The sequence below is a fragment of the uncultured Empedobacter sp. genome (assembly GCF_937930195.1).
Taxonomy (GTDB): Bacteria; Bacteroidota; Bacteroidia; order Flavobacteriales; family Weeksellaceae; genus Empedobacter; species Empedobacter stercoris.
Window position 1 is genome coordinate 1 of the sequence record NZ_CALGVK010000090.1, and the last position, 44,878, is coordinate 44,878.

General features: G+C 31.0%; 48 protein-coding genes. 21 read left to right on the forward strand and 27 right to left on the reverse strand.

Features of this window, described 5'->3' with window-relative positions; all coding sequences use genetic code 11:
- The 3 genes from Q0616_RS05610 to Q0616_RS05620 all read right to left on the reverse strand — a co-directional run.
- Positions 1-197 (reverse strand): hypothetical protein (locus Q0616_RS05610; protein WP_298775698.1); only part of this gene is annotated, 197 nt, incomplete at its 3' end.
- 32 nt (positions 198-229) lie between these two features.
- Complete coding sequence (locus tag Q0616_RS05615) at positions 230-685, reverse strand: hypothetical protein (protein WP_298775700.1); 456 nt, start codon at positions 683-685, stop codon at positions 230-232.
- Between the two features lie 176 nt (positions 686-861).
- Entirely contained in the window at positions 862-1,017 is a 156-nt protein-coding gene (locus tag Q0616_RS05620; protein WP_260543174.1) for a hypothetical protein, read from the reverse strand.
- A gap of 246 nt (positions 1,018-1,263) precedes the next feature.
- On the opposite strand from Q0616_RS05620, the gene ffh reads away from it, so the two are divergent.
- The 6 genes from ffh to Q0616_RS05650 all read left to right on the forward strand — a co-directional run bounded on the left by ffh (position 1,264) and on the right by Q0616_RS05650 (position 6,146).
- On the forward strand, positions 1,264-2,625 hold the full coding sequence (gene ffh / locus Q0616_RS05625) for a signal recognition particle protein (RefSeq protein ID WP_171622081.1): 1,362 nt from the start codon (positions 1,264-1,266) through the stop codon (positions 2,623-2,625).
- A gap of 269 nt (positions 2,626-2,894) precedes the next feature.
- The gene (map, locus tag Q0616_RS05630) at positions 2,895-3,656 is read left to right on the forward strand and encodes a type I methionyl aminopeptidase (RefSeq protein WP_171622082.1); all 762 of its coding nucleotides are present in this window, start codon (positions 2,895-2,897) and stop codon (positions 3,654-3,656) included.
- Positions 3,657-3,662: 6 nt separating this feature from the next.
- The gene (locus Q0616_RS05635) at positions 3,663-3,962 is read left to right on the forward strand and encodes a hypothetical protein (RefSeq protein WP_171622083.1); all 300 of its coding nucleotides are present in this window, start codon (positions 3,663-3,665) and stop codon (positions 3,960-3,962) included.
- Positions 3,963-4,171: 209 nt separating this feature from the next.
- Positions 4,172-4,744: a YceI family protein gene (locus Q0616_RS05640; RefSeq protein ID WP_171622084.1), complete on the forward strand. Its 573-nt coding sequence runs from the start codon at positions 4,172-4,174 to the stop codon at positions 4,742-4,744.
- Positions 4,745-4,825: 81 nt separating this feature from the next.
- A complete protein-coding gene (gene ygiD, locus Q0616_RS05645) occupies positions 4,826-5,590 on the forward strand; it encodes a 4,5-DOPA dioxygenase extradiol (protein WP_171622085.1) in 765 nt (254 codons plus the stop codon).
- Between the two features lie 37 nt (positions 5,591-5,627).
- The gene (locus tag Q0616_RS05650; protein ID WP_188320206.1) at positions 5,628-6,146 is read left to right on the forward strand and encodes a YceI family protein; all 519 of its coding nucleotides are present in this window, start codon (positions 5,628-5,630) and stop codon (positions 6,144-6,146) included.
- Positions 6,147-6,195: 49 nt separating this feature from the next.
- Here the strand turns inward: Q0616_RS05650 and Q0616_RS05655 are convergent, their stop codons facing one another.
- Both Q0616_RS05655 and Q0616_RS05660 read right to left on the reverse strand, forming a co-directional pair.
- Positions 6,196-7,665: a sodium:alanine symporter family protein gene (locus tag Q0616_RS05655; protein WP_260543168.1), complete on the reverse strand. Its 1,470-nt coding sequence runs from the start codon at positions 7,663-7,665 to the stop codon at positions 6,196-6,198.
- 231 nt (positions 7,666-7,896) lie between these two features.
- Complete coding sequence (locus Q0616_RS05660; protein WP_298775710.1) at positions 7,897-10,236, reverse strand: ATP-dependent helicase; 2,340 nt, start codon at positions 10,234-10,236, stop codon at positions 7,897-7,899.
- A gap of 196 nt (positions 10,237-10,432) precedes the next feature.
- Between Q0616_RS05660 and Q0616_RS05665 the strand changes: the two genes are divergently transcribed.
- The 4 genes from Q0616_RS05665 to Q0616_RS05680 all read left to right on the forward strand — a co-directional run bounded on the left by Q0616_RS05665 (position 10,433) and on the right by Q0616_RS05680 (position 14,524).
- Entirely contained in the window at positions 10,433-10,885 is a 453-nt protein-coding gene (locus tag Q0616_RS05665; protein WP_171622088.1) for a Fur family transcriptional regulator, read from the forward strand.
- 185 nt (positions 10,886-11,070) lie between these two features.
- Entirely contained in the window at positions 11,071-12,744 is a 1,674-nt protein-coding gene (locus Q0616_RS05670; protein ID WP_260543166.1) for an OstA-like protein, read from the forward strand.
- A gap of 39 nt (positions 12,745-12,783) precedes the next feature.
- Complete coding sequence (locus tag Q0616_RS05675; RefSeq protein ID WP_171622090.1) at positions 12,784-13,335, forward strand: hypothetical protein; 552 nt, start codon at positions 12,784-12,786, stop codon at positions 13,333-13,335.
- Position 13,336: 1 nt separating this feature from the next.
- Positions 13,337-14,524: an aspartate aminotransferase family protein gene (locus Q0616_RS05680; RefSeq protein WP_284583694.1), complete on the forward strand. Its 1,188-nt coding sequence runs from the start codon at positions 13,337-13,339 to the stop codon at positions 14,522-14,524.
- Positions 14,525-14,570: 46 nt separating this feature from the next.
- Here the strand turns inward: Q0616_RS05680 and trmD are convergent, their stop codons facing one another.
- Positions 14,571-15,257 (reverse strand): tRNA (guanosine(37)-N1)-methyltransferase TrmD, encoded by a 687-nt coding sequence (gene trmD, locus Q0616_RS05685; protein WP_284583693.1) that lies wholly within the window; start codon positions 15,255-15,257, stop codon positions 14,571-14,573.
- Between the two features lie 159 nt (positions 15,258-15,416).
- Between trmD and hemB the strand changes: the two genes are divergently transcribed.
- Complete coding sequence (hemB, locus tag Q0616_RS05690) at positions 15,417-16,409, forward strand: porphobilinogen synthase (RefSeq protein ID WP_171622093.1); 993 nt, start codon at positions 15,417-15,419, stop codon at positions 16,407-16,409.
- A gap of 122 nt (positions 16,410-16,531) precedes the next feature.
- On the opposite strand, the gene Q0616_RS05695 is transcribed toward hemB, so the two are convergent.
- A complete protein-coding gene (locus tag Q0616_RS05695; RefSeq protein WP_298775719.1) occupies positions 16,532-17,371 on the reverse strand; it encodes an aldo/keto reductase in 840 nt (279 codons plus the stop codon).
- 170 nt (positions 17,372-17,541) lie between these two features.
- Here Q0616_RS05695 and Q0616_RS05700 point away from each other — a divergent pair, with 170 nt between their 5' ends.
- Positions 17,542-17,844 carry a hypothetical protein gene (locus Q0616_RS05700; protein ID WP_225539478.1) on the forward strand — a complete coding sequence of 101 codons (303 nt, stop codon included), beginning with the start codon at positions 17,542-17,544 and terminating at the stop codon, positions 17,842-17,844.
- Positions 17,845-17,901: 57 nt separating this feature from the next.
- On the opposite strand, the gene Q0616_RS05705 is transcribed toward Q0616_RS05700, so the two are convergent.
- Complete coding sequence (locus tag Q0616_RS05705) at positions 17,902-19,053, reverse strand: FAD-dependent monooxygenase (protein ID WP_298775722.1); 1,152 nt, start codon at positions 19,051-19,053, stop codon at positions 17,902-17,904.
- Between the two features lie 95 nt (positions 19,054-19,148).
- Positions 19,149-20,531 (reverse strand): dipeptidase, encoded by a 1,383-nt coding sequence (locus tag Q0616_RS05710; RefSeq protein ID WP_260543157.1) that lies wholly within the window; start codon positions 20,529-20,531, stop codon positions 19,149-19,151.
- 110 nt (positions 20,532-20,641) lie between these two features.
- Between Q0616_RS05710 and Q0616_RS05715 the strand changes: the two genes are divergently transcribed.
- Positions 20,642-20,956 (forward strand): DUF4286 family protein, encoded by a 315-nt coding sequence (locus Q0616_RS05715; RefSeq protein ID WP_298775725.1) that lies wholly within the window; start codon positions 20,642-20,644, stop codon positions 20,954-20,956.
- Between the two features lie 41 nt (positions 20,957-20,997).
- Here Q0616_RS05715 and hemL read toward each other — a convergent pair whose 3' ends face one another.
- Positions 20,998-22,281 (reverse strand): glutamate-1-semialdehyde 2,1-aminomutase, encoded by a 1,284-nt coding sequence (gene hemL, locus Q0616_RS05720; RefSeq protein WP_260543155.1) that lies wholly within the window; start codon positions 22,279-22,281, stop codon positions 20,998-21,000.
- 62 nt (positions 22,282-22,343) lie between these two features.
- Positions 22,344-25,790: an AAA domain-containing protein gene (locus tag Q0616_RS05725; protein ID WP_298775728.1), complete on the reverse strand. Its 3,447-nt coding sequence runs from the start codon at positions 25,788-25,790 to the stop codon at positions 22,344-22,346.
- 243 nt (positions 25,791-26,033) lie between these two features.
- Between Q0616_RS05725 and Q0616_RS05730 the strand changes: the two genes are divergently transcribed.
- Positions 26,034-27,071, forward strand: coding sequence for a fatty acid desaturase (locus Q0616_RS05730; protein ID WP_286483047.1), 1,038 nt, complete (start codon positions 26,034-26,036; stop codon positions 27,069-27,071).
- A 56-nt stretch (positions 27,072-27,127) separates the two neighbouring features.
- On the opposite strand, the gene Q0616_RS05735 is transcribed toward Q0616_RS05730, so the two are convergent.
- Complete coding sequence (locus Q0616_RS05735; RefSeq protein WP_225542006.1) at positions 27,128-27,685, reverse strand: hypothetical protein; 558 nt, start codon at positions 27,683-27,685, stop codon at positions 27,128-27,130.
- On the reverse strand, positions 27,685-29,679 hold the full coding sequence (gene ligA, locus Q0616_RS05740; RefSeq protein ID WP_225542005.1) for an NAD-dependent DNA ligase LigA: 1,995 nt from the start codon (positions 29,677-29,679) through the stop codon (positions 27,685-27,687). Before ligA ends, Q0616_RS05735 begins: the two co-directional genes overlap by 1 nt.
- A gap of 119 nt (positions 29,680-29,798) precedes the next feature.
- On the opposite strand from ligA, the gene Q0616_RS05745 reads away from it, so the two are divergent.
- The 5 genes from Q0616_RS05745 to Q0616_RS05765 all read left to right on the forward strand — a co-directional run bounded on the left by Q0616_RS05745 (position 29,799) and on the right by Q0616_RS05765 (position 32,332).
- The gene (locus Q0616_RS05745; protein ID WP_171622104.1) at positions 29,799-30,053 is read left to right on the forward strand and encodes a hypothetical protein; all 255 of its coding nucleotides are present in this window, start codon (positions 29,799-29,801) and stop codon (positions 30,051-30,053) included.
- Positions 30,043-30,444, forward strand: coding sequence for a hypothetical protein (locus tag Q0616_RS05750; RefSeq protein ID WP_225542004.1), 402 nt, complete (start codon positions 30,043-30,045; stop codon positions 30,442-30,444). The genes Q0616_RS05745 and Q0616_RS05750 overlap by 11 nt, the downstream gene beginning before the upstream one ends.
- Before the next feature lie 494 nt (positions 30,445-30,938).
- Positions 30,939-31,499: a Crp/Fnr family transcriptional regulator gene (locus Q0616_RS05755; RefSeq protein WP_171622106.1), complete on the forward strand. Its 561-nt coding sequence runs from the start codon at positions 30,939-30,941 to the stop codon at positions 31,497-31,499.
- A gap of 73 nt (positions 31,500-31,572) precedes the next feature.
- Positions 31,573-31,899 carry a multidrug efflux SMR transporter gene (locus tag Q0616_RS05760; RefSeq protein WP_171622107.1) on the forward strand — a complete coding sequence of 109 codons (327 nt, stop codon included), beginning with the start codon at positions 31,573-31,575 and terminating at the stop codon, positions 31,897-31,899.
- A 106-nt stretch (positions 31,900-32,005) separates the two neighbouring features.
- A complete protein-coding gene (locus tag Q0616_RS05765) occupies positions 32,006-32,332 on the forward strand; it encodes a DUF493 family protein (protein ID WP_171622108.1) in 327 nt (108 codons plus the stop codon).
- A gap of 50 nt (positions 32,333-32,382) precedes the next feature.
- Here Q0616_RS05765 and Q0616_RS05770 read toward each other — a convergent pair whose 3' ends face one another.
- The 6 genes from Q0616_RS05770 to Q0616_RS05795 all read right to left on the reverse strand — a co-directional run bounded on the left by Q0616_RS05770 (position 32,383) and on the right by Q0616_RS05795 (position 36,073).
- A complete protein-coding gene (locus Q0616_RS05770; protein WP_171622109.1) occupies positions 32,383-33,150 on the reverse strand; it encodes an isocitrate lyase/phosphoenolpyruvate mutase family protein in 768 nt (255 codons plus the stop codon).
- Between the two features lie 161 nt (positions 33,151-33,311).
- Complete coding sequence (locus tag Q0616_RS05775) at positions 33,312-33,803, reverse strand: 3'-5' exonuclease (RefSeq protein ID WP_298775739.1); 492 nt, start codon at positions 33,801-33,803, stop codon at positions 33,312-33,314.
- Between the two features lie 3 nt (positions 33,804-33,806).
- Positions 33,807-34,721 (reverse strand): tRNA (adenosine(37)-N6)-dimethylallyltransferase MiaA, encoded by a 915-nt coding sequence (gene miaA, locus Q0616_RS05780; RefSeq protein ID WP_298775741.1) that lies wholly within the window; start codon positions 34,719-34,721, stop codon positions 33,807-33,809.
- Between the two features lie 93 nt (positions 34,722-34,814).
- On the reverse strand, positions 34,815-35,276 hold the full coding sequence (locus Q0616_RS05785) for a MaoC family dehydratase (protein ID WP_171622112.1): 462 nt from the start codon (positions 35,274-35,276) through the stop codon (positions 34,815-34,817).
- A gap of 162 nt (positions 35,277-35,438) precedes the next feature.
- Positions 35,439-35,792: a YkvA family protein gene (locus Q0616_RS05790; protein WP_260543143.1), complete on the reverse strand. Its 354-nt coding sequence runs from the start codon at positions 35,790-35,792 to the stop codon at positions 35,439-35,441.
- 65 nt (positions 35,793-35,857) lie between these two features.
- Positions 35,858-36,073, reverse strand: coding sequence for a hypothetical protein (locus Q0616_RS05795; RefSeq protein WP_171622114.1), 216 nt, complete (start codon positions 36,071-36,073; stop codon positions 35,858-35,860).
- Between the two features lie 96 nt (positions 36,074-36,169).
- Between Q0616_RS05795 and Q0616_RS05800 the strand changes: the two genes are divergently transcribed.
- Positions 36,170-36,499: a translation initiation factor gene (locus tag Q0616_RS05800; RefSeq protein ID WP_171622115.1), complete on the forward strand. Its 330-nt coding sequence runs from the start codon at positions 36,170-36,172 to the stop codon at positions 36,497-36,499.
- A gap of 65 nt (positions 36,500-36,564) precedes the next feature.
- Complete coding sequence (locus tag Q0616_RS05805; RefSeq protein WP_298775749.1) at positions 36,565-37,437, forward strand: nucleoside phosphorylase; 873 nt, start codon at positions 36,565-36,567, stop codon at positions 37,435-37,437.
- Between the two features lie 70 nt (positions 37,438-37,507).
- Here the strand turns inward: Q0616_RS05805 and recN are convergent, their stop codons facing one another.
- From recN to Q0616_RS05845, 8 genes are all read right to left on the reverse strand, one after another.
- A complete protein-coding gene (gene recN, locus Q0616_RS05810; RefSeq protein ID WP_260543138.1) occupies positions 37,508-39,166 on the reverse strand; it encodes a DNA repair protein RecN in 1,659 nt (552 codons plus the stop codon).
- Complete coding sequence (locus Q0616_RS05815) at positions 39,167-40,075, reverse strand: DUF4835 family protein (RefSeq protein WP_260543136.1); 909 nt, start codon at positions 40,073-40,075, stop codon at positions 39,167-39,169.
- Positions 40,076-40,082: 7 nt separating this feature from the next.
- On the reverse strand, positions 40,083-41,282 hold the full coding sequence (gene coaBC / locus Q0616_RS05820; protein WP_225540011.1) for a bifunctional phosphopantothenoylcysteine decarboxylase/phosphopantothenate--cysteine ligase CoaBC: 1,200 nt from the start codon (positions 41,280-41,282) through the stop codon (positions 40,083-40,085).
- Positions 41,282-41,605: a DNA-directed RNA polymerase subunit omega gene (locus tag Q0616_RS05825; protein WP_019973784.1), complete on the reverse strand. Its 324-nt coding sequence runs from the start codon at positions 41,603-41,605 to the stop codon at positions 41,282-41,284. Before Q0616_RS05825 ends, coaBC begins: the two co-directional genes overlap by 1 nt.
- Before the next feature lie 25 nt (positions 41,606-41,630).
- Complete coding sequence (gene bamD, locus Q0616_RS05830) at positions 41,631-42,515, reverse strand: outer membrane protein assembly factor BamD (RefSeq protein ID WP_171622534.1); 885 nt, start codon at positions 42,513-42,515, stop codon at positions 41,631-41,633.
- 84 nt (positions 42,516-42,599) lie between these two features.
- Entirely contained in the window at positions 42,600-43,103 is a 504-nt protein-coding gene (locus Q0616_RS05835) for a ferritin (RefSeq protein ID WP_188320031.1), read from the reverse strand.
- Positions 43,104-43,114: 11 nt separating this feature from the next.
- Positions 43,115-43,993 (reverse strand): 4-hydroxy-tetrahydrodipicolinate synthase, encoded by an 879-nt coding sequence (dapA, locus tag Q0616_RS05840; RefSeq protein ID WP_188320032.1) that lies wholly within the window; start codon positions 43,991-43,993, stop codon positions 43,115-43,117.
- Positions 43,994-44,218: 225 nt separating this feature from the next.
- Positions 44,219-44,686, reverse strand: a complete 468-nt coding sequence (locus tag Q0616_RS05845; RefSeq protein WP_298775757.1) for a hypothetical protein — start codon at positions 44,684-44,686, stop codon at positions 44,219-44,221.
- Positions 44,687-44,878 lie beyond the last annotated feature (192 nt).

The following is a 44,878-nucleotide window of genomic DNA, read 5'->3' on the forward strand; positions in this document are numbered from 1 at the left end:
TGCAAATAAAGGAATTGTAAAATAGAACTAAACAAATGATTTGCATTCAGATTTGCAGGATAATAAGTGTACAACAAAGGATAATGAAATAATGTCGTATACAAAGGCGAAAAACTATCTATAATGTTAAGATTAAGAAGATTTATTCCTTCAAAATCTATTTTTTGATGAGTTTGATAATATGTAATTCCTGCCAAATAAATATCTTCATGACTTAATTCAAATTGATTTAAATATGCACCAATTTGTTGAAGAAAGAAGTGTTTAAATTGTGATTCGTAATTAACTTATATGTTTTACCTTCAAATTTTTCAATGAAATCTAACTTAAATGTCGACTTTAAATTATCGTTTATAATTGATTCAAAATCAAATGATTTATTTCTAATTTTGTTAACGTAAATTTCGTTGTATGTATAAATAATTTGTTTGATCGGTTCTATGTCTAATGCTTCAAATGGATTGATTTCAGCACTTGACGAAGCATACAATGTAAACAATCGACGGAATTCTTGTTGAATTTTTTCTTCTTCTACAAACATATTCATCAATTGATTGGTATTTGCAGCAATTATACTTTCTCCTAAAAAGAATAACATACCAGCTTTTAAATCATCATCAAAACCACATCTTTCAAGGGTTTGATCAAAGTAAGTTTTGAATGGACTTTCAGTATTTTGGTTCATATCGACTTCTTTATTTTATTATTTAAAGGGTAAAAGTATTGAATTTTTGAGGATATAAACTTGTATTAACAAAAAAAACACTTCGTAAAGAAGTGCTTTTTTTTAAAGTTTATAATTGATCACTTTAGTTACAAACTGCTGTTTTTCTAAAGTAGAAAGCAAATACTTTTGTTCAACTATTGCTTGTTCTTTTTCTGATAATTTTTTTCATAACCTGTCTGTATATCATTTAACGAATTAATTTCTCCATTTTCTAATAAATGATTCTGAAACTTTGTATATCTATCCGCTAATTTTCCAAAAACATCTTTTGCTATTAATGTCTGCTTCATAAATTTCTGTTACATAAACCTCATTATCTTGTCCATAAGCTATGGAAAAAAAATAAGTTTGATTACCCTTTGTTTGACTGAAAACCACCTCAGCAACAAAGAATAAAAATAAGACTAAACCTTTTCTCATTCTACCAAATTTTGAAGGCGCAATTTAACTAAAATATTATTGAAGTATGGTGTATTGTGTTATTTTATATTATTCGATATAATTTTTTTATATTTGCGTTCTAAAATTGACTCAAAATGTTTCAAAATCTTCAGGATAAATTAGATAAAGCATTACATACCTTAAAAGGAAAAGGACAAATTACAGAAATTAACGTTGCTGAAACTGTGAAAGAGGTGCGTAGAGCGCTTGTTGATGCTGACGTTAGCTACAAAGTTGCGAAAGACTTTACGAATGTTGTAAAAGAAAAAGCATTAGGAGAAAATGTAATTACTTCGTTAAATCCAGGACAATTAATGGTTAAAATCGTTCATGACGAATTAGCTAAATTAATGGGAGGAGAGGTAACAGAATTAAATATAGATGATAACCCTACGATTATTTTGATTGCAGGTTTGCAAGGTTCTGGTAAAACAACTTTTTCTGGTAAATTGGCAAACTTCCTTAAAACAAAGAAAAACAAAAAAGTATTATTAGTTGCTGGTGACGTTTATCGTCCTGCTGCAATTAATCAACTTCAAGTTTTAGGAGAGCAAATTGGTGTTGATGTCTATGCTGATTTAGAAAATAAAAATCCTGTAGAAATTGCACAGGCCGCAATTGCACAAGCAAAACAAAACGGAAACAATGTAATTATTGTCGATACAGCAGGTCGTTTAGCAATTGATGAACAAATGATGGATGAAATTCGTCGTGTACATCAAACAGTAAATCCTACAGAGACTTTATTTGTTGTAGATTCTATGACAGGGCAAGATGCTGTAAATACAGCAAAAGCTTTCAATGATGTATTGGATTATAACGGTGTTGTTTTAACAAAGTTAGATGGTGACACACGTGGTGGAGCTGCTTTAACGATTAGAACAGTTGTCGATAAACCAATTAAATTTATTTCTACAGGTGAAAAGATGGAAGCGTTAGACGTTTTCTATCCAGAACGTATGGCGGATCGTATTCTTGGAATGGGAGACGTTGTTTCGTTAGTAGAACGAGCTCAAGAGCAATTCGATGAAGAGGAAGCTAAACGTTTGCAAAAGAAAATTGCTAAAAACAGTTTTGATTTCGACGATTTCTTGAAACAAATTCAACAAATCAAACGTATGGGTAATATGAAAGATTTGGTTGGAATGATTCCTGGTGCTGGAAAAGCATTGAAGGATGTAGAGATTGATGATAACGCATTCAAAGGTGTTGAAGCGATTATTCATTCAATGACGAAAAAAGAACGTCAAAATCCAACGATTATTGATAACTCTCGTAAAAAAAGAATAGCAGCAGGGTCGGGGACTTCCTTACAAGAAGTGAATCAATTGTTGAAACAATTCTCTGAAATGGGAAAAATGATGAAATTTATGAATTCTGCGAATGGTAAAAAGATGATGGAAACAATGTCTAAAAATATGCCAGCAGGAGGATTCCCAGGAATGCCAAAAATGTAATTAGTTATATATTATAATATTTTAAACGTTTGAAAACGTAAAATGCTCCAAACTAAGATGTTTTTTTGGAGCATTTTTAGTATAAAATACTAATTAACTCACTTTAAACAAAAAAATCTTTCATTAAAAAATGCATTTAAGAGTTGAAGGAATTTTGTTTAAAAAAATCTATATATCACAAATTTTTATCAAAAAAATCAGATTATTCGTAATAATAACCCGTAAATTTGCAATCGATTTCAGACTTCGAAATCAATAGAATTTAAGCAATGATTATAGAAACAGAGGAAGAGTTAATCGGAATGAAAAAAGTCAGCGAAGCTGTAGCCGTTACTCTTAAAGAGATGAAAGATTATGTAAAACCTGGAATGTCAACAAAAGAATTAGACGATTTTGGAGCTACCATTATGAAGAAATTCGGTTGTAAATCGGCACCTTTTGAGACTTATCAATTTCCTGGTTATACATGCTTAAGTGTAAATGAAGAAATTTGTCACGGAATTCCAAGAGCAGATAAAATCCTTAAAGATGGAGATGTTATCAATATTGATGTCTCTGGTGAATTAGGTGGTTTTTGGGCTGATAACGGTGGGTCAATTGTTGTTGGTGAGGATGTAAACGGTTATCAAAAAATTGTAGATGCTTCAATTTCGGCTCTTCAAAAAGCAATTGGTGCGGTTAAATCTGGCGTTAAAATTGCAGATATTGGCGGTATAATCGAGAAAGAAGCAAAAAAACATCATTATCATGTGATCGAAAATCTGACAGGTCATGGTGTAGGACGTTCTTTACACGAAGAACCTTTAGATTTATTGAATTTTAGAGATATAGATGATAAACGTCGTTTCCGTAAAAATTCGGTTATTGCTTTAGAAACGTTTATTTCAGAAAACTCTTACGAGGCAATAGAACAAGCTGATGGTTGGACAATGATTGGAAATGCACCAGGAGTGTTTGCGCAACATGAGCATACTGTTTTGGTTACATCTGAAGGTCCAATGATTCTGACACATATGAATGGTAATTGGTAAAATTATATGAAGAAAAACGAATATATTAAAATTGACCGTGAAGTGGTCAAAAAGATGAGCGAAGATATACAAGCTTATTTAGTAGAAAATAACCTTGAACATGTTAAAACAAAAGACATGATGCCTTTCTTAATTGAAAAAGGATATTTTCCTCATGATCGCAAAAAAGGATATCCTTTGCGTCAAATTTTAACTGATCTTAAAAAGTCAGAAGAGTTACATTTATTACCTCAAGCTTTTCCAGAATATTTGGAAATTGAAAATAAAAAAACTTCTACATATTGGTATTTTAGTCCAGTAAAATAAAGCATAAGCACTTCGAAAGAAGTGCTTATTTATTTTGTATTGGTTTGATTTTCAAGTGATATTGGAATATTAATTGATGCTGTTTAAAAAGACGTTTTATAAATGTAACAAGAAATAGCTCATTTCTTATCTTAAGTCAATGAAATACGGATGTGACCTAAGTTACCTTTGCAGTATCAATAATTAATAAAAGATCAAAAATAGACAAAATGAAAAAATTATTATTCACTTTATTGTTATCAGCAGCATCAATCTCTGCATTTGCTCAAAACTATACAAATGATAAAGCACATTCAAAATTAGGGTTTTCTGTATCTCACATGACGATATCTGATGTAGAAGGACAATTTAATAATTTTGATGCTCATTTAAACTTTACAAAAGAAGATTTAAGTGATGCTAAATTTCATGTAATTGCTGATGTTAATTCGATCAACACAGGTATCGAAGCGCGTGACAATCACTTGAAATCAGCCGATTTCTTTAATACAGCTAAAAATTCTAAATTAGAGTTTTCTTCAAAAGGAATTACACGCGTTAAAGGAAATCAATTTAAAATGACTGGAGATTTAACATTGAATGGTGTTACAAAACCAGTTGCTTTAAAATTAGTGTACAACGGAAGCATTAACAATAATGGTGTTAAAACTTACGGATTTACAGTAAAAGGTAATGTAAAAAGAAGTGATTTTAATGTGGGAGGAAACTTTCCAGAAGCTGTTGTAGGTGATGTCGTTACATTAACATCTAATCTTGAATTTGCTACACCAAAAGCAAAATAAATTTTAAAAAAATAAACTATAAAAATCGTGAATTTCAATACGTTAAAATCTGTTACTTCAAGTTTTAGTAAAACAGAAAAAATGCCAGTATTATTTTTAGGTCATGGTTCACCAATGAACGCCATCGAAGAAAATATATTTGTTGAAGGATGGAGAAATATTGGAAAAACAATCCCAAAACCAAATGCTATTTTATGTATTTCGGCGCATTGGGAAACAAAAGGAACGAAGGTGACTGCTATGCAACAACCTAAAACCATTCACGATTTTTATGGTTTTCCTCAAGCTTTATTCGACGTTCAATACCCAGCAGCAGGAAGTCCTGAATTAGCAAATGAGATTAAAAATTTAATTAAAACGACACCAATCGATTTAGATCACATATGGGGTTTTGATCATGGTTCTTGGAGTGTAATTAAATTTTTGTATCCAAATGCGGATGTTCCGATGATAGAACTAAGTTTAGATGTTTTTAAAACGCCAAAAGAACATTACGAATTAGCAAAAGAGTTAGATGCTATGCGAAGTAAAGGAGTTTTAATTGTAGGAAGTGGAAATGTTGTTCATAATTTAAGAACTTTAAATTGGAACGAACCAACCGCTGGCTATGATTGGGCTTATGAGGTAAACGATACCTTCAAAAATATTGTTCAATCAGGTAATCATGATGAATTATTTCATTTCGTGCAAAAGGGAACTGCTTATAATATGGCGATTCCTTCGATGGAGCATTATTTACCAGCTGTCTACGCATTAGCATTACAAGACAAAAAAGAAGAGGTAACAATTTTTAACGATCATTTAATTTATGGTTCATTGGGAATGTTATCTTTTAAAATAGGTTAAAGAAATTTAACAATTTAAATAACAATAAAAACAATTTATTATGACAAAATGGAATTTAGATCCGTCTCATTCAGAGGTTCAATTTAAAGTAAAACATATGGTGATTTCTACAGTAACTGGAAATTTTGATCATTTTGAAGCAGATGTAGAAAGCAACAGCGATGATTTTTCAGAAGCAAAATTTGCATTTGATGCAAAAATTGATTCTATAAATACAAGAAATGCCGATCGTGATGGACATTTAAAATCAGTTGATTTTTTTGCTGCAGATCAATTTCCAGAATTAAAATTTAAAAGTACTTCAGGAATTAAAAATGGTAAAATTGAAGGAATTTTAGAAATTCGTGGAGAGAAAAAACCTATTACGTTAGATGCAGATTTTGGAGGTGTAATCAAAGATCCTTATGGTTTAACTCGTGCTGGATTCGAATTTACAGGAGAAATAAATCGTAAAGATTTCGGATTAGGATGGAGTCAAGTTACAGAAGCAGGAGGATTAGTTGTATCTGATAAAGTAAAATTATTGGTAAACTTAGAGTTTACTCAAGCCCAATAATCTATAAGTTTTAATAGCAAAAAAAGCCACTTAATTAAGTGGCTTTTTTTTATTCAGTTTTATTTTTATTCTCCCAGAAAGTGGCATTTTTAATACCTATTTCTAATGGATTAAAATCTGGGTTTTGAATACCTTTTTTACGTTTGTCTTTGTAATCTTTCCAAACTTTAAGTCCAACACCGCTCAATAGTAAAATTGCAATAATATTTACCCAAGCCATTAATCCTACACCAATATCACCAATCGCCCAAGCTGTTTCTGCAGTTTTGATTGTTCCATAATATGTTGCTCCTAAAAAACAAACTCTCAAAATCCATACATAAACCTTACGATTTCCTTTTTTGAAAATATACATAATATTGGTTTCAGCGTAATAATAATACGCCATAATCGTAGTAAAGGCAAAAAAGAAAAGAGCTATCGCTACAAAGCTATTTCCAAATGTAGGGAAATGACTTGAAACAGCAGCTTGCGTAAAGCCAGTATAATCAACACCAGGGATATTTTGCGTAATAAAATTCCCCGCTTTTTCGGGATGACTTACATTATATTTACCTGTAAATAAGATCATAAAAGCTGTGGCTGTACACACAAATAAAGTATCGATATAAACAGAGAATGCTTGAACTAAACCTTGTTGAGCAGGATGATTAACTTCGGATGCTGCAGCGGCATGAGGAGCAGTACCCTGTCCAGCTTCATTTGAATAAATCCCTCTTTTAATTCCCCAAGCTATAGCAGAACCAAAAACTCCACTGTAAAGAGATTCTTGATTAAATGCTGAAGAAATAATTAACCGTAGAACAGAAGGAATTTGATGAAAATTCATCCCAATAATTACAATAGCCATTAAAATATAAGCACCAGCCATAAATGGAACGATAAATTCGGATGCTTGTCCTAAACGCTTTACACCTCCAAAAATGATTAATGCTAATAAACCAATAATACTAATACCAATAATATTGATAGGTATTCCAATAACGTTAAATACAGGAATATCAAAAGCATTGTTTAAAGCAGAAGAAATACTGTTTGATTGCACTCCAGGTAACAAAATACCACAACTTACCATCGTAATAATAGCAAATAAAATTGCATACCATTTTATACCTAATCCTTTTTCGATGTAATACGAAGGTCCTCCACGGTATTCACCATCTATTTCTTGTTTATAAACTTGTCCTAAAGTTGATTCGATAAAAGCAGATGCGCTTCCTAAAAATGCAATAAACCACATCCAAAAGATTGCTCCCGGGCCTCCCATAGCGATTGCTGTTGCTACACCTACAATATTTCCTGTACCAACACGTCCCGAAATAGCTAATGAGAAGGCTTGAAATGGTGTAATTCCTTTATCTGATTTATTACCACTAAAAAGTAAACGCACCATATCTTTTAAGTAAGTAATTTGTAGAAAACCTGTACGAATCGAAAAGTAAATTCCAGTTAATGCGCAAAGTCCAATCAAAGCATACGACCAAACGTAGCTACTTACGATATTTATAATATCATCCATTGAATAAAAATTTGTTCTTGTGTTTATTTGTGATGCTAAAATGCTAAAAAAATCTTAATAATAATCTCTAATCTATTTATTTATTCAAAAAAATTATTAATTCGAAGAAATATATTCTAAATTTTGAAGATAATGCAATTAAATATTTAGTTTAATTAATATTGATTAAATAATTGATTTTCAAATAAAAAAGACTACATATAATCTGTAGTCTTTTCATTATCAATGTATTTATCGAATTACTTTTAGCTTAGCAAAATTTAAAAGCAATTTCTTTTCTCCAGCATTATCAAAATGTATAATTGCTTTCATATCCGAAGGCTCTCCTTGTAAATCTTTTACAACTCCACGCCCAAAACGATCGTGAACAACGACTTGTCCAATTTGTAGACCTTGTGCGTTAGCAGGTGAAGTCCCGCTACTTTTAGTTTGATTTACAGGTTTGAAATTTGCACGAGGCTGCGCAGGTTCAACCCTTGCACGTGGATTTTGTCTTGCCACAGATTTTTCTCTTTGTTGATAGGGTTGAGGTGTTGGTTCGTCACCAAAAAGATCTGCGGATAAACCACTATTGTTACTTGCTCTTGCAGAAATATGTAAATTTTTCCATTCTAAGAAACGATCATCAATTTCTTCTAAGAAACGAGATGGTTCACAATCAATAATTTTTCCCCATCGAAAACGAGAAACGGAATAGGTCATATATGCAACTTTCTCCGCTCGTGTTAAAGCAACATAAAATAATCGACGTTCTTCTTCCAATTCAGCACGCGTGTTCACACTCATCATAGAAGGAAAAAGGTTTTCTTCTAGTCCCGCAATAAAAACGACAGGAAATTCTAAACCTTTTGCTAAGTGAACAGTCATCAAATTTACTTTGTTATCATCGTCCTCTTCGTTATCTGCATCGGTTGCTAAAGCAATGTTTTCTAAAAAACCTCCTAATGACGCATCTCCTTCGTCTAATTGTTGTTGTTCTTCAACATATCCTTGAATAGAGTTTAATAATTCTTGCACGTTTTCTAAACGCGAAACACCTTCTGGCGTTGAATCTTCTTTTAGTGCATTCAATAATTGTGTTGTTTTCGCCATTTCCATTGTTACTTCGTAAACGTCATGTGATTTTAACATGACTTGGAAACGTTTAATCATCAACACAAAATCATTTAATTTATTGGATGTTCCAGCATTAATACCAATCGTTGGCGCATACATCGCTATATTTTCAATTAATGAAAATAAACTCATTTGATGTTGATCAGCTGCCACTAAAAGTTTAGAAATCGTCGTTTGACCAATACCTCTTGCAGGATAATTAATTGTACGTAATAAAGCTTCTTCATCATTCTGATTGATCAATAGTCGCATATAGCCAACCATATCTTTAATCTCTTTACGCTGATAGAAAGAAGTTCCTCCATAAACACGGTACTGAATTCCTTTCTTTCGTAAAGCTTCTTCTAAAGCACGAGATTGCGCATTAGTACGATATAAAATAGCAAAATCTTTCGGCTGTAAATGCTCATTGATTTGTCTTTCCCAGATTTGAGTTGCAATAAAACGAGCTTCATCCGCATCTGAAAGACCTCTATAAATGGCAATTTTTTCTCCAGTTTCGTTTGCAGTCCAAACGTTTTTCTCTAATTGGTCTTGATTCTGTTTAATAATTTGATTCGCCGCTTCGACAATCATTTGTGTAGAGCGATAATTCTGTTCCAACGGATACATTTTTGCATCTGGATAATCAGATTTAAAGGATAATATATTTCGAATGTTAGCACCACGGAAAGCATAAATTGATTGAGCGTCATCGCCAACTACACATAGGTTTTCATAACGAGATGCTAATGCTTTTACAATCAAATATTGCGAATGATTAGTATCTTGGTACTCATCCACCATTATATATTTAAAACGTTCTTGATATTTTGCTAAAACTTCTGGAAAACGCGTCAAAATTTCGTTGGTACGCAACAATAAATCGTCAAAATCCATTGCGCCAGATTTGAAACATCGGTCGACATACGCTCTGTAAATATCACCCATTCGAGGTCGCATTGCTTCGTTATCTGCTTCAATTAATGCTTGATTGTTGTGATATGCTCTTACCGTAATCAAGTTATTTTTGTATTGTGAAATACGTCCTAAAACTTGTTTTGGTTTATAAATATCTTTATCTAAATGCAATTCGTTAATAATCTTTGTCATTACCGAAACAGCATCTTGTTGATCGTAAATTGTAAAATCTGATGGATAACCTAATAATGGTGCTTCTACACGAAGAATTCTTGCAAAAACAGAGTGAAAAGTACCCATCCAAAGCGACTTGGCATTTGATTCTCCTACAACTTGTCCAATACGTTCTTTCATTTCACGTGCTGCCTTATTGGTAAAGGTTAATGATAAAATATTAAACGCATCAACACCTTTGTTTAATAAATGAGCAATTCGATAGGTTAAAACTCTTGTTTTTCCAGAACCTGCACCTGCAATAACCATTACAGGACCTTCAGTTGCTTCTACAGCTAATCGCTGCGGTTCGTTTAGTTTTTCTAAATAATTTTGTTCCATCGTGTACAAAGTTAACCTTTGTCGTGTAAAGGATAAAATAATTTTAAAAGATTATATATCTTTCTGAATAGGGATGTTGATAAAATATTTGTATTTATAAAATTAAGTTATAATGAGATAGATAATAGAAACTATTTGTAGGGATTATCGTTGTTTTCATTTAGAAATAATCCCTATATTTACACAAATTTTTTATATGACAGACGAATCAGTAAAATTAAGTAATTACGAAGTAGTAAAGCAAGTGTTTACGAATTTCTTGGAAGAACATGGACATCGTAAAACACCTGAGCGTTATGCTATTTTAGAGGAAATTTATTTTACAGATGATCATTTTGATATAGATATGTTGTATATCAAAATGAAAAATAAGAAATACCGCGTAAGCCGTGCTACATTATACAATACAATTGAATTGTTGATGGATGCTAAATTGGTTCGTAAACATCAATTTGGAGATCAACAAGCACATTATGAGAAATCATATTTTGATAAAAATCATGACCACATAATTTTGGCTGATACGGGAGAAGTTTTAGAATTTTGTGACCCAAGAATTCAATCAATTAAACAAACAATTGAAGAGGTTTTTGATATCAAAATTGATAATCATTCATTGTACTTCTACGGGACAAGAAATAAAAAATAAACTTGATTTTAAAGACATATACCAAGACCTTTTATTTGATAAAAGGTCTTTTTTAATTTTGTGAAAAGTTTAAGTAATCAGACGCTTTATAACTATATAAATAATTTTTTGGACTAAAAAAATAATACTAATTTTGGCTAACACTTTTTTGAAGTGAACGAAAGATTAAATTAAAACAGAAGTAATTGTTAATTAACTATATCAATATAAATAAAACAGGAATAAAAGTAGCTTTTTTACTATCATGTTTTATGGCGTTAAGTGTTTTTGCACAACAAAAACCGAAAAAAGAAAAAGTTGTTTTAAAACACGCTGATTTAACAGAACGTAATCCGAAATTATTTGAGGGTAACGAATTTCTATCAGGTAATGTTGTCATCGAATATAAAGGTGATGTGATTTCTGCTGATAGTGCGGTTTTATACCGTGATAAAAATTTAGCTGTCGTATGGTCGAATGCACGTTTAGTGAGTAAAGACAAAACAATTACGGCACATAAAATGGAATATGATGGGAATACAACTGTTGCAAAAGCTTTTACAGACGTTGTATTAACAGATCCAACTTCTCGTATTACAGCAGATTATATGGACTATAATCGAACAACGGAAATCGCAACTGGGATTGGAAAAGTAGAAGTAAAAACACCTACACAACAAATTAGTTCCGAAATAATGATTTACGAACGATTGACAGGTAATATCATTGTGAATGATAATTATAAAACAATTGGTTCTGACGGTACATTAGTAGAAGGAAAGAATGTTGTGTATAATGTAAAAGAAAAATCAGCTACATTTGGTTCAGAAGTTTTTATTACGAATAAAGATTATACCATTTATTCGAGAAAAATGACGACGAATGATATAACTGGAATTACAACTTTCCGTGATTATTCTAAAATTACTCGTCGAAACGATCCATCACAATACATTATTACTTCGGACGGAGATTTTAATAAACAGACAGGAGAAGCTTGGCTAAGAGAAAACTCGAAAGTATATTATCAAAATAAAACCTTAACTGCAAAAAATCTATATTTTAACGATAAAACTGGTTTTGGAAAAGGAGAAGGTGATGTATTTTTAGATGATCCATTAGAAAAAAGATTCTTGAAAGGAGATTATGGAGAAGCATTCAAATATTTAGATTCTGCGTTTGTAACAAAAAATGCTTATGCTGTAAAAGCGTTTGATAAAGACTCACTTTACATTAGTGCCGACACTTTGTTAGCTGTAAAACGTCACGATGTTGATTCGACATCATTAGTTAAAGCTTTTCATAAAGCACGTTTTTATAAATCGAATGCGAACGGAAAAGCTGACTCATTGGTGTATAATCAAACAAAAGGTTTAATGCAATTCTATAAAGATCCTATTCTTTGGTCGGATGACAATCAAGTAACTGGTGATTTTATCGAAGCATATACCAATGCTAAAACAGAGAAAATCGATTCGATGAAAGTGTTCAACAATGCATTTGTAATTGCAAAAGTTGATACGATTTCAGAAAATGAATTTCATCAAATTAAAGGGAAATATTTAACCGTTCTTTTTCAAGATGATAAAATAGATTTTATCGACGTCGAAGAAAATGCAGTAGCTCTAACTTATATGGACGATACTGATCCGAAAACAAAAGAAAGAGAACGATATGGTGTTAATATTTCGTATTGTGGAATTATTGAAGCTGATGTTGTTGGAAATGAAGTAGAGTTGGTAGCTTGCCGAATTAAATCAGATGGAAAAATGTATCCTTTGTCTAAATTTCCTGAAGAAATGCGTTATTTACCCGATTTTAAATGGCGAATTTCTGAGCGTTTAAACAAATGGCAAGACATTTTTATCAAATCGAAATAATCTTTTCTTAAATTATTCGTTTAATCTCTAAAATTATAAATGAAAACTACATCTATTATATTATCTCTCGTTTTACTAACAAGTTGTTATACTTACACTGCTTTTGATCCTGAAGAATATGCTGCTGAGATGGCAAAAAATGCTAATCAGCCAACAAATCTAAAAGAAAGAAGTCGTGTTAGAGCAGAACTCTCTCAATCGAAAAGAGCAAGACAAGATCCAAATCAAGATGTAAACAGTTCAACAGCAAGAATTAGTAAAACAGAAATGGATGAATTCAAATCAAATCAAAAAACATCAACTGAAGATAAAATAGCGATAGATCCTTCTACAATAAAGATTACAGATGTGATTAAACCTGATAATTTTTATAAAGTTGATACACAAGGAAAAGAGTATACGATTGAGGCTAAACAATGGAAAGCTGATACTTTATATGCTGTTGTAAAAGGAACAGAAAAAGAATTAAAATTTCATAAAAACGATATTTCTACATTCAAAATAAGAAAATTTTCAAAAGGTAAGTCAGACGCTTTAACTGTTGCATCGTACGCAATAGGAGGAGCAGCTGCACTTTTATTATTAAAATAAAATGGGAACATTAAAAGAAGAATTTTTTCAATACCAAGCGCAAACAACAAATTTCGCTTCTGGTTTTGAAGTTGATTACGCAAAAGGCTCTTATATCTATGGAAAAGATGGAAGAGCCTATCTTGATTTTGTAGCTGGCGTTTCTGTCAACACGCTTGGTCATAGCCATCCGCGAATCAATCAGGCGATCATCAATCAAGTGAATAAATATATGCATGTTGCTGTTTATGGAGAATATGCACAAGAAAAACCAGTAGAATTATGTAAACGTTTGGTCGATTTAACACCAAAAGGTTTAGATCAAGTATATTTGGTTAATTCGGGTACAGAAGCAATCGAAGCTTCGTTAAAATTAGCAAAACGCTATACAGGACGACGTCAATTGGTGTCTTTTCGAAATGCTTACCATGGGAATACTCATGGATCGTTAAGTGTGTCTGGTGACGAACGTAAAAAAGCAGCGTTTCGACCATTATTACCTGAAGTTTATTTCATAAATTTTAATAATGAAGAAGATTTACAAAAGATAACAACTGAAACAGCAGGTGTAATAGTTGAAAGTATTCGAGGTGCTTCTGGTTTTCGTTTGCCTGAAAACGACTTTTTTATTAAATTAAAAAAACGTTGTGATGAGGTCGGTGCTTTGTTGATAATGGACGAAATTCAGCCAGGTTTTGGTCGTACTGGAAAATTGTTTGGTTTCGAGCACTTTGGTGTCGTTCCAGATATTGTAGCAATGGGAAAAGGAATGGCAAGCGGACTACCTGTTGGTGCGTTTATGACATCGAATGAAATTATGAGTTCTCTAAAACAAAATCCTCAGTTAGGACATATCACGACTTTTGGTGGAAATCCAGTAATTGCTGCAGCAGCTTTAGAACTATTAAATGTATTGGAAGAAGAAAATTTAATGGATGATATCGAACGCAAAGAACAATTGTTTAGAGATAACTTGAAACATCCTAAAATTAAGAAAATTCATGGTAAAGGCTTGATGTTAGCACCAGAATTATTTTCACCAGAATATACTTTAAGAGTTCAACAAGAATGTATGAATCGTGGTTTGATTCTTTTCTTTTTGATGTATAGTATAGAAAATTTAAGAATTACGCCTCCAATTAATATTTCAGATGAAGATATTATCAAAGGATGTGAGATTTTGAAATCTGTTTTAAACGATTTAGATTAATTAATATACTAAAAAAACTTCAGAATTTTCTGAAGTTTTTTTAGTATTATTTATTTCGTTTTTCTAACAAATCTGGACGACGAGCTTTCGTACGTTCAACTGCTTTATCGTGTAGCCATTCTTCTATTTTTGGGAAATTACCAGACAATAATATTTCTGGAACTTTATGACCTTTATAATCTGCAGGGCGCGTATAAATTGGCGGCGCTAATAAATCATCTTGAAAAGAATCTGAAAGTGCAGAAGTTTCGTCACCAATTACACCTGGTAATAAACGAATAATAGAATCGGCTAAAATAATCGCACCAAATTCTCCTCCAGAAAGTACGTAATCACCAATCGAAATTTCTCGCGTCACATACATATCACGAATGCGTTGATCGATTCCTTTGTAATGCCCACAAATCATCATCAAATTACCTTTTAAAGATAAATCATTCGCTATATTTTGATTCAATGTTTCGCCATCTGGCGTTAAATAGATAATTTCATCATATTCGCGTTCCTCTTTTAGTTTCGAAATCATTTTATCCAAAGGTTCGCACATAATTACCATTCCAGAAGTTCCTCCATACGGATAATCGTCCACATGACGATAACGACCTTTTCCAAATTCTCTCAAATCATGAACATGAATTTCGGCCAAACCTTTGTCTTGTGCACGTTTCATAATCGAAGCAGAAAATGGACTAACTAATAATTCGGGTAAAACAGTGATAATATCTATTCGCATGGTGCAAAGATATTTGTTTAACTACGTTTGCGCAAGTTTAAAAGTCAAATTGATGATAAAAGAAACTCTGTTTTTTTATACATTTATAAATATAATTGATATTATTCATTGGACTAAATCGAATATAAACCTTTAAATTTGTGCTAAAATTTTATCAAAATGTTTATATATAACAGACATAGAAGACTTCGTAAAAACGAATCTATTCGTAGTATGATTCGTGAAAATCATTTATCTCCAAACGATTTTATTTTACCAATTTTTGTGGCTGAAGGTGAGGGTGTAAAAGAAGAAATTGAAGCTATGCCTGGTATCTATCGTCATTCAATTGATAATACAGTAAAGGAAGTAAAAGAAATTTGGGATTTAGGTATTAAATCTGTTAATATATATTGTAAAGTTAGTGACAACTTAAAAGATAACACTGGAAAAGAAGCTTGGAATCCTAATGGCTTAATGCAAAATACAATTAAAGCGATTAAAGATGCAGTTCCTGAAATGATTGTAATGCCTGACGTTGCATTAGATCCATTTTCTATTTATGGACATGATGGAATTATTAAAAATGGTGAAGTTTTAAATGACGAAACAGTGGAAGCATTGGTTAAAATGACTTTATCTCATGCCGAAGCTGGTGCTGATTTTGTTGCGCCTTCTGATATGATGGATGGTCGAATAGGAGCTATGCGTATGGCTTTAGAAGAAAACGGTTTTCATAATGTTGGAATTATGACGTATGCTGCTAAATATGCTTCATCTTTTTATGGGCCTTTCCGTACAGCATTAGATTCTGCACCTGTAGAAGATCAAAGCATTCCTCAAGATAAAAAAACCTACCAAATGGATTTTCATAATTCTCAAGAAGCATTGCGCGAAGCAATTGCAGATGTAGAGGAAGGAGCTGATATTTTGATGGTAAAACCAGGTATGGCTTATTTGGATATCGTAAAAATGGTGAAAGATAATTTACAAGTTCCGGTATCTGTTTTTCAAGTTTCTGGTGAATATGCAATGATAAAAGCAGCAGCAGAAAAAGGTTGGATCGATCATGATAAAATTATGTTAGAAACCTTAACTTGTTTTAAAAGAGCAGGAGCAGACCTAATTTCAACTTATTTTGCAAAAGAAGCTGCAAGATTATTGAATGAATAATTTTTTGAGATTAATAATTTACAAAAAAAACAGATTAGATATTTTCTAATCTGTTTTTTTTATGAATTGACTTTTTCTAAATAAAACACAAAATCATTGTTAAAATGGTTGAATTAAATAGATTAAAACTCAATCAAAGAAGGGTTCAATCCAGAAAAACCATCAGCAGGCATTTCATCAATTGCTTTAATATCTTCTGTACTCAATTTAAAATTATCGGAAGTCAAATTTGCTTCAATATTTTTTTCTGAAGAGGAACGAGGAAGTGGTAAAATTTCTTTTGCTAAACAATAATTAATACAAATTTGTCCAACCGAAACATTGTATTTATTGGCTAATGAAACGATCAATTCATTTTCTAAAATACGGCCAGATCCAAGCGGGCTCCATGCTTGTACCAATAAATCGTTTTGTTTACAAAAATCGACTAATTCTGGCTGAGAATGCCCTGGATGAATTTCAATTTGATTGACCATTGGTTTGATTTTAGTAGTTTCAAACAAAGCTTCTAAATGGTTGATATTAAAATTACTTACACCAATCGCTTTTGCTTTTCCAGAAGTATAAATTTCTTCAAAAGCACGCCAAGTAGAAGCGTTTAACGCTGCCCAATTATCAGGAAATTGCGTTTCATTTGCAGGCCAATGAATCAAATACAAATCCAAATAATCTGTTTGTAAATCGGTCAAAGTTTGCTCAAATGCTGCCAATGCTTTTTCGTATCCACGCTCAGAATTCCAACATTTAGATGTAATAAATAGTTCTTTACGATCGATGTTTTGAGATTGTAAAACAACTCCTATTTCTTTTTCATTTTTGTAGATTGCAGCTGTGTCTATATGCGTATAACCCTTTTCTAATGCTATTTTTAGAGGTTCTGTTACTTTTTCACCTTCCAATAACCATGTTCCGAAACCAATTGCAGGTATATCAATTCCGTTTGATATTTTAAAATTCTTCATTTTTTTTGATTTAATACTATTTCAAATTTATTTCAATTTGATCGATTTCAATAAATAGAAGACGTTAATTCTTATGTTAAAACTCATTTTATGAATTCTTATTTTTAATTGTTTGTTTCTAAAATAGTTCTATATTTATTCACGAAAAGTAATGGAAAAAAATAAATAAAATGACACAATTTACAGGAACGATTGAGGATTTTATGAATACACACGAAGAATTTATAAATACATTAATTCTTAAAAAAATCAACGAACAGGTAGAGATAAGTAATGATGTTGAAGTGGATATTCTGAATAATGAATTGATTCAACAAAAGTTAGATGATTTAAAAGAACATTTAGGCGATTTATTCGAAAATGAATTTGGTGATTGGGAAATCACAATGGATTTAGAATCATTTGAAACTGAATTTAATAAGCACTTTCAATTATCTAAAAAAGAATTGAAAGAAAATGTGCTGTTGAAGTAAATTAGAAATGTCATTCTGAAAAATTTTAATATACGAGTCGGAATGACATTTTTTTAATTAAACCTTCATAAAGTCTTCTTCTAATAAGTCTTCCAAAGGACTTTGAGTAATAGATTGTGGTAAATTTCGAAAAGCAAAATTTCGAAGATTCATCAAAAATTTATTATCAACTTGAGCAATTTTTCCAGCCAAACGAGAAGTGTCAATGATATAATGTGTACGTTTTAATCGACGTAAATTATAATCTTCAAAAGCTAATAATACATCTGTTTCTTTTTTGATCAATTCATCAAACAAAACACAAACGTCTTCTACAGCCATACAGGCTCCTTGCCCCATATTTGGTGTAGTTGCATGCGCGGCATCACCAATCAATAAAACACGATTAAACGCATAATTGTTAATTGGTTTAATATCCATTATAGGTGTTGTAATTACATTTTGTGTCTTTGTTTTTTGCAATGTACTCCTGATTTGTCCTGAATAATCCTTAAACAGATTTTTGATATCTCTTAAAGTATAGTTGTAAACCTCAGAATTTAATTTTGTATTAACGCAAGCATACCAATAAATTTGATTGTTGATTAAAGGAGTCAAACCAAAACGACCATTTGGTCCCCATGTTTCGATGCTTTTTTTAGAGTTATACGTGTTGTCTTCGACAATTGCGCGCCAACAAATATATCCTGCATAACGAGGCGTAGATTGTTTTAATAATTGTTGACGAATTGTAGAATTTATTCCATCAGCTCCAATTAAATAATCGCCTTCTGTAGAAGTTCCATCTTCAAAATGAAGGACAACTTTTTCAAAACTTTGCTCAAAGAATTTGACTTTTTTAGAAGTTTTAATTTTATTGAAATCAATTTTTGAAACTAAAAAATGATGTAAATCGGCACGATGAATAGCAAAATTTTCGTTGTTATAGTTTTTTCTTAATCGTTCTGTATCTGCTTTCAAAATGGTTTTTTCTTTCCAATCCTGAATTTCAAAGTCTTCTAACATATGCCCCAAAGGAGCAACTTCTTCAGCTAATCCAAGAATTTCGAAAGCTTTCATTGCATTAGAAGCTAATCCAAAACCAGCACCAATTCCACGAACTTCTGATGATGCTTCATAAATTTCGTAATCATAATTTAAGTCTTGAAGAACTTTTGCTAAAGTTAATCCAGCTATACCAGCACCAGCAATTAAGAATTTTTTACCCATTGATTAAAATAAAGTTCAAAATTAATCATTCTACTATAAACCAAAAAGAAAAGCGAATCAAATTGATTCGCTTTTCAGAAGTTATTTAGTCGAAATTATTGTTCGTTAAAATATTTGTAGAAATATGGAATGGTTTCGATTCCTTTGTAGAAATTGAATAAACCATAATGTTCGTTAGGTGAGTGGATAACGTCAGAGTTTAATCCGAACCCCATTAACACAGATTTTGTACCTAATTCTTCCTCGAATAATGCGACAATTGGAATAGAACCTCCAGCTCTTTCAGCTAACGCTTCTTTTTCAAATGTTTCAGCTAATGCTTTTTTAGCAGCGATAAAACCTGGATGATTTGTTGGTAAAATATAAGGTTTACCTCCGTGATGTGGTTTTACTTTAACTTCTACAGAAGAAGGTGCTAAAGTTGGGAAATAATCAGCAAATTGTTTTGTTACAACTTCTGGATCTTGTCCTGGAACCAAACGCATAGATATTTTAGCATACGCATGAGAAGGAATTACAGTTTTTGCACCTTCGCCAATATATCCACCCCAAATTCCATTCACATCTAAAGTTGGACGAATAGAAGCTCTTTCGATTGTAGAGAATCCTTCTTCACCTTGAATATCAGCAATACCAATTGATTTTTTGTAATCTTCGACGTTAAAAGGAATTTTAGCTAAATCAGCTCTTTCATCTTCTGTCAACTCAAGAATTGGTTCGTAAAAACCAGGAATAGTGATATGTCCTTTTTCATTGATTAATTTTCCAATCATTGTTGCTAAAACGTTAATTGGATTTGGAACTGCTCCACCATACACACCCGAGTGCATATCGCGATTAGATCCTTTTACTTCAACTTCTACATATGACAATCCACGTAAACCTACAGAAATAGAAGGTTGATCGTTCGAAATCATAGAAGTATCAGAAATTAAAATCACATCATTTTTTAATTTCTCTTTATTGTCTTTTACGAAATTTACCAATGAAGGAGAACCAACTTCTTCTTCACCTTCGATCATAAATTTAACGTTACAAGGTAATTCGTTTGATTTGTTTAAAGCTTCGAAAGCTTTAACATGCATAAACATTTGACCTTTATCATCTGCAGAACCACGGGCGAAAATTGCACCATCTGGATGAATTTCTGTCTTTTTGATTACTGGCTCGTATGGTCCAGATTCCCATAATTCTAAAGGATCAGCTGGTTGAACATCATAATGTCCGTAAACTAAAACAGTTGGTTTTGATGGATCAATAATTTTTTCACCATAAATAACTGGGAAACCTTCTGTTTCGCAAACTTCTACATTGTCAGCACCTGCTTGTTTCAAATATTTTGCAACCATTTCAGCTGCATCATTTACATCTTGTGTGTAGGCTGGATCAGCACTAACTGAAGGAATTTTAAGTAATTCTATTAATTCATCAAGAAAACGTTGTTTATTTTCTTGTATAAATTGTTGAGTATTGTTCATTTTTTTTTGTTATGAATAATAGGTAAATTTAACAATAAAATTTAGAGTAAACTTCTTTTTGATAAAAAATATAATTCTAAAACCTTTGTATCTTTGCAAAAATTTAGAAAATGATATTATATAATACAACGTTTATTGTAGAACAAGAAGTGCATGATGAATGGTTTGAGTGGGTACAGAAAGAACACATCAATGACTATTTGAAATCGAATTGTTTTATTGGAGCTCGTTTAGGAAAAATAACTTCGCATGTAGAGCCAGGAGCGACGTCTTATTCGTTGCAATTGTTTGTGAATGATGAATTGACTTTAGACCAGTTTAAAAATAATTTTTTAGCAGAAATTCAACAAAAAAGCTTGCAAAAGTTTGCAACAAAAGTAATTAGCTTTGTCAGTGAAATGGAGCATATTGGTGATTATCAATAAATAAAAAATGCAGTAGAAAACCACTGCATTTTTTTTTATTCTTATCCTTCGAAGCTTCTTACAGCGTCTAATGTTTTATTAATTTCAGCATCTTTAATTGCATCAGAAATAAACCAAGTTTCGTATCCAGAAGGAGCAATGTAAACTTCGTTCGTTAATAAATGATGGAAAAATTTGTTGAATCTTTCGTGGTTACATTTGGTCACATCTGTAAAGTTTTTAATTTCCGTTTGCTCTGTAAAGAAAACAGACATCATCGACCCTAAACGATTGATATGATTTGGAATTCCTTTTTCTGCAAAGATTTTAGAAATTTCAACATCTAAAGTTTCTGTAGCGTTATCAATTCTATTGAATAATGCTCTATCATTATTGATAATATTCAATGTTGTGATACCCGCACGCATCGCAATTGGATTTCCTGATAATGTTCCCGCTTGATAAACAGAGCCAAGAGGAGCAAGATGATTCATGATTTCGCGACGAGCAGCAAAAGCACCAACAGGGAAACCACCGCCAATTACTTTACCAAATGTTACAATATCTGCATTGATGTTTAAACGTTCTTGAGAACCTCCCATCGCTTGACGGAAACCTGTCATTACTTCATCAAATATTAATAATGCGCCATTCTCATCACAAATTTGTCTCAATCCTTCTAAGAAACCTTTTTCTGGAACAATACATCCCATGTTTCCTGCAATTGGTTCTACAATAATAGCCGCAATTTCGCCTTTATTTTGTTCGAATAAAGCTTTTACATCTTCCAAATTATTGTATTCTGCCAACAATGTATCTTTTGCAGTTCCTTGCGTTACACCCGGAGAATTTGGATTTCCGAAAGTTGCAGCACCAGAACCAGCTTTAATCAAAAATGAATCTGAATGTCCATGGTAACAACCTTCAAATTTTACAATTTTATCACGATTTGTATAACCTCTTGCTAAACGAATTGCAGACATACAAGCTTCTGTACCAGAATTCACCATACGAATCATGTCGATGTTTGGCACAACAGAAGTGATTAATTTTGCAATTTCAGTTTCCAATTCAGTTGGTGTACCAAAAGAAAAACCATTTTTCATTTGCTCAACTGTCGCATTCAAAACTCGTGGATCTGTATGTCCAATAATCATCGGTCCCCAAGAGTTGATATAATCTACGTAAGCACGTCCGTCTTCATCATAAATATAAGCTCCTTCAGCTTTTTTGATGAAAATTGGCGTTCCTCCAACAGATTTAAATGCACGAACAGGAGAATTTACACCTCCCGGAATATATTCTTGCGCGTCTTTGAATAATGCGCTACTTCTTTGATACAACATAATTTTACAAAAATAGTTGCACAAATTTACTGAATCTTAAATGAATTAAGAAGTGATTTTAATTAGATTGTCAGTTTATGAGTAGATTTATTTTCTAAATAATCAATTAACGTTTTAATGAGTTGATTTTCTTTCAAAATGGTTTGATTTCCAATCAAAAATAATTGCTCTTTTGCACGAGTTAAGGCAACATTTAGTTTTCGATCTACATTTCCTTGATCATTCATATTCACCAATGCATTCAATTGCGAATGATACGTTACAGCAAAACTATACAAAATAATATCGCGCTGACTTCCTTGATAACGTTCAACAGTATCCACCGTAATTTGCTCGTAATCTGGAATATTTGCCAATTCTAATTTTTGTTTTATTAGCGCAATTTGATTACGGAAAGGCGCAATAATTCCGATTGTTTTCTTTGGATCAAATTCTTTTTGATTGATTTCGTATAAATGAATAATTTCTTGCACAAATTTGACAATCAAATCAGCTTCTTGCACATTTGTTGATGGTAAATATGGATTTTCGTCAACATTGATAAACGCAAAACGGTTATTGATTATAAATTGATGTAAGTTATTTGATTCATCATGGTGTTCGAATTGTAAATCTGCACGTTGACGATTTAAACTTTGCTTAATCTCATCATTCAAATTTGGAATATCAAAAGCAACATTTAGTTTTCCTTCATAAAAATAATTGTTCGGAAAATCAGCAATTTCTGCGTGCATTCGACCTTGAAAGGTTAGTTGATCAAACGCATTTTCGTAATTGTTTCGTTCACAAAACTCATATAATCGTTCAAAAATGGAGTTTTTACGATTGATTAAGCCAATATTTTCCAACAACTCGTTATTCGTCATTGCTAATTCAGGATTTTGTAAAACGATTGCTGGTAATTGTTTGTGATCGCCAATCATAATAAAACGCTCTGTTTTTGGGAGAATTCCAACAATTTGAGGTTCTAAAATCTGTGAAGCTTCATCAATGATAATCGTGTCAAATTTCTTTAACTTCAGTAGTTCGGTTTTACTTGAAATTGAAGCAACAGTCGAAACGAAAATACGTTGTTTTTGAACGATATCTTGAATTGTTTTTCTCGAAAATTTTTCTCCTTTTTGTTCTAATTCAGTATCTTTTTGCTCGATAATTTTATTCAATAAATTTGGATGAAATTCTGGCGAAGTAGATAGTTCATTCCCTATTCGAATAAACTTTTGTTCAATTTGATCAGAAATAGCCGAATTGATCGATTCGCATAATTCATCAACTGCACGATTGGTGTATGCCAAAAGCAAAATATTACAATTTTGGTTGTCATAGATTTCTTTTACCAATTCTTTGATGATAATCGATGTTTTTCCTGTTCCTGGAGGTCCATTCAACAAGAAATAATCCTTTGCTGAAAGTGCTTTTTTCAGAATTCGATTTTGTTCATCCGAAAGATTTGCATTAAAATAATCATAATCCATATTATTTCTTGGAACAGATTGTGTTAAAATTAAATCTTTTTTAACTTTAGAAGAATGAATTAATCCATATAAATTTCGATACATCGAAACAAAAGAAGAGTCCATAAAATCTCTCTCTAAAGCCCATTTTCCTGAAGAATCAAACGAATCAAAAAAGTGTGTATTGGGTTGCTGATAGCGGAAACGTAACACAATAAACTCGCGCGAAATACTTTTGATTGTACATTTAAAAACCTGATTTGTTAAAACAGAATCTTTCGATTCATTTCTTGGATAAAGAATACAAATATCACCTTCGCGAATCGAAATAAAATCGTTTGCTGGATTTGTTCGTTTTAATTTAATTTCTCGTTTTGGATCAGAAATATAATTCTCAACGATTTCTAAATCATAAATAATTTCAAAATTATTGTTTTTTTCTTCGAAAGAATTTAACCACAAACTCGCCAAACCGTTGTTAGAAGTTGATTGTCCTAAGCCAAGTTTTGCCATGTATTGCTCTTTTGCAATAAAGTTGGTAAACGAATAAAAATACGCTTTTTCTAACGACGAACTATTTTTTATGGGATAGAGAAATTTATCCAATTGTTCTTCTAAAATTTCTTTGAAACGAGGATGAATTTTTCGTTTGATGAAATTAGCAGGTTTAATTGAATAGACAATTGATTCTATTTCTGCTAACGTATGATTTGCTAATCGATTTTCATTGATGATGATTTTATTTCGTAAATCAAAAATTCGTTGAACCCGTGCTAAAGTTGGCACATCAAAGCGTAAATTTCCTTGATAAACTTTTGAATAGAATATATAACCTTCAGTATTTTTCGTGACATCTTTAAACTCTAAATCATACAAAACACCAATGATCTGATAATACAAAAACAACTGCGTTGCATGATTTGGTTTGACACTTTTTCCATCATCCGGAAAAGGCGCACCACCAGATTTTAGTTCTATAATCTTGTTTTTTCCTTCAGGATTAATATCCAACAAATCCAAACGCCCTTGAATACCATATTGTTCGCACAAAAAAGAAGGTTCTATTAAGGCGCGATCTAATGAAATATCATAAGTAGGAAAATCTTCTGCCAATACTTTTTGAATACGATTAAAATGACCTTTCGCTTCGTCGTAATATTCTTTGAGATGATCAGGATTTGTTAAATCACTACAAGCGGTATATTCCAACGGATAATTCTTAAAATCATTTTTAAAAATCTCATTGAAATCAGTTTTTTCCATATTCTCAGTCGAAAAATGATCGACTACTGCATTGGCAAAATTTCCTAATCGTATATGTTTGCTATTAGGTGCTTCTTCGTATTTCTTCTGAATATAATGCAACTCTGATGTTCCGTAATCTTGAAAACACTCGGCAATTGCGGAAATATCAACCAAATAATCTGGTTCGAGAATGATAAAGCGTGGGTGATAAATTCCTTCTTCATCAATTGTCGAATTCACTAAATTTAATTGTGCACCAACCCAAAAATTTTCAACAGAAGTAAAGTGTTCATTTACGCCATCTTCATCAATTTGAACCGTAATATTTTCTTCAGTTTCATTATCTTCATGATCACAAATCAAACAATCGCGTTTTATTTCTATGATTTGAACACGTAGTTTTTTAATTCTATTTCGTGTCAGAATCTTATTGGTATAAAATTCTTTTTCAGGAAAATAATAGATAATTTCCGAAGGAATCATTACTTCATATATCGCAGAAATGAATTCTGCAACATATTTATAATGTGTGAAATATTCGTGTTCAGTCGGTTCGTATTTCTCGCTCAAAATTCGTTGAGCTGTTTTTCGGAACGAATGAATTTTAGTAGAAACTTGGAATTGATTACAGATAAACGAAAGTTTTGAGAAAAAGTTAGAAAACTGTAAAGCTTCATTTTTAGTTAATTCAAAGGCAAGATTTTCAACCAAACGCTTTAAATCTAAATATTTAGAATTGATTGGTTTATTGGCAAGCTGAATATTTAAAATTTCATTTAAAAGTTGATTTCCTATTTCTTCTCGATTCATGGCGATTAATTTGAAGCAAATTTAAAGATAATTATATCATTTTTTTGATTTGAAATAGTTCTACAAATCTATTATGATTGTAAGTAAAATATCTGTTTAATATCGTGTATTTGAATTATATTTCTATTAATTCTTACATTAACTTAATAAATTAAAATAAACAATATGATATATTTCGCCATAACTATCCAATTTATGCGTTAGGTATTGAGTATATTTGTAGATATTGTTTAAAATTAAATGATGAGTCATCAAGAACATACCAGTAAGATTAGACGAGAAATTACTGCATCTTATCGAGAACTAAAAGAGGATTATCCAATACTTAAAAAACAGAATACCATCGGATTACTAATATTTACATTCGCTGTTGTTGTTAGTCTTTTTATGGGATATTTATGGTATATTAATGTTATTCCAGCATGGGTTTTAATTCTTGTGAATGCATTCGTATTTGGTGTTTTACACGAATTAGAGCATGATTTGATTCATTTTATGTATTTCAAAAACAATAAATTTGTACATAATTTTATGTTAGCATGGATTTGGATTTTGAGACCTTTAACACTTAATCCATGGTTTCGTAGAACCTTACATTTTCATCACCATAGATTTTCAGGAACATTACACGATGTGGAAGAAAGAGGGGTGACGAATGGTGAAAAATGGTCTTTAAAACGTTTATTGTTTACACCTGATTTAGTTTTAGGAAATCTTTTTCGTGTTAAAGTTTTATTTTCTGATATAAAATCTGAAGTTGACAAAGGAAACCTAAAATTTGAAACGGCTAATAAATTAAAATTATATGGAATTTTTGGATTAATTCCGCTGACTATACTATCTCATGTTATTTTATATTTCTTTTCGATTGATTTAGTTTTAGATTTTCTTGCTACTAAGTTTAATACAAATTTTGTATTTCCTGAAGTGATAAAATCAACGTTGAATTGGTTAAATCCATTTATTTATATTGTTTTATTACCTAATTTATTACGCCAATTTTGTTTGCATTTTATAACTTCAAACCTTCATTATTTTGGTGATGTAGAAAAAGGGAATGTAATTGAACAAACACAAATTTTAAATGTTTGGTGGACATATCCTTTCCAAGTGTTTTGTTTTTTCTTTGGCTGGACACATGCTATTCATCATTTTGTTGTGAATGAAACTTTTTATGTTCGACATATTACTCGAAAAAGAGCACATAAAATAATGAAAGAAAATGGTGTTCGTTTCAATGATTTAGGAACGTTTAAAAGAGCGAATCGTTTTCATTATTAAATATTATAACTTACAAAAACTAAAAAAATCCGTCAACATGACGGATTTTTTTTAGTTTAATAAACTTCTTCTTTTTTGAAGAAAACGGTATCATTTCCTTTCCTAAATTTTAGTTCGGAATAACGAATCGTATAATTATCAATCATTCCGTACGTTTCTAAAATATAATTATCCTTGAAACGATAATTTCTATTTGTTTTATTTCTTGCATTGGCACCTAACTCTTCTTTAAGGCTTAATATTTTTGGAGAAATCTCAAAACGTGGATCAGTTTCTATTCGATTGATAATGATATTTATATCCGTTGAGTCCATAATTAGAATAGTTTGTTGTTTCATCTTTTTGATTCCAGAAATATCTGTTGAAACAATCTTTGGTTCTCCTTTGAATCCAATTCCAGCCTGATGTAGATCATTTATTAAATCATCATTTGAATACATTTGACTTCTGTAACCATATTTTACCATTGGAATGACAACTGTAAAAAATAGAGCCAACGAAACAATCATTGCTGCTTTATTGTAGCCAGCCATTCTTAGTCCATAGTAAATAAATGGAACCAAAATTAATAATACAATGCCAAAAATAATAACAGCAATTAATCCAGATTCCATTAGCTTTTTATCATGGTTAAAAATTCATCTTCTGTCAAGACTACTACAGTTCCAATTTCTTCAGCTTTTTTTAATTTACTACCCGCTTTATCTCCAGCAACTAAGAAATTTAAATTTTTAGAAACAGCCGAAATATTTTTTCCTCCATGGTCTTCTACCATTTTCTGTGCTTCGTTTCGTGTAAATTTGGTTAAACTTCCCGTAAACAAAAATGTTTTCCCTTCTAATGAATCGGATAATGGTTTTGCTTCTTCACCAATTTCAAAATTTAATCCATAATCACGTAAACGTTGAATTAGATTTTGATGTTGTTCTTCTTTAAAATATTCTTTGATTGAAAAAGCAATTTTTTCTCCTACATCTGGTACAGCAACCAATTCTTCCATAGTAGCTTGCATTAGTCGGTCAATATTCTGAAAGTGTTTGACTAATTTCTTCGCAACCGTTTCACCAACATGACGAATTCCGATGGCATATAATACTTTTTCGAAAGGTTGTTCTTTCGATTTTTCAACAGATGTAATAATATTCTGAGCCGATTTTTCGGCCATTCTATCCAAAGGTAAAATAGCTTCTTTTTGTAAGGTATAAAAATCAGCAATATTGTTGAGTAAATTTGCGTTGTGTAATAAAACTGCAGTTTCAGCACCAATGCTTTCAATATCCATTGCTTTTCTCGAAACAAAATGCTCTAATTTTCCAATAATCTGTGGTTCACAACCATTTTCGTTTGGACAATAATGTTGTGCTTCTCCTTCGTTTCGAATTAGTTCTGTTCCACAAGAAGGACATTCTTTAATAAACTCTATTTCTTCCGTTCCAGGTTGACGTACGTCTGTATTGACACCTACTATTTTTGGAATAATTTCTCCACCTTTTTCAACATAAACTATATCACCAATGCGGATATCCAATTTTTTGATGATGTCTTCATTATGAACAGATGCACGTTTTACAATTGTACCAGCCAACGAAACAGGTGAAAGATTAGCTACTGGCGTAATTGCTCCTGTGCGTCCAACTTGATAATCAATACTTAATAATTCAGTCTCAGCAGCTTCTGCTTTAAATTTATAGGCCATCGCCCAGCGTGGTGATTTTGCAGTATAACCTAATTCATCTTGTTGTGAAAAAGAATTGACTTTAATTACAATTCCATCCGTTTCATAGGGCAAATTTTTACGTTCGATATCCCAATAGTCAACAAAAGCTAAAACTTCTTCCAAGGAAGTACATAATTTAGATGTATGCGGAATTTTAAATCCTAACTCATCCGCGGCTTGTAGCATTTCCCATTGCGTAGAATACGGCAAATTATTTCCAATAAAATAATACGGAAAGCATTGCAAACCACGTTTAGCAACTTCGGTATTATCTTGTAATTTCAATGAACCTGAGGCGGTATTACGAGGATTTGCATACAATTCTAATCCATTTTGAGCGCGTTCTTCGTTAATAGCTGCAAATTTATTTAGCGGTATAGTAATCTCTCCACGCATAAAAAAACGTTCGGGATAATTACCTTTCAATTTTAAAGGAACAGATTGTATGGTACGAATATTATTCGTGATTTCATCACCTTGTGTTCCATCTCCACGTGTTACAGCCTGAGTTAACTCACCATTTTCGTATAAAATAGAAATTGAAGCACCATCGTATTTCAATTCACAAACGAATTCTACAGCTTCGTCAAGCGTCTTTTCAATTCTTTTTTCCCAGTCTTGTAAATCTTCTACTGAGTACGAGTTATCCAACGAATACATTCTAAATTCGTGTGCAATGGTTGGAAAGTTTTTTGTCACCATGCCTCCAACTCGTTGAGTAGGGGAATTAATATCAAAAAACAAAGGATTCTCGTCTTCTAAACGTTTTAATTCTTTTAATTTCAAATCAAATTCGAAATCAGAAATCGTCGGTTTATCTAAAACGTAATAATTATAATTATGCTGAGTAAGCTCTTCTCTTAAAGCTAAAATTTTATCTTGAATTTCCATTCTAAAAATGTTACAGAACAAAGATAAACACTTGAATTTAGACGAACAATTTTTAAAATAATTTGGAATGATTTATATTTAGGAATATTTATTGAAGGGTATATTGAAAATAATTAAGTATGAATAATTTATTAGAAGTTTTAGATACTAAATCAAAGGAATTTGAAAACACAGTTTCTATTGTCACAACTGGAGCTGCAGCAGGAATTGCGATTTCGAAAGCAATTAATAAAGATCAAAAAATTGGTGCAATTGTAGGTATTGGAGTAGGCTTATTGGCTTATGCTATGTTTAGCCCTAAGAATAAATTGAAAAAAGAAAATTTGAAACTTGAAAAACAAATCCATAAAATTGAAAGCAAATTTGAAAAATAATCTATTTTTATACGCAAGTATCTTTTCCTATTTAGGGAGTTTAATCTTGCCTGTACATTTTGTGTTTGAAGATGCAGAAGGTTATTTTGGTTATGTTTATGCTTATTTAGGTTGGATGACATTTCCGTATGTAGATTTTTATTGTTGGTTAGGTAATTTCACCTTATTGTTTTCTTGGATTTTTTATCGAAAAAAAGCAAGTTTATATGCAAGTTTTTTAACACCGATATTAATGTCATTTTATGGAATAAATCATTTCACAGAATTGAATATGTTGGAAGTTCACGAGTACAATTATCCACTTTTTGGATATTGGGTTTGGTTACTTTCATCTATTTTTATGGTCATTTATCATTATAAACGAAATGTTTTAAAAAGTCAAACTATTTAAGTTTGACTTTTTCTGTATTATGAATATGATAATTTGTTCTCGATAACGATTAGATACAATTTAAAAATATATTCTTATAATTTATATATAATTAATTTAATTGAGATATTTAGCGTATTTCATTAAAAAAGTCGGTTAAAAGTGCTTTAAAAATACCTATTTTGGAAGGTTTTTACATTTTATTCCGAATATGATAATTATTCCTCGATAGACATTAGATAATATACAATATTTTCTCTATATATTTATTGAATAATCACAGAAATAACTCTATCAAATAAATGGAGTAATATTTTTTTATTTATAAAAATTTATTAAATTTGATAAAATATTAATCTCTATTAAAACTATGGAGATTATAAAAATAGCCACTTAAAATACTATAAAAACGAATCTATTTATATTAGTAGATTTCATGTGTTAATTTAATTTCAATAACTCAACTTAAGATTTAGGTTGAGTTTTTTGTTTATTTTTACCTTTCATTCTTTTATATGGAAATAGAACAAATTCTGACTCAAATTTCACCAATATCATCAATTTCGCTTCATCAACTAATTGATAAAATTGAATTAATAAATTTCCCTAAAAACTATTCTTTTTTAAATGCTGATAAAATAGAAAAGAAAGTTTATTTCATTAAAAAAGGAATTGTTAGAGCCTATACGATTGATGATGGGAAAGAATTGACATTTTGGTTTGGAAAAGAAGGTGATTCTATTTTGTCTATGAGAAGTTATGTGGAAAATAAAACGAGTTACGAGACGATAGAAACGATAGAAGATTGTGAATTGTACGAAATAAAAATTGCAGATTTACAAGAGTTTTATTTAACCAATTTGGAAATAGCTAATTGGGGACGAAAATTAGCCGAAAACGAATTAATCAAAACAGAAGAACGATTTATTTCGAGACAAGTTGGAACAGCTACAGACCGTTACAGAAAGTTATTAATTGAAACTCCAAGTTTAATTAACCGTGTTCAGTTGGGATATATTGCATCGTATTTAGGTATTTCTCAAGTGACTTTAAGCCGTATTCGTGCCGAAATATAACTGAATAATTTTTTAACATTTGTAAAAAAATAGTTTAATTTTCTGATTCATCTTTGCGAAAAATATAAACAAAATGAATTGGATTTTATTGATTTTAGGTGGATTGTTCGAAGTTGGTTTCACTTCATCTTTAGGAAAAGCGAAAGAAACCACTGGTTCTGAAATGTATATGTGGTATGGCATATTTGGAGTCTGTTTAGTTGCTAGTATGTTTTTGCTGATTAAGGCGACACAGACTTTACCTTTAGGTACAGCTTATGCAGTTTGGACAGGAATTGGAGCGGTTGGAACTGTGTTAGTTGGAATATTTGTATTTAAAGAACCCGCAAATTTTTGGCGAATATTTTTTATTTTCACTTTAATTAGTTCAATTGTTGGGCTGAAATTTGTATCAAATTAAAATGTTTTATACGTGTGTTTGTCTGCCAATATGGCTGAATATTACAAGGTTTTTTCATTAAAATGAAGTGGTATTGTTTTTGAATTAATACCTTCAAAATATACATATGAACAATAATAGAGATTATAGTTTCGAAGAAATTCCAGATAGCTTTCACAATGAGCAAGATTTTTATGCAAAATTTAGAGAAAGATTAGATGATGTTCAGAAATTTCCAGCAGATTATTTATTCAAATTCATTTACCCTTCAAACGAAGAAACAATGAAAAAAATAAAAGATGTTTATGCAGGAACAAATGCAGAATACGAATACAAAGCTTCGAAAAACAGAAAATATACGTCAATTTCGATTAAACTTTATGTTATTGATTCAGAAACTGTGATCAATTATTACAAAGAGATTGCTAAAATAGAAGGCGTAATCATGCTATAATAAAAGGTTGCAGATGCAACCTTTTATGTTTTTTGGAAAGAGTAGGGGAGTTACAATAATTTAGAAAAATCTTTTGATTCTAATAATTCTTTGAAAAATTCATTCGTAAAATCTGTCACTTTTTGATGAACTTTATTTCCACTCGAAATGCGATGAACACCTAATTCGCTAATTATCTTATATGAACTTAATTTTGGTGTAATAAAGATATTTAACGGTAATTCAATTTGATTAATTACATTTTCGATATCAGATTTTTCTTCAATCAAAGGAACAAAAATTCCGTCCGCACCAGCTTCTTTGTATAATTTGGCTCTTTTTAAAGTTTCTTCTAAAGGATTTTCAACTTTTGTTGTATAAGTATCAATTCTGGCATTAATGAAAATATCTTTATTTTTTGAATTTAAATATTCCTTAATAGATTTAATCTTTTTTTCGAGCACAATTTGATTGGATAATTTTCGATTATCATCATCTGTATTTCCATCCTCTAAATTGATTCCGACAACACCAGCATCAACTAATTTTTCGATATAATCATTCAACGTTTCTAAATCCTCAGTAAAACCACTTTCGATATCTGCTGAAACTAAAAGTGATGTAGATTTTGAAATCCGTTCGATTATATACAACATTTCATAAAACGAAATATTTTGACCATCTTCATAACCTAACATATTGGCAATGGCATGACTCGAAGTGCCTACAGCTAAAAAACCGGCTTCTTCGGCAGCTTTTGCACTTATAATATCCCACACATTTGCAATAACAAGTGGGTAATTTTGGTTATGCAATTTCTTGAAATTTTCTAAAGACATAATACTATTTTTTGTGTTTCATAGAATACATCAATAATCGTTCATTTATTCAATTACAAACACTTGTAAATGTTTGCAAATATTTGTAATTGAATAAAGTGTTGAATATCCGTATTATAATATTAATATATTAAACAGTGTAAATGTATTTAAATTGAAAATTACTTTAGTAAATATAATTGTGCGCAAACTTTTGCATCGGATAATGCTTCATGATGATTCAGTTGTAAATTAAATTTTCTAGCACAATCTGATAGTTTAGTTGGTTTGATTCCTTTCAATTTAAAAATTCTATAAGTACATTCCCAACGATCAGAAAGATTAAGTTGTGAATAGTTTAAACCATAGAATTCCATTGTATGTTTTAGAACAGAACGATCAAAAGCTTCATTATGCGCAACTACAATTTGATTTTGTAAACGGTGTTTAATTTCAAAATAGATATCGTCAAATGTTGGTGCATCAATTGTATCTTCTGGGCGAATACTATGTACCAAAATATTGTGGTAATTATATTGATTAAGAGGTGGTTGAATTAGCGTGTAATACTCGTCTGTAATCACATTATCAGTTACAGTAACGATTCCAACTGCACAAGCTGAATTGCGATAGTTATTCGCAGTTTCAAAATCAATTGCAACAAAATTTTCCATAGATTATAAATTTGATGTGATAAAATTGATTATTTTTTCGGCTTCAAAAGGAGCAAACCAATTAACTTTTTCATCTTTTTTAAACCATGTTATTTGACGTTTTGCAAATCGTCTTGTATTCTTTTTGATTTCATCTATTGCAAAATCTAATGTTATTTTTTCATCAAAAGAATCAAATAATTCTCGGTAACCAACAGTTTGTAAGGCATTTAATTCTTTCAAATGTAACAACAATTTAGCTTCATTCAACAAACCTTCGTTCATCATAATATCAACGCGACGATTAATGCGATCGTACATTTCTTCGCGAGGAAGTTCTAAACCAATTTTTATTATGTTAAATGGACGTTTGCCTAAATTATTATTTCTGAATTGTGAGAAAGGTTGTCCAGAAGATCGATAAATTTCTAAGGCTCTTGTAACGCGTTGTTTATTGAAAATATCGACTTCGTTAAAGTATTTAGGATCTACCTGTTCTAATTCTTTTTGTAACTTTTCGATTCCAAACTCTTCTAATTCATCATTCAATTTTTCTCGAATAGCAGGATCTACCTCTGGAAAAGTATCAAAACCAACTGTAATGGCTTTTTCATATAAACCAGATCCACCAACCATCACACAAATATCATTTGTTTTGAAGTAGTTATCTAAAAATAATAATCCATCTCGTTCAAAATCACCAACTGAATATTTTTCGTGTATAGAAATATGTTGAATAAAATGATGTTTTACTTGAGCCAATTCTTCGTTTGAGGGAACAGCTGTTCCTATTTTCATTTCTTTGAAAAATTGTCGGCTATCACACGAAATAATTTCGGACTGAAAATGTTTTGCAATCGCTATAGCCAAATTCGTTTTACCAATTGCAGTTGGACCAACAACAGAAATTAACGTTTTATTTTTTTGAATATTTTGCATGCTTTACTATATCAAGCGCAAGATACTTCGATATTTTATGAAAAGAAAAAGCTTCTATTAGAAAATAGAAGCTTTGTATATGATATAAAAAAATTAGTTATTGAAGTGATATAGAAAAACTACATCTGCTGTATAAGCAGGTTTTGGATTGTCTTTAATTTCGAAGTTAGCTTCAATTACGACTTTTGCAATTCCTCTTAAGTCTGTTATCTTTTTTAATTTAGCTGTTAATCTTACTTCGCTATCTACTAAAACAGCTTGTCCAAATTTTAAATTCTCAATCCCGTAATTGATTAACATTTTGATATTTCGAACTTCTGCAATTTGATCCCATAAATGAGGAATCAAAGAAAGTGTTAAATAACCATGAGCAATTGTTTTTTTGAAAGGACCTTCATTAGCAGCTTTTTCTGGATCTGTATGAATCCATTGATGATCTAAAGTTGCATCAGCAAAGCGATTGATTTGTTCTTGTGTTATAATGTGCCAATCTGATTTTCCGATTTCTTTTCCTTCGAAAGCTTTGTACTCATCGAAATTATTAATAATTACCATTATTCAGGTTTTTTTGTTTTTAGTATTCTAATTGTTCAAATCTAATGAATAATCGGCAGAAAAATAAATATTCATCTAACAATAATTATGCATGAATAATAAGTATAAAAAATCCGATTCTTAAATTTAAGAATCGGATTGATTTTGATTTATTTAATAGTTTTAATCTACAATCTCTGCATCTTCTACATCTGCATAAACTTGCTGTGTTGATTTCCAAGATAAATATTTTAAGACTTCTTTATTGAAATATTTCATTCCAAAAAGTAAAATCCCAAGGTCATCTATTAAACCAAAAGGTCCTAAAAGTGCTTCTGGAATAAAATCAATTGGAGAAATTATATATAAAGTTGCCAATAAACCTAAAACAATATTTTTCATGTCAGGTTTGTAGTTACCTTTTCTGAAATCGCTTAGCATTGCAAAAAATGCTTTCACTTTTTCGATGAAAGATTTGTCATTTTGAGCTGCCATTGCAGCACCACTAGCGACTTTAAAGAATTTTGATTTTTTCATTTTACAAAATATGTTTTAAAAACGTATTATGTATTACAAAGTACATGCCAATATTTAGTTGTAAACTATTTTTGTAAATCTTGTTCAATTGAAAAAATCCATTCAAATTTCTGGTTTTCAAACTTTTCTTCAGCCAATAAATACAATGTTTTTTCGGTTTCTTCATACTTTACTTTATCCATTGTTGCTGGATTAAATGGAGGTAACTGTTCTATAGCAACCGTAATTTTTTTTGTATTTCCTTTATAATTGATTTCTTTCGAAATTTCTAGTTTATTCATGATCATTTTCTTTGCGTCGTAAATTTACAAAATAAAGGTTTTCTAAGGAGTTCTTAAGAGAAAATATTATCTTTGTTTGTATAATACAGAATATAAATGAACGATTTACACGACCAATTAAAAAATTTATTTCCTGATCATATCGCAGAGCCAGAAGAAAATCAAGAGGTTGAAAATGAATTATGGATGCAAGATGATCCATTGATATGTAAATACGAAAAACGTAAAGGAAAACCTACCACTGTAATAGAAGGGTACACGGGTGCGGACGAAGATTTTAAACAATTGGCCAAAGAAATAAAGGTCTTTTTGGGGGTTGGAGGCAGTTTCAAAGACGATTCGATCATTATACAAGGAGATTATCGAGATAAAATAATGTCTTACTTGAAGGATAAAGGATTTAAAGTGAAAAGGGTAGGTGGTTAATAAATTCTTTACCATTATTACAGATAAAGATTGTATATTGTATCCTTATTTTTAATTTTAAAATCATGAGTAAAGCAGCATCAGAATTAGTTTTAAATGCAGACGGAAGCATTTACCATTGTAATATAAAACCAGAACATTTAGCTGATACAATTATAACAGTTGGTGATCCAAATCGAGTTGAAAAAGTTTCAAGACATTTTGACACCATAGAGCATATCACTTCTAAAAGGGAGATTGTTACACATACAGGAATGTTGAACGGGAAACGTTTAACGGTTATTTCGACAGGAATGGGAACAGATAATATTGATATTGTTTTCTCTGAATTAGATGCGTTGGCAAATATTGATTTGGAAACTGGAGAGATTAAAAAAGATTTCAGAAAATTATCATTTGTTCGTTTAGGTACTTCAGGAGCTTTGCAAGAAGATATTCCTGTAGATAGTTTTGTAATTGGTTCTCACGGATTAGGTTTAGATGGTCTTTTGCATTATTATGTTGGAAGTGAAGCTGTGATGAATAAAGAGATTGAAGATGCTTTTATCAAACATGTAGATTGGTCACCAAATAAAGCACGACCTTATTTAGTTGGAGGATCTGAAACTTTACTAAATAAATTAGCATCAGAAAAAACAATTCAAGGAATAACATCTACAGCATGTGGATTTTATGGACCTCAAGGTCGCTTTTTGAGATTGCAACCTAACCCTGCTGATATCAACGAACGTTTGACTTCTTTTAACCATAATGGATTAAGAATTTCTAATTTTGAAATGGAAACTTCTGCAATTTATGGGTTAGCAGCGATGATGGGACATGAAGCTTTATCGGTGAATGCAATTGTAGCGAACAGAATTTTAGGCGAATTTAGTACAGATTCTTACAAAACGGTTGATGCAATGATCGAGTATTCTTTGGAAAGATTAACAAAGTAATAAATAACAACAATAGAATAGAAAAGCTCGAGAATAGTCTCGAGCTTTTATTGTAGAAGATAATTATATTTTAATTTAAATTCATTAATTCTTTTGCTTGATTGATCGCGGCTTCTGTTAATTCTGATCCAGAAATCATTTGAGCAATTTCTTCTAAGCGCTGTTGCTGAGATAGTTCAATCACATTTGTTTGTGTCGTTTCTTCAACTACTTCTTTGTAAACTTTTAATTGATAATTTCCTTTAGAAGCAACTTGTGGTAAATGTGTAATCACTAAAAGTTGCATATTATCAGCCATCGACTGCATTACTTTTCCTGTTTCGTTTGCAACTTTACCTGAAATTCCAGTATCAATTTCATCTAAAATTAATGTTGGTAAATGTTGATGCGTGGCCAATAATTTTTTGATTGCTAACATCAATCTCGAACGTTCACCACCTGATACAGATTTTTCAAAAATACGTGGTTCCATTCCTTTATTTGCAGAAAATAAAAACAACACTTCATCTTTTCCAGTTGCTGTAAAATCTAAAGTTTCGTTGAGTTGAATCGTTAATTGCGAATTTTCCATTCCCAATTGTGATAAAGTATTCAAAATGTTTTTTCGAATAATTTCAATTGATGAGAATCTATTTTTTCTAATTTTTAAAGCTTGTTTATCTAACTTTTCTGAAATCGCATTTAATTCTTTCGTTAAGTGAATAATTAAATCACTTAAATTATCAAAACCAGAAGTTTGACTTTCTAATTCATCTCGTTTAATAATCAATTCTTCAATGGTGATTACATTGTGTTTGCGTAATAATTTATGAATCAAATCGAAACGATCTGTGATTTCTTGTAAACGTTCTGGATTAATTTCTGTAGATTCGATCAAATGACTCATTTCTCCAGAAATATCTTGTAATTCAATTTTAGAAGAAATTAATCGCTCATAAATCGAATTGTATTGAGAATTATAATCCGAAATTTTATTTAACTTATTACTTGCTTCGTTCAATTGAGAAATAATTCCCATTTCGGGATGTTCTAAAAATTGATAAGTTTCATTTAACGTCGAAATGATTTCTTCAACATTTGTTAATGATTTTATTTCGAATTCTAAATGTTCTAACTCATCATGTTTAAGAGATGCATTGTTTAATTCTTCCCATAAATGCAATTTGTATTCTAAATCCTGTGATTGATTTTCGAGTGAATTCTGCGCATCTTTTATTTTTTTCTTGGTCGAAATATATTGATTGAATACTTTTTTATACTCTTTTAACAATTCTTTATTTTCTCCGTAAATATCCAACATCGATAATTGAAAATCAGCTTCGAAAATTTTTGGTGTATTAAATTGAGAATGTATATCGATCAATAATTCAGATAATTCTTGTAAAATAGAGACTTTTACAGGGGTGTCATTGATAAAAGCACGTGATTTTCCTGAAGGTAACAATTCTCTTCGAAGAATAGATTCGTCTTCATAATCTAAATCATATTCTTCAAAAAAATCATTCAATTCAAGATCTTTAATATTAAAAATTGCTTCAATAATACATTTTTCATCCGCATTTTTCAATGCTTTTAAGTCAGCACGTTCACCTAAAACCAATTTCAAAGCACCTAAAAGAATAGATTTACCAGCACCGGTTTCACCAGTGATTGTTGTCATTCCTTGATGAAAATCAATCTCTAATTGATCGATAATTGCAAAATTATTAACGCGAAGTGTTCTTAACATTTACTTTTTCATTTTATTCCAATACGTATCGTTGTACTTTGGAGCGATAGAATTTAAAATTTCTTTTAATTTTTCGATATTCACTGATGACGTTTGTCCACCTGTAAATACCTGACTAATTTCGCTTTTTTTTGCTGTTAAGAAAAGTTCTAAAGGATAAAATTGAGAATAATTTCCTCTTTGGTAAAATTCTAATTGTAACAAGGTATTTCCGATCGCGTTTTTACCTCTCAACTCATTTTCTGCCATAATATCCAATCCATTTCTGTGGTATTGATAAGTGATGTTACGTAAAGTTGAGTTGTCGGATTTTAGAATATTGTTAATTAATGATGTACGAGATTTTAAACCGTCCATTTCGCTCCAACCAGAAAAATTATTATTCGTTTGACCAAAGTCAGCAATTTTCTTCGCCATTTTGAAATATTCAGTACCACCTTCTTTTGTAAAAGTATCTGCATCATAACCTAATACTAAATACACATAATATGTTATCACATCTGTTAAATTTTTACCACTGAATTTACGATCATTGAATATTAATTCTTCGAATTCTTGGTATTGGAATGTGAAATTATCATCTGATAAATTAAGAACAGGTGTATAATAAGTAGAGTTGAAAACTGGACGACGAGATTGAACTAAAATAGATCCTTTTAATCGATTTCCTTCTCTTTCTTTAATGTTTATAACGAAACTAGCTTCAATTCTTTCGTATGTTTTTAGTCGATCATTTGTCCATTTAGTAGAATTAATAAAGGTTGTCAGTGATTTTTCTAAGGTTTGATACATTTGTGTATTTGAACCCTGCACCATTGAATAATCAACTTTAACATCAGCAATAAGATTCTGGGAAAAAGCAGAAACAGCTAAACATGTTGAAAAGAAAATTGAGGCTAATTTCTTCATTATATTGTTATAATTTATTTAAAATAACAGTCAAAATATCTTTTGCAACTTCAGTTTTTGATTTTGCATCAAATTGTTGCATCGATAAATCTTTGTCAATAATTGTAATTTTATTTGTATTCTTCTGAAAACCGGCTTCTTTATCTTGCATCGAATTTAGAACAATAAAATCAAGATTCTTTTTGGTTAATTTTCTCTTTGCATATTCTTCTTCATTATTCGTTTCTAAAGCAAAACCAACCAATAATTGATGTGTTTTGATTTCACCTAATGATTTCAAAATATCTGGATTCTTAACCAGTTCTATGGTTAAATTATCATCGTTTTCTTTCTTAATTTTTTGTTCAGCCATTTCTTTTGGACGATAGTCTGCAACAGCTGCCGACATTACAACAACATCTGCATCAGCAAAATTATCGTGCATCGCTTTGTACATATCACGAGCAGAAACAACATTTATTCGTTCGATAGGATAACCAAGGACAGATTCATGACTAGGTCCACTAACCAACGTGACATTAGCACCAAGATTAGTAGCAGCCTTCGCAATCTCAAAACCCATTTTTCCTGAAGAATAATTACCTATAAAACGTACAGGATCTATGTTTTCGTATGTTGGTCCAGCAGAAACAACCACTTTTTTTCCGTAGAGTGGAAGAGTAGCTGCAATAGAACTTTCTAAAAATGAAATAATATTCTCGGGTTCAGCCATTCTGCCTTCACCTAACAATCCACTTGCCAGTTCACCAGCTTCTGCAGGAATGCAACTATTACCAAAAGATTCTAATTTTGAAATATTTTCTAATGTAGACGGATGTTTGTACATATCTAAATCCATCGCTGGAGCAAAATAAACTGGACATTTTGCAGAAAGATAAGTTGCTAAAACCAAATTATTACAGGTTCCATCTGCCATATGGGAAAGCGTATTTGCAGTGCAAGGGGCAATTATCATATAATCAGCCCAAAGTGCATATTCTACATGATTGTTCCAGTCTCCTTTATCACCGAAAAACTCCCATTCAACTGGGTGTTTGGACAACGTTGAAAGTGTAAGTGGAGTGACAAAATTTTGTGCATCAGGTGTCATAATAACTTTTACTTGTGCACCTTTTTTGATAAGCCCTCTAACAAGAAAAGCGGCTTTATAGGCCGCTATTCCGGCAGTAACTGCCAAAAGAATTTTTTTACTATGTAAAACAGACATTATTTATCCTCATTTGGATTTCTGTAATATACGTCATTGTCTAACCATTCCTTAACCGCAATAGATGTCGGTTTTGGTAATCTTTCGTAGAATTTTGAAACTTCGATTTGCTCTCTGTTTTCAAAAACTTCTTCTAAAGAATCTGTATGTGCAGCAAACTCATCTAATTTCTGAATTAATTCAGTTTTCATTTCTTGGTTAATTTGTTCTGCTCTTTTTCCCATAATTACAATCGACTCGTATAAGTTTCCTGTTTTCTCATCGATTTTATTACGATCATAAGTTTGTGTTGTTGGTGCTGCACCGATATCCTTGAAATTCATAATGAAAGAATTTTTATATATTTTACTATTTATTATTATTTTGCTCTTTGCTTAATTCAGCTTGTTCAGCTTCAATTTTTTTTCTCGACTCTTCTAATTCAGCGAGAATTTTTTTAGTTTCAATTATATCTTTATCAACTTTTTCCATCAATTTATTTGCTTCAGACTTGAATTTAGTTTCTGGATAATATCTTGTTAACAATAGATATTGTGTTCTAGCATCTTGTAAACGTAATTCTTTGTTTTCTAAACGAGAAAAATTTAACGCTAATTCTGCTTTAGCACGCAAAGAGTACATCATGGCTTCTTCTCTAAATTTAGAATCTGGGTACTCATCAATCATATTATCGAATGACACACCAGCAGCCTTATATTTCATCGTTTTATAATAAACTTTTGAAATTTCGAAAGACTTTAACTCTAATTTCTGTCTAAGCTCTGTAATGTAATTATTCGCATCATTTACATGATTTGATTCTGGGTACGAGTTAATGAAACCTTGTAATTCACTAATCGCTGTATAAGTACTTGTTTGGTCTAAATCATACTTCGGTGAATCTTTGTAATAAGAAAAAGCTGATTTAAATAATGCTTCTTCTGCACGACTATCCATTGGGTAAGATCCTGCAAAACTCTTAAATTGATGACCTGCCAAACGAAAACTTTTTTCGTTAAAGTTCGCTTGCGCCATATTATATGCAATATCAGCTGCTTTTTCCGTTCCTACAAAAGACGTTGAAATTTTTTCGTATAATTCGTTTGCCAAGTCGTATTTACCATCTTGGTATAACTGCGTAGCTAATGTAAAGATTTCGTCTTTATCTGTACTTTTCATCGCTTTGTTGTAGGTCTTGTTACAAGACACTAATGAAGCGCCAATTAAAACTAGTAAGCTTAGTTTTTTAAACATTCTGCAAATTTAATAAAAATTGAGGACTAAAGTATAAAAAATTATTTTCTTATCCTCTTAATAAAATCTCAAAGTTTTGAATTATTACGCTGTTGTGTCTGCGCTTAATGTAACTACATCACGATCAAATAGATATAACCCGCCTTTGTCAGAGCCAATCATTTCTAATTTATCTAAAATATTTCGAGCTAATTTTTCTTCTTCGATTTGTTCAGACACATACCATTGTAAGAAATTGTGTGTAGAATAATCTTTTTCTTCTAATGTTAACCCAACAATTTCGTTAATGGATTCAGAAACAAAACATTCGTGTTTTAATATTGCTGTAAAAACTTCTTTTAATGTAGTAAAATCTTGTTTTGGTTCTTCAATTTGTGGTACAAATGCTTTGCCACCTCTTTCGTTGATGAATTTTATTAATTTTAACATATGCATGCGTTCTTCATCAGCGTGAGCGTATAAGAAATTAGCTGTCCCTTCTAATCCTTTTACTTCTGCCCATGAAGCCATAGCTAAGTATAATTGAGAAGAATCACCTTCTAATTTTATTTGTTTATTCAACGCATTTAATACTGAGTCTTTTATCATGATTTTATTTTTTAGATGTTAGATAATAATTGGTTAATTTTTGTTGTCAAATTATCCGATGCAGGAACTAAAGGTAAACGTGTATAGGGTTTACAAACACCTTTGTTGTCTAAAACAGCTTTAATCCCACAAGGGTTTCCTTCTTCGAAAATAGCACGTGTTATTTCAACAACTTTGTAATGTGCATTATAAGCTGCATCAACTTCTTTGTTTAATGCTTTGCGAATCATCTCTGTAAAGATTGTAGGAATACCTTGACCAATAACAGAAATAACCCCAGAACCGCCTGCTAATGTCATAGGTAAAGCAAATTCGTCGTCACCAGAGATAATGTTAAAATCTTCGCGAGTATTTTTACGAATAATATCTGTAGATTGTAAGAAATCTGGAGAAGCTTCTTTAATTGCAACGATATTTTTAAATTCATTTGCTAAACGAATTGTTGTATCCGCTGTAATATTAGATCCTGTTCTACCTGGTACATTGTACAAAATAATATTTGCATTTGTACTTTCAGCAATTGCTTTATAATGTTGGTAAATACCTTCTTGATTCGGTTTGTTGTAATAAGGTGAAACAGTAAGAATTGCACTATAATCGCTCAAATCTGTTTCCTGATATTCTTTAATAACTTCTGCAGTATTGTTTCCTCCAATACCTAAAACCATCGGAACACGATTAGCATTCGCTTTCTTTATTGTTTCGATTACCTTTAGCTTTTCATCTTTTGTAAGCGTTGCAGCTTCAGCTGTAGTTCCTAAAATAACTAAATATTCAACACCACCATCGATACTGTAGTTTACTAATTTTTCTAATGCAGTATAATCTACCGTACCATCTTGTTGAAAAGGCGTAACCAAAGCAACTCCTGTCCCAATTAATTGTTTCATCTTCTATTAAATGTATTAAATCTATTACTAAGTAAATTTCGGAATTATATTTTGAATAGGCAAACTATAGCGATTATCTATAATTGGTCTTAGATAAAATCCAAAATCTTCCAAAAATAACAATTAATTTATAGGTTTAAAATTAAATTAATCGAAGATTGTATGATTTTACTTATAAAAAAAGCCACTCGATTGAGTGACTTTACTATACTATTTGACTTTAAATTAGTAAAAAGTGTATTTAAATCCTAAAGAAAAACGACCAGCTTCAAAATCTGATTCGTTTGTTAAATTCCACCAAGGTTTCCAATCAAAATGGAAAGCTAAAGGAGCTGATGGAATTTTATATTCTAAACCAGCTTGTGGACGAATTGCAAAGAATGTTTTATCATCAAAATGCCCTCCATCAACAAATGTCAATTGAGGTCCAACTCCTACAAACCAACCTAATCCGTTAGCTCCAGAAAAAGATTGATTATATGTATAATCAGCACCTAAAACAGTAACATGATCACCAAACATTACTTGTACATTACCAGCGTTTTTACCATCAAAAGAGTGTTTAAATTGTGGACCTACAAGTGTTTCTCCGTCTCCTAAATCTACAACAACACCTAAAGCATTTTTATAGTTTTGAGCATTTACTTGAGAAATTCCTAATGCCATTACAGCAACTAATAATACTTTTTTCATTTTATAAATTTTTAGTTCTTTTTTTGTTATGCCAATAGTTAAACAAAAAGCATGCAAATGTTACTTTAATGTTAAATATTAACATTATAAAAACCGATTAGCAAATCCTATAGTACTTTAATTCAATAGTATATTTACTTAATTTAAAATCATTCTAAAATTAGATAAATTACATTCATCTCTATTAAACAG

Excerpts from the sequence above, each read along its gene's own strand:
- Q0616_RS05765 (WP_171622108.1), top strand. The coding sequence starts at position 32,006 with ATGAACAATAATAGAGATTATAGTTTCGAAGAAATTCCAGATAGCTTT.
- Q0616_RS05805 (WP_298775749.1), top strand. The coding sequence starts at position 36,565 with ATGAGTAAAGCAGCATCAGAATTAGTTTTAAATGCAGACGGAAGCATT.
- Q0616_RS05705 (WP_298775722.1), bottom strand. The coding sequence starts at position 19,053 with ATGGGTAAAAAATTCTTAATTGCTGGTGCTGGTATAGCTGGATTAACT.
- ffh (WP_171622081.1), top strand. The coding sequence starts at position 1,264 with ATGTTTCAAAATCTTCAGGATAAATTAGATAAAGCATTACATACCTTA.
- recN (WP_260543138.1), bottom strand. The coding sequence starts at position 39,166 with ATGTTAAGAACACTTCGCGTTAATAATTTTGCAATTATCGATCAATTA.
- Q0616_RS05665 (WP_171622088.1), top strand. The coding sequence starts at position 10,433 with ATGACAGACGAATCAGTAAAATTAAGTAATTACGAAGTAGTAAAGCAA.
- Q0616_RS05760 (WP_171622107.1), top strand. The coding sequence starts at position 31,573 with ATGAATTGGATTTTATTGATTTTAGGTGGATTGTTCGAAGTTGGTTTC.
- Q0616_RS05680 (WP_284583694.1), top strand. The coding sequence starts at position 13,337 with ATGGGAACATTAAAAGAAGAATTTTTTCAATACCAAGCGCAAACAACA.
- Q0616_RS05770 (WP_171622109.1), bottom strand. The coding sequence starts at position 33,150 with ATGTCTTTAGAAAATTTCAAGAAATTGCATAACCAAAATTACCCACTT.
- Q0616_RS05785 (WP_171622112.1), bottom strand. The coding sequence starts at position 35,276 with ATGGTAATTATTAATAATTTCGATGAGTACAAAGCTTTCGAAGGAAAA.
- Q0616_RS05815 (WP_260543136.1), bottom strand. The coding sequence starts at position 40,075 with ATGAAGAAATTAGCCTCAATTTTCTTTTCAACATGTTTAGCTGTTTCT.
- Q0616_RS05775 (WP_298775739.1), bottom strand. The coding sequence starts at position 33,803 with ATGGAAAATTTTGTTGCAATTGATTTTGAAACTGCGAATAACTATCGC.
- Q0616_RS05795 (WP_171622114.1), bottom strand. The coding sequence starts at position 36,073 with ATGAATAAACTAGAAATTTCGAAAGAAATCAATTATAAAGGAAATACA.
- ligA (WP_225542005.1), bottom strand. The coding sequence starts at position 29,679 with ATGGAAATTCAAGATAAAATTTTAGCTTTAAGAGAAGAGCTTACTCAG.
- Q0616_RS05715 (WP_298775725.1), top strand. The coding sequence starts at position 20,642 with ATGATATTATATAATACAACGTTTATTGTAGAACAAGAAGTGCATGAT.
- Q0616_RS05730 (WP_286483047.1), top strand. The coding sequence starts at position 26,034 with ATGAGTCATCAAGAACATACCAGTAAGATTAGACGAGAAATTACTGCA.
- trmD (WP_284583693.1), bottom strand. The coding sequence starts at position 15,257 with ATGCGAATAGATATTATCACTGTTTTACCCGAATTATTAGTTAGTCCA.
- dapA (WP_188320032.1), bottom strand. The coding sequence starts at position 43,993 with ATGAAACAATTAATTGGGACAGGAGTTGCTTTGGTTACGCCTTTTCAA.
- Q0616_RS05675 (WP_171622090.1), top strand. The coding sequence starts at position 12,784 with ATGAAAACTACATCTATTATATTATCTCTCGTTTTACTAACAAGTTGT.
- coaBC (WP_225540011.1), bottom strand. The coding sequence starts at position 41,282 with ATGTCTGTTTTACATAGTAAAAAAATTCTTTTGGCAGTTACTGCCGGA.
- miaA (WP_298775741.1), bottom strand. The coding sequence starts at position 34,721 with ATGCAAAATATTCAAAAAAATAAAACGTTAATTTCTGTTGTTGGTCCA.
- Q0616_RS05660 (WP_298775710.1), bottom strand. The coding sequence starts at position 10,236 with ATGGAACAAAATTATTTAGAAAAACTAAACGAACCGCAGCGATTAGCT.
- hemL (WP_260543155.1), bottom strand. The coding sequence starts at position 22,281 with ATGTTGTATCAAAGAAGTAGCGCATTATTCAAAGACGCGCAAGAATAT.
- Q0616_RS05695 (WP_298775719.1), bottom strand. The coding sequence starts at position 17,371 with ATGAAGAATTTTAAAATATCAAACGGAATTGATATACCTGCAATTGGT.
- Q0616_RS05725 (WP_298775728.1), bottom strand. The coding sequence starts at position 25,790 with ATGAATCGAGAAGAAATAGGAAATCAACTTTTAAATGAAATTTTAAAT.
- Q0616_RS05825 (WP_019973784.1), bottom strand. The coding sequence starts at position 41,605 with ATGAATTTCAAGGATATCGGTGCAGCACCAACAACACAAACTTATGAT.
- Q0616_RS05655 (WP_260543168.1), bottom strand. The coding sequence starts at position 7,665 with ATGGATGATATTATAAATATCGTAAGTAGCTACGTTTGGTCGTATGCT.
- bamD (WP_171622534.1), bottom strand. The coding sequence starts at position 42,515 with ATGTTTAAAAAACTAAGCTTACTAGTTTTAATTGGCGCTTCATTAGTG.
- Q0616_RS05635 (WP_171622083.1), top strand. The coding sequence starts at position 3,663 with ATGAAGAAAAACGAATATATTAAAATTGACCGTGAAGTGGTCAAAAAG.
- Q0616_RS05845 (WP_298775757.1), bottom strand. The coding sequence starts at position 44,686 with ATGAAAAAAGTATTATTAGTTGCTGTAATGGCATTAGGAATTTCTCAA.
- map (WP_171622082.1), top strand. The coding sequence starts at position 2,895 with ATGATTATAGAAACAGAGGAAGAGTTAATCGGAATGAAAAAAGTCAGC.
- Q0616_RS05790 (WP_260543143.1), bottom strand. The coding sequence starts at position 35,792 with ATGAAAAAATCAAAATTCTTTAAAGTCGCTAGTGGTGCTGCAATGGCA.
- Q0616_RS05755 (WP_171622106.1), top strand. The coding sequence starts at position 30,939 with ATGGAAATAGAACAAATTCTGACTCAAATTTCACCAATATCATCAATT.
- Q0616_RS05700 (WP_225539478.1), top strand. The coding sequence starts at position 17,542 with ATGACACAATTTACAGGAACGATTGAGGATTTTATGAATACACACGAA.
- Q0616_RS05620 (WP_260543174.1), bottom strand. The coding sequence starts at position 1,017 with ATGAAGCAGACATTAATAGCAAAAGATGTTTTTGGAAAATTAGCGGAT.
- Q0616_RS05615 (WP_298775700.1), bottom strand. The coding sequence starts at position 685 with ATGAACCAAAATACTGAAAGTCCATTCAAAACTTACTTTGATCAAACC.
- Q0616_RS05710 (WP_260543157.1), bottom strand. The coding sequence starts at position 20,531 with ATGAACAATACTCAACAATTTATACAAGAAAATAAACAACGTTTTCTT.
- Q0616_RS05735 (WP_225542006.1), bottom strand. The coding sequence starts at position 27,685 with ATGGAATCTGGATTAATTGCTGTTATTATTTTTGGCATTGTATTATTA.
- Q0616_RS05640 (WP_171622084.1), top strand. The coding sequence starts at position 4,172 with ATGAAAAAATTATTATTCACTTTATTGTTATCAGCAGCATCAATCTCT.
- Q0616_RS05745 (WP_171622104.1), top strand. The coding sequence starts at position 29,799 with ATGAATAATTTATTAGAAGTTTTAGATACTAAATCAAAGGAATTTGAA.
- Q0616_RS05835 (WP_188320031.1), bottom strand. The coding sequence starts at position 43,103 with ATGATAAAAGACTCAGTATTAAATGCGTTGAATAAACAAATAAAATTA.
- ygiD (WP_171622085.1), top strand. The coding sequence starts at position 4,826 with ATGCCAGTATTATTTTTAGGTCATGGTTCACCAATGAACGCCATCGAA.
- hemB (WP_171622093.1), top strand. The coding sequence starts at position 15,417 with ATGTTTATATATAACAGACATAGAAGACTTCGTAAAAACGAATCTATT.
- Q0616_RS05800 (WP_171622115.1), top strand. The coding sequence starts at position 36,170 with ATGAACGATTTACACGACCAATTAAAAAATTTATTTCCTGATCATATC.